General features: G+C 45.2%; 34 protein-coding genes and 4 tRNA genes. 11 read left to right on the top strand and 27 right to left on the bottom strand.

Annotated features, from left to right (window positions below; translation table 11 throughout):
- Window positions 1-301: 301 nt before the first annotated feature.
- Genes hemC through hemY form a run of 4 tightly spaced genes read left to right on the top strand, consistent with a single transcriptional unit; the run spans window position 302 to window position 4423 of the window.
- Window positions 302-1243, top strand: coding sequence for a hydroxymethylbilane synthase (hemC, locus tag AB204_RS07995; protein WP_047962857.1), 942 nt, complete (start codon window positions 302-304; stop codon window positions 1241-1243).
- Window positions 1240-1980, top strand: a complete 741-nt coding sequence (gene hemD / locus AB204_RS07990; protein WP_047962856.1) for a uroporphyrinogen-III synthase — start codon at window positions 1240-1242, stop codon at window positions 1978-1980. Before hemC ends, hemD begins: the two co-directional genes overlap by 4 nt.
- A 20-nt stretch (window positions 1981-2000) precedes the next feature.
- Entirely contained in the window at window positions 2001-3215 is a 1215-nt protein-coding gene (gene hemX, locus AB204_RS07985) for a uroporphyrinogen-III C-methyltransferase (RefSeq protein WP_047962855.1), read from the top strand.
- 2 nt (window positions 3216-3217) lie between these two features.
- Complete coding sequence (gene hemY / locus AB204_RS07980; RefSeq protein ID WP_047962854.1) at window positions 3218-4423, top strand: protoheme IX biogenesis protein HemY; 1206 nt, start codon at window positions 3218-3220, stop codon at window positions 4421-4423.
- Between the two features lie 757 nt (window positions 4424-5180).
- On the opposite strand, the gene AB204_RS07975 is transcribed toward hemY, so the two are convergent.
- From AB204_RS07975 to trxA, 19 genes are all read right to left on the bottom strand, one after another.
- Window positions 5181-5257 (bottom strand) — tRNA-Pro (locus tag AB204_RS07975).
- Between the two features lie 23 nt (window positions 5258-5280).
- Window positions 5281-5367 (bottom strand) — tRNA-Leu (locus AB204_RS07970).
- A 15-nt stretch (window positions 5368-5382) separates the two neighbouring features.
- Window positions 5383-5458: transfer RNA gene (locus AB204_RS07965), tRNA-His, on the bottom strand.
- Window positions 5459-5566: 108 nt separating this feature from the next.
- A tRNA-Arg gene (locus tag AB204_RS07960) sits at window positions 5567-5643 on the bottom strand.
- A 161-nt stretch (window positions 5644-5804) separates the two neighbouring features.
- Window positions 5805-7181: a bifunctional threonine/serine APC transporter ThrP gene (thrP, locus tag AB204_RS07955; protein ID WP_047962853.1), complete on the bottom strand. Its 1377-nt coding sequence runs from the start codon at window positions 7179-7181 to the stop codon at window positions 5805-5807.
- A gap of 329 nt (window positions 7182-7510) precedes the next feature.
- Window positions 7511-8248 (bottom strand): lipopolysaccharide N-acetylmannosaminouronosyltransferase, encoded by a 738-nt coding sequence (gene wecG, locus AB204_RS07950; protein WP_047962852.1) that lies wholly within the window; start codon window positions 8246-8248, stop codon window positions 7511-7513.
- Window positions 8235-9659, bottom strand: coding sequence for an ECA oligosaccharide polymerase (gene wzyE, locus AB204_RS07945; protein WP_047962851.1), 1425 nt, complete (start codon window positions 9657-9659; stop codon window positions 8235-8237). Before wzyE ends, wecG begins: the two co-directional genes overlap by 14 nt.
- Entirely contained in the window at window positions 9656-10756 is a 1101-nt protein-coding gene (locus tag AB204_RS07940) for a TDP-N-acetylfucosamine:lipid II N-acetylfucosaminyltransferase (RefSeq protein WP_047962850.1), read from the bottom strand. The genes wzyE and AB204_RS07940 overlap by 4 nt, the downstream gene beginning before the upstream one ends.
- Entirely contained in the window at window positions 10753-12003 is a 1251-nt protein-coding gene (wzxE, locus tag AB204_RS07935; RefSeq protein WP_047962849.1) for a lipid III flippase WzxE, read from the bottom strand. Before wzxE ends, AB204_RS07940 begins: the two co-directional genes overlap by 4 nt.
- A 1-nt stretch (window position 12004) precedes the next feature.
- The gene (rffA, locus tag AB204_RS07930) at window positions 12005-13135 is read right to left on the bottom strand and encodes a dTDP-4-amino-4,6-dideoxygalactose transaminase (RefSeq protein ID WP_047962848.1); all 1131 of its coding nucleotides are present in this window, start codon (window positions 13133-13135) and stop codon (window positions 12005-12007) included.
- A 1-nt stretch (window position 13136) separates the two neighbouring features.
- Entirely contained in the window at window positions 13137-13850 is a 714-nt protein-coding gene (gene rffC / locus AB204_RS07925) for a dTDP-4-amino-4,6-dideoxy-D-galactose acyltransferase (RefSeq protein ID WP_047962847.1), read from the bottom strand.
- Window positions 13828-14709: a glucose-1-phosphate thymidylyltransferase RfbA gene (rfbA, locus tag AB204_RS07920; protein WP_047962846.1), complete on the bottom strand. Its 882-nt coding sequence runs from the start codon at window positions 14707-14709 to the stop codon at window positions 13828-13830. The genes rffC and rfbA overlap by 23 nt, the downstream gene beginning before the upstream one ends.
- 18 nt (window positions 14710-14727) lie before the next feature.
- A complete protein-coding gene (gene rffG, locus AB204_RS07915) occupies window positions 14728-15813 on the bottom strand; it encodes a dTDP-glucose 4,6-dehydratase (RefSeq protein ID WP_047962845.1) in 1086 nt (361 codons plus the stop codon).
- Window positions 15810-17072 carry a UDP-N-acetyl-D-mannosamine dehydrogenase gene (gene wecC, locus AB204_RS07910; RefSeq protein ID WP_047962844.1) on the bottom strand — a complete coding sequence of 421 codons (1263 nt, stop codon included), beginning with the start codon at window positions 17070-17072 and terminating at the stop codon, window positions 15810-15812. Before wecC ends, rffG begins: the two co-directional genes overlap by 4 nt.
- Window positions 17069-18199, bottom strand: a complete 1131-nt coding sequence (gene wecB / locus AB204_RS07905) for a non-hydrolyzing UDP-N-acetylglucosamine 2-epimerase (RefSeq protein ID WP_047962843.1) — start codon at window positions 18197-18199, stop codon at window positions 17069-17071. Before wecB ends, wecC begins: the two co-directional genes overlap by 4 nt.
- 142 nt (window positions 18200-18341) lie before the next feature.
- Window positions 18342-19424: an ECA polysaccharide chain length modulation protein gene (gene wzzE, locus AB204_RS07900; protein ID WP_047962842.1), complete on the bottom strand. Its 1083-nt coding sequence runs from the start codon at window positions 19422-19424 to the stop codon at window positions 18342-18344.
- Window positions 19425-19454: 30 nt separating this feature from the next.
- Complete coding sequence (gene wecA, locus AB204_RS07895; RefSeq protein WP_047962841.1) at window positions 19455-20543, bottom strand: UDP-N-acetylglucosamine--undecaprenyl-phosphate N-acetylglucosaminephosphotransferase; 1089 nt, start codon at window positions 20541-20543, stop codon at window positions 19455-19457.
- A gap of 356 nt (window positions 20544-20899) precedes the next feature.
- Window positions 20900-22159: a transcription termination factor Rho gene (gene rho, locus AB204_RS07890; protein ID WP_045968130.1), complete on the bottom strand. Its 1260-nt coding sequence runs from the start codon at window positions 22157-22159 to the stop codon at window positions 20900-20902.
- A gap of 673 nt (window positions 22160-22832) precedes the next feature.
- Entirely contained in the window at window positions 22833-23159 is a 327-nt protein-coding gene (gene trxA, locus AB204_RS07885) for a thioredoxin TrxA (RefSeq protein WP_047962840.1), read from the bottom strand.
- Between the two features lie 120 nt (window positions 23160-23279).
- On the opposite strand from trxA, the gene rhlB reads away from it, so the two are divergent.
- Both rhlB and gppA read left to right on the top strand, forming a co-directional pair.
- A complete protein-coding gene (rhlB, locus tag AB204_RS07880) occupies window positions 23280-24563 on the top strand; it encodes an ATP-dependent RNA helicase RhlB (protein WP_047962839.1) in 1284 nt (427 codons plus the stop codon).
- A 58-nt stretch (window positions 24564-24621) separates the two neighbouring features.
- Window positions 24622-26130, top strand: coding sequence for a guanosine-5'-triphosphate,3'-diphosphate diphosphatase (gene gppA, locus AB204_RS07875; RefSeq protein WP_047962838.1), 1509 nt, complete (start codon window positions 24622-24624; stop codon window positions 26128-26130).
- 55 nt (window positions 26131-26185) lie between these two features.
- Here gppA and rep read toward each other — a convergent pair whose 3' ends face one another.
- Window positions 26186-28216, bottom strand: a complete 2031-nt coding sequence (gene rep / locus AB204_RS07870) for a DNA helicase Rep (protein ID WP_047962837.1) — start codon at window positions 28214-28216, stop codon at window positions 26186-26188.
- Window positions 28217-28902: 686 nt separating this feature from the next.
- Here rep and AB204_RS07860 point away from each other — a divergent pair.
- A complete protein-coding gene (locus AB204_RS07860) occupies window positions 28903-30018 on the top strand; it encodes a class II histone deacetylase (RefSeq protein WP_047962858.1) in 1116 nt (371 codons plus the stop codon).
- A 111-nt stretch (window positions 30019-30129) separates the two neighbouring features.
- On the opposite strand, the gene ilvC is transcribed toward AB204_RS07860, so the two are convergent.
- Window positions 30130-31608, bottom strand: a complete 1479-nt coding sequence (gene ilvC, locus AB204_RS07855) for a ketol-acid reductoisomerase (protein WP_047962835.1) — start codon at window positions 31606-31608, stop codon at window positions 30130-30132.
- 156 nt (window positions 31609-31764) lie between these two features.
- Between ilvC and ilvY the strand changes: the two genes are divergently transcribed.
- The 4 genes from ilvY to AB204_RS07835 all read left to right on the top strand — a co-directional run bounded on the left by ilvY (window position 31765) and on the right by AB204_RS07835 (window position 36364).
- Window positions 31765-32646: an HTH-type transcriptional activator IlvY gene (gene ilvY / locus AB204_RS07850; protein ID WP_047962834.1), complete on the top strand. Its 882-nt coding sequence runs from the start codon at window positions 31765-31767 to the stop codon at window positions 32644-32646.
- 38 nt (window positions 32647-32684) lie between these two features.
- Window positions 32685-33518: a helix-turn-helix domain-containing protein gene (locus AB204_RS07845; RefSeq protein ID WP_047962833.1), complete on the top strand. Its 834-nt coding sequence runs from the start codon at window positions 32685-32687 to the stop codon at window positions 33516-33518.
- A 139-nt stretch (window positions 33519-33657) separates the two neighbouring features.
- Window positions 33658-34818 (top strand): multidrug efflux MFS transporter periplasmic adaptor subunit EmrA, encoded by a 1161-nt coding sequence (gene emrA / locus AB204_RS07840; RefSeq protein ID WP_411354710.1) that lies wholly within the window; start codon window positions 33658-33660, stop codon window positions 34816-34818.
- A gap of 7 nt (window positions 34819-34825) precedes the next feature.
- Window positions 34826-36364 carry a DHA2 family efflux MFS transporter permease subunit gene (locus AB204_RS07835; RefSeq protein ID WP_047962831.1) on the top strand — a complete coding sequence of 513 codons (1539 nt, stop codon included), beginning with the start codon at window positions 34826-34828 and terminating at the stop codon, window positions 36362-36364.
- Between the two features lie 55 nt (window positions 36365-36419).
- Here the strand turns inward: AB204_RS07835 and ilvA are convergent, their stop codons facing one another.
- From ilvA to ilvL, 6 genes are all read right to left on the bottom strand, one after another.
- Window positions 36420-37970 (bottom strand): threonine ammonia-lyase, biosynthetic, encoded by a 1551-nt coding sequence (ilvA, locus tag AB204_RS07830; protein WP_047962830.1) that lies wholly within the window; start codon window positions 37968-37970, stop codon window positions 36420-36422.
- A complete protein-coding gene (gene ilvD, locus AB204_RS07825) occupies window positions 37970-39820 on the bottom strand; it encodes a dihydroxy-acid dehydratase (RefSeq protein ID WP_047962829.1) in 1851 nt (616 codons plus the stop codon). Before ilvD ends, ilvA begins: the two co-directional genes overlap by 1 nt.
- 90 nt (window positions 39821-39910) lie before the next feature.
- The gene (locus tag AB204_RS07820) at window positions 39911-40837 is read right to left on the bottom strand and encodes a branched-chain amino acid transaminase (RefSeq protein ID WP_047962828.1); all 927 of its coding nucleotides are present in this window, start codon (window positions 40835-40837) and stop codon (window positions 39911-39913) included.
- Window positions 40838-40861: 24 nt separating this feature from the next.
- A complete protein-coding gene (ilvM, locus tag AB204_RS07815) occupies window positions 40862-41119 on the bottom strand; it encodes an acetolactate synthase 2 small subunit (RefSeq protein ID WP_047962827.1) in 258 nt (85 codons plus the stop codon).
- A complete protein-coding gene (ilvG, locus tag AB204_RS07810) occupies window positions 41116-42771 on the bottom strand; it encodes an acetolactate synthase 2 catalytic subunit (RefSeq protein ID WP_047962826.1) in 1656 nt (551 codons plus the stop codon). The genes ilvM and ilvG overlap by 4 nt, the downstream gene beginning before the upstream one ends.
- A gap of 145 nt (window positions 42772-42916) precedes the next feature.
- Window positions 42917-43012: an ilv operon leader peptide gene (ilvL, locus tag AB204_RS22345; protein ID WP_099112761.1), complete on the bottom strand. Its 96-nt coding sequence runs from the start codon at window positions 43010-43012 to the stop codon at window positions 42917-42919.
- Window positions 43013-43321: the final 309 nt, after the last annotated feature.

Below are 43321 nucleotides of genomic sequence, written 5' to 3'. Positions count from 1 at the left end.
CTTATAATATTTTTTAATTTTTTATTATCTTGTTGTGGTTTTTTACTAACCAACTCAGCTTAAAATGTTAATTCGCTTTTAAATCAAACTGTTTGTTTATTTTCTCCATTTAAATAAAACATTATTTTAATATTTAAAATTATTTTTATCTTATAAGCTGTATATCCATATACTATTTTACTTTTTCTTGTATTTTCGTAACTGGAAAAAAAATCATTGAAATGTTAAAACTGGCACTATTTTCTCACTAATTGGTGGCTAATTAGTGGCTCACAAGCCGCCATACCTAATATATTTACCCATGACAATGAAAATCATTCGCATCGCTACCCGCCAAAGCCCATTAGCTATGTGGCAAGCGCAATATGTTCAAAAACAACTGGAACACTTTCATCCAGAATTGAAAGTAGAGCTGGTTCCAATGGTCACGCGTGGCGATATTATCCTCGATACACCATTAGCAAAGGTGGGAGGCAAGGGCCTGTTCGTGAAAGAATTAGAACTGGCATTGCTTGAAAAACGCGCTGATATTGCTGTCCATTCCATGAAAGATGTCCCTGTCGAATTTCCCGACGGTTTGGGGTTGGTCACAATCTGCGAACGGGATGATCCACGGGATGCTTTTGTTTCAGTAAAATACGCCTCGCTTGATGATTTGCCAGCAGGCAGTATTGTTGGGACATCCAGCTTACGTCGTCAGTGCCAAATCCGCCAGATACGCCCTGATCTTGTCGTCCGTGATTTGCGTGGTAATGTCGGCACTCGCCTGAGCAAACTTGATAATGGTGATTATGATGCCATTATCCTTGCAACCGCCGGGCTAAAAAGGCTGGGGCTCGAAGAACGCATTCGCATGCCATTGGCACCAGAGTTAGTGCTGCCAGCCGTCGGTCAAGGTGCAGTAGGAATTGAGTGTCGGCTCGATGATCAGCAAACCCGTGACCTGCTGGCTCCCTTGAACCACGCCAGAACAGAAACTTGCGTTCTGGCTGAGCGAGCCATGAATACCCGCCTTGAAGGGGGTTGTCAGGTACCGATTGGCAGTTATGCCATCTGGCAAGAAGGCAATATCTGGCTACGTGCTCTGGTTGGCGCGCCGGATGGCAAAGTTATCGTACGCGGCGAAAGAAGGGTATCACCAGAAGAGGCCCGTCAGGCTGGAGTGGCATTGGCGGAGGAGTTATTGGAAAAAGGCGCCCGCCAAATTTTGGCAAGCGTATACCAGGGGAATCCACCTGAATGAGCATTTTGATCACCCGCCCTGCTCCCGCAGGAGAGGAATTGGTCAGGCGATTGCGGGCTATCGGAAAAACAGCCTTCAGCGCACCTCTCATCGAAATTTATCCGGGGGCAGATTTGCCATTGCTGTCACAAAAACTGCAATGGTTATCCGCGGGGGATCTGGTTTTCCTGTTATCAAAAAACGCCGTTCATTATGCCAATCAGCAGCTTATTCAAGAGGGCCTGTCATGGCCTAATAAGCTCTCTTACTATGGCATCGGTAAATCAACTTCCCTGATGTTTCACCAACAGACTGGGTTAGAAATCGTCTGGCCCGGACAAGGTGAAACCAGTGAAGATCTACTGAAACTCCCCGCTCTACAGAAGATGAGTCATAAAAAGATTTTATTGCTCCGAGGCAATGGCGGTCGTGAAGTCATTGCTTCCACGTTAAGAATGCGGGGAGGGATAGTGGATTACTGTGAATGTTATTCACGACAGCCAGTTAAATATCATGCAGCCGATTTCAGTTATCACTGGCAGCAATATGGTATAAAAACCATCGTTGTTACAAGTGGCGAAATGCTGCAACTGTTATATAACTTAGTAACTGATAGCGATGGAAAAGTGTGGTTATTGAGTTGCTGTCTGGTTGTAGTCAGCGAACGCCTTGCTAATATTGCCCAAGCATTGGGCTGGCAAACAATAAAAGTAGCCAAGAGTGCAGATAATGACGCCTTAATCCAGGCGCTGGAATAAACCAATATGGGATGTCCATTATGACGGAACAAAAGCAGTCCACCGATGCGGTTGAGACAAAACGCCCTCAGCAGCCTGAAACGGCTCCCCATAAACCCAAACGTTATGGATGGGTAGGCAATACACTCTCAATTGCCATTTCGCTGGCAATCGGTGTTGGTGGCCTTTACATTTATTATCATGGTAAACAGCAGAATGCGGCATTAAGCGCCGAAAATTTCGCTCTTCAGCAAGAAATCGCCTCTCTGACACAACAGCACTCTGCCGATAAGCAAAATGTTAATGCCAAACTCCAAGAATTTGATTCTTCCTTACAAGAATTCAAATCACGAAACCAGCAACTGGATGACCGTCTGGCTGAGCTTCAAACCCGTATTTCGGCATTTTCAAATACTGACATCGAGAACTGGCGACTGGCACAAGCAAGTTCCTTCGTTAAAATGGCCGGGCGCAAAATATGGAGTGAACAAGATGTCACAACGGCTATCGCATTGTTGAAAGATGCCGACCAGAACCTTGCTGAAATGGATGATCCGAGCCTGATCTATGCCCGCAAAGCTATCATGGCAGATATCGATTCACTGACTAAAATCAAACAGCTTGATTTAGATGGTATTATCCTGACGCTGAATCAGCTATCAAACCAAGTCAATAACTTGCCCCTGTTTGACAAAGTAGAACAAGCCGCGCCGATGGAAACTAACAATGATGAAATCACGGCCTCACTTTCCGACTGGCGTAAAAACCTGAGCAGTAGTTGGCACAGCTTTATGGATAACTTCATTACTATTACTCCTCGTGATAGCAACAAAGAACCACTATTGGCACCTAATCAGGATATTTACCTACGCGAAAACATCCGTTCCAAGCTACTGATCGCTGCACAAGCGGTTCCCCGCCATCAGAGTGAAATTTACAAGAAAGCGTTGAGTTCCGTTGGAGAATGGGTAAGAAGTTATTTTGATACCTCGGCTCCAGATACAGAAAATTTTTTACATAACGTCGATTCACTGCAAGAACGTCCTCTTTCTATTGATGTTCCTGAACAACTGAGCAGCCAACCAATCCTGGCAGAACTTGTGCGTAAGCGGATCTACAATCTACCGCATTCCGTATCCCCTGAACCAGAAACGAAATCAGGAACCAAGCCTGAAACTCAATCAGAAACGCAATCACAGCCGGCTCCAGCAGCAGAAGCATCCGGTCAGGCAGATACATCTGTTGAGGAGAGTTGAGTATGCTGAAGATATTATTGCTGTTCATTATTCTTATTGTGGGCATCATACTTGGCCCCTTGATGTCCGGGCATCAAGGGTACGTTTTGATCCAAACAGACAGTAAGAATATCACCACCAGCATCACTGCTATGGTGATTATGTTTCTCTTGTTACAATTCCTGCTGATTTTCATCGGTTGGTGTTATCGTCGGTTAAAGCGTACCAGCACATTCACCCATAGCTGGATCTTTGGTGGCTATAAGCGCAGTCGGGCACGTTCACAAACCAAACAGGCACTGCTCAAACTGGCCGAAGGGGATTTCAAGCAGGTTGAGCGTCTAATGACCCGCAATGTTGATCATGCAGAGCATCCTGTCGTGAACTATTTGTTGGCGGCAGAAGCTGCTCAACAGCGCGGTGATTATTTCCGTACCAACCAGTATATTGAGCGTGCCGCAGAAGTTGCAGATAAGGATCAACTCCCTGTCGATATTACCCGTGTACGTATCCAACTGGCACAAGGCGAAATTCATGCTGCACGCAATGGTGTGGATAAGCTGCTGAACTATGCCCCTCGCCACCCTGAAGTATTGCGGCTGGCTGAACAGGCTTATTCTCTTTCAGGTGCTTATCAATCATTAGTTGATATCTTGCCTTCAATCATGAAAATTGATCTGCATAGTGAGGAAGAAATCCTTAAACTGCGTCAGCAAGCCTATGTCGGGTTAATGAATCAAATTATGGCAGAAAAAGGCAGTTCTGGTCTGAAAGTATGGTGGAAAGAGCAAAGCCGCAGGATTCGCAATGATATCGTGCTACAAGTCGCTATGTCCGAACATTTGATTGAGTGCAATGATCACGATACAGCCCAGCAAATCATTCTGAATGGATTAAAACAGCAATATGACGAACGTCTCCTGCTCTTGATTCCGCATCTTAAAACCAGCGATCCCGAAGCCATACAAAAAACGCTCACCCAACAATTAAAGCAACATGGTGCGACACCGCTGCTCAACAGCACCATAGGGCAGGTTGCTTTGCGCAATGGTGAATGGGCTAATGCTGAAACAGCCTTTAAGGCAGCGCTTGCACAGCGACCGGATGCCCATGATTACGCATGGCTTGCCGATGCACTCGACAGATTGCAAAAACGCGAAGAAGCCGCCCAAACCCGTAGCAAAGGCTTTATGTTGACTTTAAAACGCAATGACGACCTTGAAAAATAACGAAGCATAAACTTGGTTATTTCACACCTCAGTTAACGATGATATGGATACCATTGAGGCGTTAACTGAGATGCGCCGTATTTCTACAGGCAAAAAAAAACACCTATCAAAAAGACAGGTGTATAAATACAATCAGGTCTACAGACGGATAGTGCCTCACTCAACGTTGTGTCCGGTTTGTGATGAAAAGACAGTGTTGCTTACTCATCTATAACGTGGACCATAGGCACTGACAATCAGCTCTACATCATCCCGGAGTTTATGAAGTCATATGCTGTCATAAGGAGTGGGATGAGTATCTACAATTTATTAAATGCATTTTACATGCCAACTTTTTCAATCAGGATAAACTTTCCTTACCTACGTTTTGACTGACTTTCCATAATAGACATCCTGATTTTCACTAAAAACAAGCAAAAATACCGTCTCCCATTTGAGACGCGCTTCAAGGTGTTTGCATTTAGGCAATAAAAATCATGGCGTTAAACGTCGTCATTTGGAGACACTTGATGGTATGGTTTGTCGTTGAAATACAACATCAATCTAAAAATAACCTTTTAAACAACCAGTTGAGGCATTAATAAAAACCATGATATTCAATGCCACACCAAGGGAATCAAAAAAGAAATTAAAAAGAAATAAAAGGGAAAAATAAGTGTTTTTTATCCGCAAGGGAGTTTTTTATTGGTAGGAAAGCTTTTGATTGGCCGAACAATACAAAGAAAAATCCCCGCAGTTGCGGGGATTTTTCAGAATCTGGTCGGCGAGAGAGGATTCGAACCTCCGACCCACTGGTCCCAAACCAGTTGCGCTACCAAGCTGCGCTACTCGCCGAAATATATCTTTTCTCTTTTTTATGGTGCGAAGGGGGGGACTTGAACCCCCACGTCCGTAAGGACACTAACACCTGAAGCTAGCGCGTCTACCAATTCCGCCACCCTCGCGTGTCATAAAAAAGATGGGGTGGCTAACGAGACTCGAACTCGCGACGACTGGAATCACAATCCAGGGCTCTACCAACTGAGCTATAGCCACCATAACAGCTATCTTTTATATACTGTTTACTACTTACTACTTACTACTGCTACAACCGCGCGCTATCGACCACGATAACTCATTGTCACTGCTCTTGCACGCTTAAAATGGCGCGCCCGACAGGATTCGAACCTGAGACCTCTGCCTCCGGAGGGCAGCGCTCTATCCAGCTGAGCTACGGGCGCTTAACGCCGTTGCGGTGGAGGATAGTACGGACTTAATGTCGTACTGTCCAGTGCTTTTTTTAAAGAAACGATTCGTTTGCTTACGCTTTGCTCATTTAGTTGATAAAGACAACACATTTCCACCGCAATCGACCTTATTGCATAAGAATCAATCAGTCAAATTAGTGTGATTTTTTCTGCGAAGAAATAATCTTAACCAAGAAATAAATGCATGACACAATCAGCAAAAATGCCCCACCTACCATCAGTGAGAAACGCGTATCCGGGTTAACGGCCATGCCGACTAATACACAACTCAGGAAAATCAAGGTCAGGTAATTGACATAAGGGAACAGGATCGATTTAAACCGATGCTGTTTCAGGGCTTCCTCATGATGTTTGCGGAAACGCAGCTGACTCACCAGAATCACAAACCACGGCACCATACCGGGTAATACGCTGGCGCTATAAACGTAAACAAATACCGACTGAGGATCTGGAATCAGATAATTCAGGCTGGAACCGGCAACCAAACAGCCAATGGTGATGGCTATACATTTCACCGGCACACCGTTTTTCGACAGTTTTAGCAGTGAAGCTGGCAATTGACGGTTTTGAGCCAGGGCATACAACATCCGTCCGCCGCTATACATTCCGCTGTTACATCCAGAAAGTGCCGCGGTCAGTACGACAAAGTTAATCACTGCGGCCGCAGAAGCAATACCCACTTTAGAAAAGGTCATCACGAATGGGCTGCCATGCGTGCCAACTTCAGTCCACGGGAACAGCGTCACAACAATAAAAATGGCACCAACATAGAAGATCAGGATACGCCACAGGATCTTGTTGATCGCTTTCTTAAGTGTAACCTGTGGATTTTTCGCTTCACCCGCAGTGATACCAACCAGTTCAACTCCCTGATAGGACGCAACAACAATACACAGGGCAAATAAAAACCCTTTCCAGCCACCGGAGAAAAAACCATCATGTGAGGTTAGGTTACCTAATCCAATAGGTTGCCAGTCATTACCTAAACCAAAAAAAATCAAACCAATGCCAATCAAAATCATCACAATAATCGTTGTGACTTTGATCATGGCAAACCAGAACTCCAATTCACCATACAGGCGTACCGCCGCCAGATTCGCCAGAGCCACTAACCCGACCGCTACCAGCGCAGAAACCCACTGCGGCAATTCTGGAAACCAGAATTCGGCATATACGCCGATGGCAGTGATTTCTGAAATTCCCACAGAAACCCACATGAACCAATAGCCCCATGCCGTCAGACAGCCCCAATAAGGACTAAGGTACTTATGCCCAAAAGACGCGAATGAGCCGGTGACAGGTTCAAGGAATAACATTTCTCCCATTGAACGCATGATGAAAAAGACAAAAAGTCCAGCAATAATGTAAGCCAGCAAAACGGAAGGGCCAGCCCATTTCAAAGTACTGGCCGATCCCATGAACAACCCTACGCCGATTGTGCCACCTAGCGCAATCAGTTCAATATGACGTGCCTCAAGTCCCCTTTGCAGGCTCTGTTTTGAATCACTCATAAAACTCCCTATCCACTTTTATGATGTCTATATTTGCAAACAGAAAAAATACAGGAATTGATAATCAATCGTTGTAAAAAAGGCTGGGATCAAAACACGTTTTGCCAATCAGTGAAATAAAAAATTATAAAATTACACCAATACCAATCTTGTTTGGCATCGCGGTTGGGGAGAACAGCATCAATAATGGTTATTATCTAACCACACAACAAGGTGGCTATTTCACGTTTTTGCTAAGTGCGAAGGGATGATGAGAGACAAAGCGCAAACCTGCCACAGATGAACAACACACTTTCCATGTGGCAGGCTTAAAACAAAGAATTGCCGGGCTAGAGCTTGCCCCCGTAATAATAGCCGAGGAATCTCAATAGCTTGAATTGCCTACGGATGCGACTTGGCTGAGATAACAGGCGGTAAAGCCACTCCAGACCTAAATTCTGCCAAATTTTAGGGGCACGTTTAACATGCCCTGTAAAAACATCATAAGTTCCGCCAATTCCCATATATAGCGCATCTGGATGTATTTTTCGGCAATCACGCATAAAGATCTCCTGTTTCGGCGATCCCATTGCTACAGTAATAATCGCTGCACCGCTGGCATGAATCCGCTCAAACACCGCATCACGCATTTCTGGTGTAAAATAACCATCTTGGCTGCCCACGATATTGACGTTCCACTGGGTACGCAGTTTATTTTCTGTCTGTGCCAGAACGTCAGGCTGCCCACCGACCAGAAAGACGGGTGTTCCTTCACTACCAGCCCGTTCCATCAAAGCTTCCCACAAATCGGCTCCCGCAATCCGGGATACATCTGCATCCGGGTATTTACGACGAATGGCCCGCACAATGCTAATGCCATCGGCATATAAATATTCAGCCTCATTCAGCAACATGTTCAGTGCATTATCTTTTTCCGCAGTGAGGACTTTTTCTGCATTAATCGCAACCAGCGTCCCTGTTTTTACCTGTCCATCTTGGAAAAGATGATCAAGAAAATGCGACATACCACGAAACCCCCAGATATTGAGGCCACGAATGCGGTATTTGGGAACGTTATTCAACGCCATTTTTCTTCCTTACATCCAAAATCACAGATGTTTTTCGCGAGGTAGCCAAGTTACTGACTACAAACTTTCTAACCAGCCCTGCACTTTCAAACAACCAGTACAGTAATTTCGCCGCGATCAGGCATAGGCCAAAAACAATGCAGAAGAACACAACCCGGGAAACAAAAGAATCTACACCTTCACGGGCAAGTACAATCATATTAAAAATGGCACCAAAACAGAAAGCTTGCAAAATCGCTGCCTTATAGCGATTAGTTTCCTGCTTCCCTGCTTCATAGATCCAATCAAACCATTTGATAAGCAAACCGACAGCAATCGCGCCCAGAGGGATAAAAAACACACCGCCCATTACCACGAGAGAACCAATCAGCGTTGGTGAAATAGCAAGGCCAGAGTGATTATTCAGCACATCCCATGTAAAGTAATTGGCTGTATTCCAGACCAGATTAGGTCTGTCTGGCCACAGCCAACTGGGAATAAAGACATAAAAATCACGGATGATCGGAGCCAGACCCTGAAAATCTATTTTGCTGTAGTTATCCAGCAACAGGGCCAGATTTTCCCACGGTGAGAAGGTATCCCGCGTGAGATACAGGAAAGTATAAAAGGCTTCTGCACCACTTACATCCAGGCCATAGCGCTTTAACGCCAGCCAAAACATGCCGATAATTCCCAATATGCCCGCGGCAAATAGCATCCACAACGTGATCCAACCACGGACAATTCCAATAAACAGGAACAGTGCAAACGCGATAATAATATTAGCCCGCGTTCCACCAACAATCACATAAGTCAGAATGCCAAATCCGACAGTTCCTACCAAAAAACACACCCAACGAATTTTGGTCGGATTCAGAAAAAACACCACCAACATGGCAGGAATGAAGAAATAGAAGAAGCGCTTGAGTGCGACACCGGAAACCTGGCTGGAAAATATCTGGCTATAGGACTGTAACTTAAATAATAAGAAACCGTTCTGCATAAAGAACGATCCCACCGTAACGACAGCAATGCCAGCAAGCAACAGCCATGTGAGATTAGTTTCCACCCGATTCATATTGAATAAGGACTTTCGCACAGAAACAACCAATGGTGTTTCAGGCTCCATGTTATTTTTGCGTGTTCTATAGCTAAGGCGCGTTTTATACGCTACATAGTAAATAGCGTAAAAACAGCCTGACGCCAACATTGCATGCAGCAACGAATCTACCGGAACAACCTGTACATCAAACTGAAACACTAACATACTGGTCAACGGGAAGCCAAAATAGAACGTCAACAGATACAGTAATGAGAAAAAAACATTAAAATTAAAGCGGACACGCCGAAATTCTTGATACGTCAAGGTCAGGATAAAGGCCAATGAACTCACGTAAACGACAAACAGCCCACCGAATTGTGCCAAGGTCATTGATATTCTCCAGATGCCGCCAATAGGGCGCTTTTCCACCCATCAATAAAATTGGGGTCAAAAAAGGCAATCGCCTTTTTATCAAGGGACAGCATCTGACGCTGTGCTTCCTGCACCCAGTGTTTATTCAATTCATCACCATCGAACAGAACAGGCACCTGCTGCTCCGTCAAATCATGCCAGAATGGATTCTGGCGGCTCAAAACAAACGGAATACCAAATTGAATCAGCAAACAGAGTGTTCCAATACCCTGTTGGCGATTGAAAATGAAATAGCCCAAATCGCATTGACGCAGCAGCGATAAATATTCGTCAAACGCCATTTTATCCTGCAAGATACGAACGTTTTGCGCTGGAAACAGCGACAGTGCGGTTTGTTTTACGCTCTGGATATAGGGCTGGTTATTATCGGGGTAACCCATCGGAATAATCACCCGCGCCTCATCCCCAAACTGATGGTGGATCTTATGCAATGCTTCTATATGGCGGTTGGATTGATCTCCTGAATTCCCCAGCAGAATAGTGATCCCTTCCGGCGAAAATGTTTTTTCCGTTACCGTAAGAGTAGGGTCCATCCGGGTTGGGAAATAGAGCAATGAGGATGGCACTCGCATTTTGGATTGGCCTGTGTGCCGGAGAAAATACTGGAGATCACCGCGCGTGGCAAAAATATGCCCTACTCGCTTCTGTGCCAAGCGACGAAGCAGATAGAACAAACGAAATTTCAGTTGCTGGGATTCTTCATATAAATCAGCTCCCCACGCATGCCACCAAAATTGATATCGTTTAATTTTGCCCACTAATAAAGCCAACCACAAAGCAGCGTTAAACTGCCCGTGAAAGAAAAAACGGGTTGCTCTATCTGCCCTTGCTTTTTCAATCACTGCCTGTGAAAGAGCGGCTTTATTCTCATAAACAGAGATAGTCAAACCAGAATAATTAGAATTAGTTAGCCATGTGTGGTCTTTGGACACCACCATAAAACACGGTTTGGCCGAAAAAGGTATTTCCTGAGCCAAGACGTCATTAAAGAAACGCAGCAACGTTTGATTGTGATGTGGGATATCCGATCCCAAAACGTGGATTAGGGTTGTCATGCTCGCCTGCGATAAATGATAAATACGCTACAACAAAGAATGAAATAAACAATGTAAGTTGCCATATATGACTGAGCCGCACCCAATGCCCCATTTTTCGGTATTAGCCAATGGGAGAAACCACTCAGCAAGAGGAACTGACTGACCTCAGCCAGAACATAAAAACGCAGTGCAGCTTTTGCTATCACCAGATAACCAAAAACATAAGCGCCAACTTTCAACACATCACCCACTAACTGCCATGCGAATAACTCCCGCATCGCGGTGAATTTGTCTGAAAACAGCAACCAAATAACAAAATCACGCAACAACCAGACTGAAAAACTGGCAGCAGCTACAGCAGGTAAGACAAATTTCAGTGCTTTTACTATTTCACTGGTAATATCCTGCTTACTCTCTAAGCGAGAAAGAGTCGGCAGCAGATAGACCGTGAAGGAAGCCGTAATAAATTGTAAATAGGCATCAGAAATGCTACTCACGCCCTGCCAAATTCCAACTTCTTCCCAGCTATAACGTGCCGCCATTAAATTTCGCATCATGACATAAGCAACGGGTAACGTTATGGAGGTCAGTAATGCCATAAGGGTAAATTTACCCAAATGACTGGCAATCGCCCGATCCCACATGGGTTTCAGGGCGGAAAATGCAATGGCTTTGCGACGCAAGATCATCAACCCTGCGGGCAAAACCACCAATGCAGGAACTAAAGCCAAGCCAGCCAACGCACCTTCATAGCCTCCCAACCAATAACAGAGGCCATAGGCAATCACCCCCGTCAGGCTGCCCAGAATAATTGCCAGCGCGTTTCCCTGAGCATCCCTGAAACCTTTCAAGATAGCCAGAAAATAGTTGGCGTAAGCGATGCCCATTTGAATAAATGCGAGCGCCTGCACAACAGATTTGTAATGATTGTGACCAAATAAACCGATACTGATGACATCACTGAACAAGAGGAAAATCACCGCCAGCAGGGTCGAAAAACCGAGAATAATCGAGGATGAGGTTCCCAACACGGCCCTGAGTTTTTCCGGTTGCTGATGATGATCCGCCACGTATTTAGTGACGCCATTAAAAATCCCCGCACCAGACAACACGCCTAATACGGTGATGAGTTGGCGAAAGTTACCGGCCAGCCCCACACCTGTTGGGCCAAAAGAAACCGCCAGCAATTTAATGATCAGCAGCCCCGCACCTATTTTGATCAGTGTGGAGCCAGCCGTCCAAACAGAAGCTTTAGCAAGTGACATATCAGGCGAAAAACTCCTTGATACGGTTGATGACAACTTGCTGTTCTTCGTCAGTGATATTGTAGAACATCGGCAAACGCACTAAACGGTCACTTTCACGGGTCGTAAAACGATCTTCTCCGTGGAAACGGCCACATTTTTCACCCGCTGGACTGGTGTGCAATGCCACGTAGTGAAATACGCTCAGAATACCGTTCTCTTTCATGTAACGGTTAAATGCTCCACGTTCTCCCACATCTTTCAGTTTGATATAGAACATATGGGCGTTGTGTTCTATGCCTTCCGGGACGATTGGCAAGGTCAAGTGCCCCGCATCGGCCAATGGCTTCAGGGCCTGATAATAGTTGTCCCACAAGGCCAGGCGACGCTGGTTAATTTCTTCAGCAAGCTCTAATTGCCCCCACAGATAAGCGGCTTGCAGGTCAGATAACAGATAACTGGAACCGATATCACGCCAGGTATATTTATCTACTTGCCCACGGAAAAATTGGCTACGGTTAGTACCTTTCTCACGAATGATTTCGGCACGGGCGATCATGGATTTATCATTGATTAATGTCGCCCCCCCTTCACCACCCGCCGAATAATTTTTGGTTTCATGAAAGCTGTAACAACCAATGTGCCCAATCGTACCCAGTGCACGGCCTTTATATGTGGACATGACACCCTGTGCCGCATCTTCCACCACATGCAGGTTATATTTTTCTGCCAGTGCCATGATGGTATCCATTTCACAAGCAACACCCGCATAATGCACTGGCACGATGGCGCGGGTTTTCTCTGTAATGGCCGCTTCAATCTGGGTTTCATCAATGTTCATCGTATCAGGGTGAATATCTACGAACACGATGGTTGCTCCACGCAGAACAAAAGCATTGGAGGTAGAAACAAAGGTATAACTCGGCATGATGACTTCGTCACCCGGCTGAATATCCAGCAAAATAGCCGCCATTTCCAGTGAAGCCGTACAAGATGGTGTCAACAACACCTTTGGGCAACCAAAGCGCTGCTCCATCCAGGCTTCACAACGTTTGGTGAACTCGCCATCGCCGCATAATTTACCACTGGCCATTGCTTGTTTCATGTATTCCAATTCAGTGCCGACTATCGGTGGTTTGTTAAATGGAATCATTTCATCCTCTGTATAACCAATATGCAGTGCTCTCAATAATGGCACCGCGACGTGTATAAAGACGCAAGGCAGTGATGTTACTGATTTGTGTTGCCACTCTCAGCCGTTGTATCTGGTGGTTCTGGCACCATTGCTGCGCCGCCGACATTAATTTTTTTCCAATTCCCTGATGATAATTCCCCGGTACAGCAGCCAATAAGCCAATGCGCGCTTCATGGCTTCCAATATCTCTCAGGGTGACAAATCCCATCATTTTACCGTGTTCATCATTGATAAGCAGACATTCGTGGTCGAACGTACCCAAAACGGCTTTTTCGACCCAAGTCGCATAAAATCGGCCACTGTCATCCGGCTGATACCACGGCTTACGGAAACGGCTGTCCGTAAACACATGAGACGCTACTGATTTTAATTCGGGTATATTTTGTCGTTTTGCAGAAATGAGTTCTTGCCCCGTATGAATATCAGCATTATCCCCGGCATCAATCGATAACAGTAAATCCACCTCGCCTTCCACCAAAGCAAATCCCAAAGCGGACAACCCATCAATAATGGATGTTTGCTGTGCAGGAACTTTTGCCTGTACCAATGCGTACTCATCCAACTGAGCAGTCGTTAGTGCTGCGGCTTCCGGTGAAAAATTCAGACGCGCAGTGGATACCCCAAAGAATTGGCTATCCCAAATCAAAGGTTCAAGGTTGGCGTGAATAAACATTGAGCAAATCCATCAGATATTTGCCGTAACCCGTTTTAGCCAGCTCCGCAGCAGCCTCTTTCAATTGCTCAGCGCCCAGCCAACCATTACGCCATGCTATCTCTTCCAGACAGGCAATCTTGAAGCCCTGCCGTTTTTCAACGGTCTGAACAAAGGTGCTCGCTTCAATTAAGCTGTCATGGGTGCCCGTATCCAGCCAGGCAAAGCCACGCCCGAGTAATTCAACATTCAATTCGCCACATTCCAGATACATTTGGTTGATGCTGGTGATCTCTAATTCACCACGGGCGGAAGGCTTCACTTGTTTAGCAAAATCGACCACTTTGTGGTCGTAAAAATAGAGCCCTGTCACCGCCCAGTTGGATTTAGGCTGTACGGGTTTTTCTTCAATGGAAAGTACCCGATATTGCTCATCAAATTCCACGACGCCAAATCTATCAGGGTCCATCACTTGATAACCAAATACGGTAGCGCCTGTTTCACGCGCCACCACATTTTGCAGTTTCGGGCTAAAGGCCTGACCAAAAAAGATATTATCGCCAAGTACCAGACAACAAGTATCATTGCCAATAAACTCTTCGCCAATCAAAAACGCTTGAGCCAATCCATCGGGAGAGGGCTGTTCAGCATAGCTCAGACGAATGCCAAATTGCTCACCATTACCCAATAGTCGCCTAAAAGCGGGTAAGTCATCGGGTGTAGAAATAAGCAGGATATCGCGTATTCCCGCCAGCATTAAAACTGACAGCGGATAATAAATCATCGGCTTGTCATAAATAGGCAATAATTGTTTTGATACGCCACGTGTTATTGGATACAAACGGGTGCCAGATCCCCCCGCCAGTATAATTCCTTTCATGCTATCCCCCAGACGGGCTTATTCATTTCCCAGCCCAAGACGTTCCCCTGCATAAGAGCCATCCTGAACCCTACGCCACCAATTCTCATTCTCCAAGTACCATTGCACAGTCTTGCGGATGCCAGACTCAAAGGTTTCTTGTGGCGTCCACCCCAGCTCGCGTTCAATTTTCGCTGCATCAATTGCGTAACGCATATCATGCCCCGGGCGATCCGTCACATAAGTAATCAGATCACGATAATACTCTACCCCCGCAGGTTTTTCGGGGCACATTTTTTCAAGACAAAATTCTTCCAGCAATTCACAAATCGTTTCCACTACATCGATATTTCTGCGCTCATTATGTCCACCGATGTTATAGGTTTCACCGGGTTGTGCCTTGGACACCACCAAATGCAATGCGCGTGCGTGATCTTCCACATACAGCCAGTCACGGATTTGCTCTCCTTTGCCATAAACCGGCAGTGGCTTACCCGCCAACGCGTTCAGGATAATCAATGGGATTAGTTTTTCAGGGAAGTGATAAGGGCCATAGTTATTGGAACAATTGGTGATCACCGTCGGTAAACCATAAGTACGACGCCACGCCCTGACCAGATGGTCGCTGGAAGCTTTAGATGCAGAGTATGGGCTGCTCGGTGCGTAAGGCGTCGTCTCAGTAAAGAAGCCGTCTTCACCGTGCAGGTCACCATAAACCTCATCTGTTGAGATATGGTGGAAACGGAATTTGGCCTGTTTTTCCTGATCCAATTGCTGCCAAAACGCCCGCGCCGCTTCCAATAAAGTATAAGTACCAATGATGTTGGTTTCGATAAAGGCGGCTGGCCCATCAATGGAACGGTCAACATGACTTTCTGCCGCCAGATGCATAACCGCATCCGGCTGGTATTGCAGGAATACACGATCCAAGGCATCACGCTGACAGATATCCACCTGTTCAAACGCATAGCGAGGATGATTAGCCACCGGAGCCAATGATTCAAGGTTACCGGCATAAGTCAGGTTATCGACGATGACTACGCTGTCTTCTGTCTGACTGATAATGTGACGAACAACCGCAGAGCCGATGAAGCCTGCACCACCTGTAATAAGAATACGTTTCAACGCCAAACTCCTTTTGTATCAACAACCCATTTTTGTTTGATTTCATCGCCATGAATGGCTTTAAACTGACGGTGATCCACCAGCATCAATACAACGTCTGCCTCTTCCAATGCCTGGTTCACATCCATCAATTCAACCAGACCTGTCAATGATTTTGGCAGTTCATGTACATTGGGCTCAACAGCCACGGTTTTCCCTGCATGCCACTGTGCAACCATTTCAGTGATGTGAACCGCCGGGCTTTCGCGCAAATCATCAATGTTCGGTTTGAAAGCCAGCCCAAAACAAGCAATTTTAACCTCACTCGCCCGTTTGCCGCTTTCTGCCAGACAATCCGCCACTGCCGATTTCACTTGATCAACCACCCAAAGCGGTTTTCCATCATTGACTAAACGCGCGGTATGAATCAGACGAGATTGTTCAGGATTCTGGGATACGATAAACCACGGATCGACCGCGATACAGTGCCCACCAACACCCGGTCCGGGCTGCAAGATATTTACGCGAGGATGACGATTTGCCAGACTAATCAGTTCCCAGACATTAATGCCCTGTTCAGCACAGATCAAAGAAAGCTCATTGGCAAACGCGATATTGACATCACGGAAACTGTTTTCAGTCAGTTTGCACATTTCTGCCGTTTTGGCATTAGTGATAACACATTCGCCTTCAAGGAAAGTTTTGTACAGTTCGCTTGCTCTGGAGGATGATTTGGCTGTCATACCGCCCACCACGCGATCGTTTTTGATCAATTCCACCATGACCTGGCCCGGCAATACGCGTTCAGGACAATAAGCGATATCAATGTCCGAATCTTCGCCCGATTGTTGGGGAAATGAAAGATCAGGGCGTGCCGCAGCCAACCACTCTGCCATCTGTTCTGTCGCACCAACCGGCGAAGTAGATTCCAGAATGATTAAGTCACCTTTCTTCAAGACTGGCGCTATTGATTCCGCAGCAGAGTGCACATAAGCCATGTCCGGTTCGTGATCGCCTTTGAAAGGCGTAGGCACGGCAATCAAGAAAGCGTCCGCAGTTTGTGGAACTGTTACGGCTTTCAAATAACCGCCTTCAACGGCAACTTGCACCACTTTCTCTAAATCAGGTTCAACGATATGAATTGCGCCACGGTTGATCGTCTCTACCGCATGTTGATTGACATCCACACCAATGACGGTTTTTTTGCGGGAGGCAAATGCTGCTGCGGTGGGTAAGCCAATATAACCAAGCCCGATCACAGAAATTGTTTCAAAACTCATAATGTCACCTGATTTTTCTTTAATGCTTCAAGAATTCGCTGGCAAGCCTTACCATCACCGTAAGGATTATGGGCATGGCTCATCTGTTGGTAAGCGATGTCATCCGTCAATAAGCGCGTCACTTCTGCAACAATAGTTTGTGTTTCTGTCCCCACCAATCGCACCGTCCCCGCATCAATCGCTTCAGGTCGTTCGGTGGTGCTGCGCATAACCAGAACAGGTTTTCCCAAAGAAGGGGCTTCTTCCTGAATGCCGCCTGAGTCGGTCAAAATCATGTAGGCATGATTCATCAAATAGACGAATGGCAGGTAATCCTGAGGTTTGATAAGGATAACGTTATCAATGTCATGCAAAATACGCTTAACGGGTTCACTGACATTTGGGTTCAAATGAACCGGATAAACCACCTGAACTTCAGGATGCGCTCTGGCAATCTGGGCCAACGCTTCACATATGCGCTCAAACCCTTCACCAAAGCTCTCACGACGATGGCCTGTCACCAGAATCATTTTTTTATTCGGATCAATGAAGGAATAAAGTTCAGCAAGCTGGCCATATATGGCTTCGTCATTCATGATGCGGTCACGTACCGACAGCAGAGCATCAATAACCGTATTACCTGTAACAAAAATACGATTTTCTGCAATAGACTCTTTTAAGAGATTATTTCTGGAGTTTTCCGTTGGCGCAAAGTGGTACATCGCCAAGTGTCCGGCAATTTTACGGTTGGCTTCTTCCGGCCAGGGAGAATAAAGGTCTCCGGTCCTCAGCCCTGCTTCGACATGGCCCACAGGAATATGCTGATAGAATGCGGCCAGACTGGTTGCCATAGTCGTAGTCGTATCGCCATGCACCAACACCACATCCGGTTTAAATTCTTCCAATACAGGCTTTATACCTTGCAGGATCCGGCAGGTAATATCCGTGAGATCCTGCCCTTTTTGCATGATGTTGAGATCAAAATCTGGCGTTATTCCGAACAAATGCAACACCTGATCCAACATCTCTCTATGCTGGGCAGTGACACACACTTTTGCGTCAAAGGCAGTATCCCTAGCCAATGCGTGTACCAACGGTGCCATTTTGATGGCTTCCGGTCGAGTACCAAACACAGTCAACACTTTCACAGTGGCTCTCTTATTTTGTCAATCATTGCAAATGCTTCCACAAAAGCGGAGGGTTAATTACCATTTCCATTCCTACTTCCGAGCAAGATGCACACAGATACAGGTTACCGAGAACAGTCATTAACCCTGAAAAACTGATGAGTTATTTACATGAAGTATTATATGGACTGACGGAGCGTGAGCGCTTTACCAAAGCAACTCCAGCACCAACCAACATGCCAATGGCACCCCACATAATCATCATGAAAGCACGGCGAGGGCTGTCCCGATTGACAGGTTCCTCGGGTGTTCTGAGATAACGGTAAGTCTGGAAAGTACCCTGTAAAGTCGGGCCGACATTCAATGTAGCCAGCATCGCCATGTTTTGATCATAATCGATGCTGTAATTCGGGCCCGTAGCTTCCAACGTTTCAATCTGGGCTTGCAACAATGGCATACCCAACATAAACATTTTAGATTCAGGCAATTCTTCGATAGGAATGTTTGTTTGATTACGGTGAATACCTTGTTTCTCAGCCACTTTCAATGACTGCTGCAAGACATTCAATTCACGATTGTACATTGCCTTGGCTACCATCTCCTGACGTTTAACCAATGCTTTCATTGATTGGGTTCGTGTCGCCCATGCACCTTTAATTTCGTTGTTCAGATGGGTACTTGCCCGTTGATTGGCAAAAGCAATATATCTGCGCAGCAGTTGGTTCGCATCAACTGCTGTTTCTGCTGTCAACTTGATATTGTCATTGGGGACTTTTCGGTCATCACTCCGCGTGATTTGAATATTGTTGATCAACTCATCCAGCAACACGGCATCCGCTTTGGTCGTCCCTTTCCTGCGCTGTTTGTAATAATCAGAATCAAGCCAGAATTCACGACGGGTATCATACGCCGCAACCTGTATCATGAATTCTTTGTATGCGCCATCGGGAATAGTCGGCAATTGTGCTTCTGGTGAGGCATTGATATGGGTATCCAAATTACGCAAGAATTGTTGTTGCGAGTAATAGCTACCCAGATTATTGGTCGTCGGTAAATCCACAACAGCGGTTGCGCTCCACTTTTGCTGCATCAGAGAAGATGCACTCAGAGCGACGGCAGCGAAAATGATTGCCAGTGCGATAATCCATATCTTTCCACGCCACAGAGCATAACACAGCGCACGAATATCCAGCTCATGCTCTATAGCCTGTTGATCCTGTTTAGGTTGCGTTTCTGAGTTTATCACTGCACAAAACCTCTTTGATAAGTCAATGTATTAATGATGACTTGCTGCCCGGTGCATACGACGTTTACACCGTTTGATAAAACGGGCTACACGCCATGCTCGTTTGATGCAATAGCCATATAGCACAAAAGCAAGCAAAAATAATGCCAACATCACCCATTCAGGAACAAAGCTTAACCGTTCTCCAATAATTCCAACCGATGCCAACAAAACGGCTGCTAAAGTAATCAAGATGAATGCCTGGCGAGAAGTAAATCCGGCACGCATGATCAAATGGTGGATATGTTGGCGATCCGGAGAAAACGGGCTCATTCCCTTACGCAATCGACGATACATAATGGCAACCATGTCCATTAATGGGATCGCGATTATCCACAGTGCTGTCACAGGTCTGATAGAAGGGCTTTCCCCTTGAGTCGTTGTAGTCAGTAACCAAATAATAGTAAAACCAATGAGGGTACTCCCTGCATCCCCCATGAATACTTTGAAACGTTTTCCGACTAAACCTAGATTGAGAAATATATAAGGCAAGATCCCTGCAATAAACGTAAAACACCAAAATGCCAGTGCTGTATTGCCATTTTCATACAGCATAATCCCCAATGCGCCGAACGAGACACAAGAGAGTCCGCCCAACAAACCATCGATACCATCCACCATATTGAAAGCGTTGATGGCAGCCCAAACAGCAAATAAAGTCACAACGTAGCTGAATGGACCCAGTGTCATTTCCCATGGTCCGAAGGTATTACCCAAGCTTTCAAGCTTAAGGCCGGCAAAATGCATCATGCCGATACCAACGAGCGCTTGGATGGTTGCCCGAATCTTCACGCTGATATCAAAACGGTCATCTAATGCACCAATAAAAACTAATACTCCTGCACAAGCCAAGTATAGCCACTTATGAGGAATGAACTCTTTCGTGATAACGAATGCAAAACAAACACTAAAAAAAACAGATATTCCACCAACCAAAGGAATTAAGCCATGGTGGCGTTTACGGTAATTTGGTTTATCAACCAACCCAATTTTTTTTGCTACTTTGCGAGCCACAAACAAAAATGCGAATGAGAATATAAATACGCAAAAAATTTCGACACTCATGCTAGGAATATTCACAATAACAACTCTCTGTAAAAATAATGATGGGGCATCTATTATTCGTTCACTTATGGATGTCCCATTCAACCCCAAACCCGTAAATTCCCTGTTAACAAAACAAGGCGTCCTGATTTATAAAAATTATCAAATGGATCATGCAAATGGTAAAACGTGACTGATAATCATCTACTGAGCAACTATCTATAAGGCACTATAAAGTGTCTGTTCAGAAAATACTCATTTAATCATTCGAAAAACATGCAAAAAATGTACCATTTCAGGCCAATAGAGTAAGTCACTGATAAAAAAAACGCCACAGGAACGTGGCGCTTTGGTGTAATAGCTGCTTTTCTTTATTCAAAACTATTTCAGAACTATGAACGTTTCATAAAGTCGAAGAACTCTTCGTTTGTTTTTGTCATAGCCAGTTTGTTGATAAGGAATTCCATTGCATCGGTTTCACCCATCGGGTGAATGATCTTACGTAGAATCCACATCTTCTGTAGCTCATCCTGAGTAGTGAGCAACTCTTCTTTACGTGTTCCAGAACGGTTGTAATCAATGGCAGGGAAAACACGTTTTTCAGCAATCTTACGGGACAGGTGCAGCTCCATGTTACCTGTACCTTTAAATTCTTCGTAAATGACCTCATCCATCTTAGAACCGGTATCAACCAGCGCCGTTGCGATAATGGTCAGGCTACCGCCTTCTTCAACATTACGTGCTGCACCAAAGAAACGTTTTGGACGATGCAGCGCATTCGCATCCACACCACCGGTCAATACCTTACCGGAAGCAGGAACCACGGTGTTATATGCACGGGCCAGACGAGTAATGGAGTCCAGCAGAATAATAACGTCTTTTTTGTGCTCAACCAGACGTTTTGCTTTTTCGATGACCATTTCAGCCACTTGCACGTGGCGGGAAGCGGGTTCATCAAAGGTTGAAGCAATCACTTCGCCTTTTACCAGACGCTGCATTTCGGTCACTTCTTCTGGACGTTCATCAATCAGAAGAACCATCAGAACACAGTCTGGGTAGTTGTGGGCGATGTTAGCTGCAATATTTTGCAGCAGCATGGTTTTACCTGCTTTTGGCGGAGCAACAATCAGGCCACGCTGACCACGGCCAATCGGCGCTGCCAAATCCAGAACTCGGGCAGTCAAATCCTCAGTAGAACCATTACCGCGTTCCATGCGCAAACGGTTGTTGGCATGAAGTGGTGTCAGGTTTTCAAACAAGATTTTACTGCGGGCGTTTTCAGGCTTGTCAAAGTTAACTTCATTAACTTTCAGCAAGGCAAAATAACGTTCACCTTCTTTTGGCGGGCGGATTTTCCCTGAAATGGTGTCACCGGTACGGAGGTTAAAGCGGCGGATTTGACTAGGAGAAACGTAGATATCATCAGGACCTGCAAGGTAAGAACTGTCTGCGGAGCGGAGGAAACCAAATCCATCCTGTAATATCTCCAGCACACCATCTCCGAAAATATCCTCTCCGCTTTTCGCATGCTGTTTGAGAATAGAGAAAATGATGTCTTGCTTACGCATACGAGCCAGATTTTCCAGCCCCATATTTTCGCCGAGAGTAATCAACTCAGATACCGGCGTATTCTTTAATTCGGTAAGATTCATAATGGTGGGTTCTTTAACTCGGGGTATATCTCGAACTATGAACGTGAATGGTATGGCAGCGTTATCGGTGCCTGTTTATTTGTACCAGAAACGAATAAATCCTTCTAACATATTAAATTATATTACAAGGCAATAGTTTGAAGTACTCTGATTGATTTCAAAATAAGGCTGACAAACTGTCAAAACACGACTGAGATAATAACAAAACGTGGTTAACTTCAATATCGGAACTATCTCAGCGTAAGCATTATCTCGGTGTGAGCACTGTTTATAACTATAAAACATCCTGTTATAACTATAAAAACACCCTGCTTAAAGATGTTCAGCATCAGGACGCTATCAGCGTACCAAGCTATATACCGAATGCTCCGTATATAGGCTCAGAAACTTTACTAAATGCGATATGCTATCAGATACTTCAGGTGATCCAGAAATAACAGATTTATCAGACACTACAGATTGTTTAGTATGCAACAGGCTTAATGTCAACTCTTTGCATCAATAACCCTTTATATCGAATAAAGAATTCACTCATGCAAGGTTTCATACAAGTAATGTTTCATACAAGCACGTGGTCGCTAACTTACCACGCTTCGTAGCGGACGTCTAGCGGTCAATAGGATAAATCACTCTATACGCTAAACGCCCGTAATTACTGTGACCAGACTCTAAATTAGAGGTACTGCTCCAAAAACTCTTTCAACTGAGTTTTTGACAAAGCTCCCACTTTTGTCGCTGCCACTTCACCATTCTTAAACAAAATCAGTGTAGGAATACCGCGAATACCGTATTTTGGTGCTGTATTTGGGTTATCATCAACGTTTAACTTGGCGATAGTCAGTTTGCCTGCGTATTCTTCAGAAATTTCATCCAGAATAGGGGCAATCATTTTGCAAGGACCACACCACTCAGCCCAAAAATCAACGAGGATCAGACCTTCTGCTTTCAGTACATCGTTTTCAAAACCAGCATCGGTCAGATGGGTAATATTCGCACTCATTTTTTTACTCCAAAAATAAAATCTTTTACAGTATCACTGTACATTAACCAACATACGGGTGTCTTTATTTCAGCGGATACACTTTCTTAAAGCAATAGTTAACTGATATTCTACCACGCTATGAGCAAAACACATTTGACAGAAAAGAAGTTTTCCGACTTCGCATTGCACCCAAAAATCTTAGAAGCTCTTGATAAAAAAGGGTTTTCAAACTGCACGCCGATACAGGCGCTAACATTGCCTTTTACTGTCGAAGGCCGAGATGTTGCGGGGCAAGCACAAACCGGAACAGGCAAGACGCTGGCATTTCTGACGTCTACTTTCAACTATTTACTGGCTAATCCTGCTGCTAAGGAGCGTAAAATCAATCAGCCAAGGGCGCTGATTATGGCTCCTACCCGCGAACTGGCTGTCCAGATTTATTCTGATGCAGAAGAACTGGCAGAAGTCACCGGATTGAAAATGGGTCTTGCTTATGGTGGCGATGGCTATGATAAGCAACTTAAGGTGTTAGAATCTGGCGTCGATATCGTCATTGGTACAACCGGTCGCCTGATCGATTACACAAAACAGGGGCATATCCAGCTTGGTGCCATTCAAGTTGTCGTACTTGATGAAGCCGATCGCATGTATGACCTGGGCTTTATCAAAGACATCCGTTGGTTGTTCCGCCGGATCCCAGCAGCGACTGAAAGAATGAACTTGCTGTTTTCTGCAACGCTGTCTTACCGGGTGCGTGAACTGGCCTTCGAACAAATGAATAATCCTGAATATGTGGAAGTAGAACCCTTGCAGAAAACAGGGCATCGCATTCAGGAAGAGCTGTTTTATCCTTCCAATGAAGAAAAAATGCGTCTGCTACAGACTTTGCTGGAAGAAGAGTGGCCTGATCGCTGCATCATTTTTGCCAACACCAAACATCGTTGTGAAGACGTCTGGGCTCATTTGGCTGCTGATGGTCACCGCGTCGGTTTGCTGACGGGTGATGTTGCACAGAAAAAGCGCCTGCGGATCCTCGAAGAATTCAGTCAGGGCAATCTGGATATTCTGGTCGCCACCGATGTTGCCGCTCGTGGGTTGCATATCCCCTTAGTGACACATGTCTTTAACTATGACCTGCCGGATGACTGTGAAGATTATGTCCATCGAATTGGCCGGACTGGTCGTGCCGGAGAAAGTGGTCATTCCATCAGCCTGGCATGTGAAGAGTACGCGCTGAACTTACCTGCTATTGAAGAGTATATTCAGCACCAGATACCTGTCAGCAAATACAACAGCGATGCATTGCTGAAAGATTTACCCGTACCCAAGCGCCGTAACCGCGCCCGTTCAGGGGGACACCCACGGCGCACCAATATGCCGCGCCGTGGCAACCCGACGCGCAGTCGCAATCGCCCAAGCTAAAATGACGCAATGATGAAATAATACGATGCTGAAATAACACATGCCGGAATAAAATACTATGCTGAGTTCTTCTTCGCTCTATGCCGCTATCGATTTAGGCTCAAACAGTTTCCACATGCTGGTGGTCCGTGAAATATCCGGTAGTATTCAAGTGGTCACCCGCATCAAACGCAAAGTCAGGCTGGCCGCCGGATTGGATAAAAATAACCATTTATCGCAGCAGGCAATGGAACGGGGATGGCAGTGCCTCCGCCTTTTTTCCGAATACTTGCAGGATATTCCTGCCACGCAGATCCGCGTTGTTGCTACAGCAACCTTGCGTCTTGCAGCAAATTCGGATGAGTTTGTGAGAAAAGCTTCAGCAATATTAAGTAGTCCTGTCAATGTCATCAGTGGTGAAGAAGAGGCTTGCCTGATTTACCAAGGTGTTGCCCACACCACAGGTGGGCCTGAACAACGGCTTGTCGTGGATATTGGAGGTGCCAGTACAGAACTCGTAACAGGCATCGGGGCTAAGGCCAGTCAGCTATGCAGTCTTGAAATGGGCTGCGTCACTTGGCTGGAACGTTATTTCAATGATCGCAGCCTGACAGAAGAAAATTTCGCCAAGGCGGAATCTGCTGCCCATGTCATTCTAAGTTCCGTCGCCACAACTCTGCTTGAGCAGGGGTGGCACATTTGCGTGGGCGCTTCCGGTACAGTACAGGCTTTGCAGGAAATCATGATTGCTCAGGGCATGGATGAGTTGATCACCCTGCCTAAGCTTCAGCAACTCAAACAGCAGGCAATTGAGTGCGGCAAGCTGGAAGAACTGGAAATTGATGGGCTGACACTAGAACGGGCATTGGTTTTTCCCAGTGGTTTGGCAATCTTAATTGCTATTTTTCAGGCATTGAAAATCGAGAGCATGACACTGGCAGGTGGCGCATTACGTGAAGGTTTGGTTTACGGGATGCTGGATTTGCCAATTGAGCAAGATATTCGCGAAAAAACCCTGCGTAATATGCAGCATCGCTTTCAACTGGATACTGAACAAGCACAACGTGTCAGACAGTTGGCCGAACACTTTTGCCAGCAAATCGCCAAACCCTGGGAGTTGAATGAACGCTGCCACGAATTATTAAGCAGTGCATGTTTACTCCATGAAATCGGTCTGTTCATTGATTTTCGTCAGGGAGCAGCGCATTCTGCTTATCTGGTTAGCCATTTAGATCTGCCCGGTTATACACTTGCGCAAAAACGCCTGTTGGCCGCCCTGTTGAAAAATCAAAGTGGTCCTGTGGACTTAGCATCACTCAGCCAGCAGAATGCTCTACCACCATTGCAGGCACAACGGTTATGTCGTTTATTGCGCCTCGCAATTATTTTCGCCAGCCGTCGGCGAGATGACTCTTTGCCTGCTTTGCGGTTACGGGTAGAAAATGAAACTCTCATGATCACCCTCCCCTACCAATGGCAGATGAAACACCCACTCAGGGCTGAAGCATTGCAGCAGGAAATGAAATGGCAAAGTTATGTCCAATGGCCGCTGTTTCTTGAAGAACAGAATAACTCCCGCCTAGGCTAATCCTGTATTTCCATACCCTGTATTCATACCGGATACAGGGTTTTCATCAAGTGGCTTACCTGCCAACATTTTTTTGCCCAAGCCCCAAACGCGATTTAATATCCGCAAGGCGTGATTGCCCCTGTTTCATTCGCTCTTCCGCACTTATCACCCTTTTCCCCTTCGGCCAATGCAAGTCATCTTGCGGCAATTCCAGCAAGAATCGGCTTGGTTCAGGACGAATGAGTTCACCATACTGGCGACGCTCTTTGCTCAATGTGAAAAAAAGCTCTCTCTGCGCACGGGTAATGCCGACATAAGCCAGACGGCGCTCTTCCTCTATATTGTTTTCATCAATGCTGCTTTGGTGCGGCAACAGACCTTCTTCCATCCCCACCAGAAATACATAAGGAAATTCTAATCCCTTAGAAGCATGTAACGTCATTAGCTGAACCTGATCCAGCTCTTCATCTTCCTCTCCCCGCTCCAGCATATCTCGCAATGTAAAACGGGCTACTACTTGAGAAAGCGTCATTGGATCATTCAAATCATCGCCTTCAAGCATTTCGCTCATCCAGGTGAAGAGTTGGTTGACGTTCTTCATTCTCATTTCAGCCGCTTTTGGGCTGGGCGAAGTCTCATATAGCCAGCTTTCGTAATCCATACCACGCAGTAAGTCTCTCACTGCCAGCAGTGGCTCACGCTCCGCCTGACGGGATATTTCATCCATCCAATGAGTGAAACGCTGTAATGCAGCCAAGCCACGCCCGGTCAGATGTTGTTCCAAACCAAGGCCAAAACTGGCCTGATACAGGCTCTTGTTACGTTGATTTGCCCACTCGCCCAATTTCTGGATCGTTACCGCACCGATTTCTCGCCGTGGTGTATTAACGATGCGCAGAAACGCACTATCATCTTCAGGATTGGTTAGAACACGCAGGTAAGAGAGCAAGTCCTTGATTTCTGGTCGGGAAAAGAACGACGTTCCACCTGAAATGCGATAAGGAATGCGGTTTTGCATCAACATTTTTTCGAAGATCCGGGACTGATGATTGCCTCGATAAAGGATCGCGTAATCTTTATATTCCGTTTTATTGATAAAGTGATGAGCGATCAATTCACCTACCACACGCTCAGCTTCATGATCTTCATTATTCGCTTCTATCACCCTGAGCGGGTCGCCATAATGTAACTCTGAAAAGAGTTTTTTCTCAAATACATGGGGGTTGTTGGCAATCAGAATGTTCGCCGCTTTCAATATTCGTCCCGATGAACGGTAATTTTGTTCCAGCTTAATGACATTCAACTGCGGAAAGTCCTCTTTCAGCAGGATCAAATTTTGTGGGCGAGCGCCACGCCATGAATAAATGGATTGATCATCATCACCAACTACCGTAAAACGTGCGCGATTCCCAACCAATAGCTTCACCAATTGATACTGGCTCGTATTGGTATCTTGGTATTCATCCACCAGCAGATAGCGAATTTTATTCTGCCAGCGTTCTCTGACTTCTTCATCACGCATTAACAGCAGTGTCGGTTTGGTGATCAGGTCATCAAAATCAAGCACGTTACAACTGTTCAGATGCAAATCATAGCGGCGATAACACTCTGCAAATTGATGTTCTTGTGCCGAACGAGCTGTCCTGATTACCTGCTCTGGCGGCATTAAGTCATTCTTCCAGTTGGAGATGCAGGAAATAAGTTTTTTTAACAGATCCTTATCTTCTTCCAGTAGATCCGCGGTAAGATCTTTCAGCAATGCCATCTGATCTTGATCATCAAACAGTGAAAAATTACTTTTCATGCCCAGCGCTTTGTATTCGCGCTTGACGATCTCCAAGCCCAAAGTGTGAAAAGTTGAGATCGTCAGCCCTTTCGTTTCCTTGCGGCCTAAAGTCTGCGCTACACGCTCTTTCATCTCACGTGCCGCCTTATTGGTGAAAGTCACCGCAGCAATCTGACGAGCTTGATAACCACAGGTGCGGATCAGATGGGCTATTTTATTGGTGATCACGCGGGTTTTACCGGAACCTGCACCGGCCAGAACCAGACAAGGCCCTGTGACAAATTCAACCGCTTGTTGTTGGCTTGGATTTAATCGCATACTGTTTCAAGATGATATCTGGATGAAAGATCAGAAAGCAGAATTGTAGCAGAAAGCAAGATTCAGAGGCGGTTTTCTTTACATGAGTGAATTATTACAAGATAAAAGAGTAAAAAGTGCCGATATATTCTATTTTTGAATTTTATTTTTTAATGGATTAATAAAAAGTAGAAAAATGGACTTATTACAAATACTCTTAACCCATAAATATTTAGCTATCTCTTCTGCCATATTTGATGTCATTGTTGGGATCTCATTGTACAAGGAAAAAACGCCGCTTTATGGTGTTCTATCGACATGCATTCTCTTTGTTACGCTTCATAGGAATAAACACCAGCCCATAGCCACAGCCACAATCACAATCACACTCATCTTTCTGTTATTTATTACTTTTTTACTTACCCCCAAGCGTAACAGGGAGACAGATAACCAAGTCATCTATTATTCATTACCTTGCTGGATAGCCGTCACCAATATCGTCATCGGCCTTTTTATATGATTATCTATTAATATTTAGTAACGTAGAAAATTAACTTGATTATTTTTTACTGAGGATTGCCATGAATTTATTTAAATTAAATGATGACTGTCTATTAATTGAAATAAGTAACGTTTGTTTAACCTCATTAGTGCTATAACAATCACTACGCTTATTGACATGAAATCAATAAAAGGGAGGTAATATGGTGTTACGTAAGACAGGCTTTTTCTTTGACGAATACTGTTTCTGGCATAATTCCGGGTTACAACATGTCGTCGTACTTCCCGTTGGTGGATGGGTACAACCCCCCAGTAGTGCGGGACATGCTGAATCACCAGAAACCAAACGCAGAATGAAAAGCTTAATGGATGTTTCGGGTTTAAGTCGCTCACTGCAACTACGGAGCGCTGAGCCTCTTGATGATGCAACGTTAAGGCTAGTTCACACTGAAGATTATTTACAACGTTTTAAATCCGTAAGTGATAATGGCGGAGGAATGTTAGGATCTGAAGCCACGATGGGACAAGGTAGCTATGAAATCGCCAAATTGTCCGCCGGACTCACCTATGCGGCGGTAGAAGCCGTGTTACAAGGCGAATTAGATAATGCCTACAGCCTTTCCCGTCCTCCCGGACACCACTGCCTGCCGGATAAAGCGATGGGCTTTTGTTTCCTTGCCAATATCGCCCTCGCCATTGAGTACGCCAAAGAGCAACTTGGTGTAGGCCGGGTTGCTGTTATTGACTGGGATGTTCACCACGGCAATGGCACACAGCATATATTCTGGGAGCGTGATGACGTTTTGACTATTTCACTGCATCAGGACGGTTGTTACCCTGAAGGTTATAGTGGCGAAGAAGATATCGGTGCAGGCAAGGGAGAAGGTTTCAATATCAATATCCCATTGATGGCCGGTGCTGGGCATAATAGTTATCTCTATGCCATGGATCAAATTGTGCTTCCTGCATTGCGACGTTACCAACCAGAGCTGATTATTGTTGCCTGTGGCTATGACGCCAATGCCTTCGATCCTCTCGCACAGATGCAACTGCACAGTAACAGTTTCCGTGAAATGACCCGCAAGGTACAACAGGCAGCGGATGAATTGTGTCATGGAAAATTAGTTATGGTTCACGAAGGTGGTTATGCCGAAGCCTATGTCCCTTTCTGTGGATTGGCTGTTATGGAGGAATTAAGTGGCATTCGTACCGATGTCATTGATCCTTTACTAAACAATATTCAATTGCAGCAACCTAAAGAGCGATTTGAAGCATTTCAGCGTCAAGCTATTGATGAGCTGAAACGGCAATTCGAGCTGTAAGAATTACCTATAGCCAGTAGATTTCAAATGATTGCCTGAAGATGGAAGGAACAACCTGCCCGATGAAACAACTTCGGGCAGGGAATATATTACTTTCTTCGCCGGCTGATATTATCCGCCAACCGCAATGCGTTTCATATCAGTCATATAACCACGCAGGGTACGACCGATAGTTTCAATCGGATGGTTACGGATCGCTTCATTCACATCACGCAGTTGGGCATTGTCGATACCACGATCTGCGACTGCTTTACCTAAATCTCCTGCTTGCAGAGTCGCCATGAATTTCTCTTTCAGCAGCGGAACCGCAACGTAAGAGAACAGGTAGTTACCATATTCTGCCGTATCGGAAATGACTACGTTCATTTCATACAGGCGCTTACGGGCAATGGTGTTCGCAATTAACGGCAGCTCATGCAGAGATTCGTAATAAGCTGATTCTGCAATAATGCCGGAATCAACCATCGTTTCAAATGCCAGCTCTACTCCAGCCTTGACCATCGCGATCATCAACACACCATGATCAAAGTATTCCTGCTCACTGATGTTGCCATGGTAATCAGGGTAATTTTCGAATGGTGTCCCGCCAGTTTCTTCACGCCAAGTCAGCAGGTTTTTATCGTCATTCGCCCAGTCTGCCATCATTGTGGAAGAGAATTCACCAGAAATGATGTCATCCATATGTTTTTGGAACAACGGAGCCAGAATAGTTTTCAGCTGCTCAGAAAGGGCATAGGCACGCAGTTTCGCCGGATTGGAAAGGCGATCCATCATCAGTGTAATACCCCCCTGTTTCAGGGCTTCGGTAATGGTTTCCCAGCCAAACTGAATTAATTTACCTGCATAACCTGGTTCGGCACCATCAGCAATCAGTTGGTCATAACACAGCAGAGAACCTGCCTGTAACATGCCACACAAAATGGTTTGTTCACCCATCAAATCAGATTTAACTTCTGCTACGAAAGAAGATTCCAGAACACCTGCGCGATGCCCACCCGTTGCGGCTGCCCACGCTTTCGCAATCGCCATCCCCTCGCCTTTTGCATCATTTTCTGGATGCACGGCAATCAGGGTAGGAACACCAAATCCACGCTTATATTCTTCGCGAACTTCCGTTCCCGGGCACTTAGGAGCAACCATTACAACAGTGATATCCTTGCGTACCTGCTCACCCACTTCAACGATATTAAAACCGTGGGAATAGCCCAGTGCCGCACCTTCTTTCATCAAGGGCTGAACAGCCTGAACCACCGCTGAGTGTTGTTTGTCTGGTGTCAGGTTGATAACCAAATCGGCTTGTGGAATTAATTCTTCATAAGTGCCAACCTTGAAGCCATTTTCGGTTGCTTTACGCCATGATGCACGTTTTTCATCAATTGCTTCTTTACGCAAGGCATAAGAGATATCCAAACCCGAATCACGCATGTTAAGACCTTGGTTTAGCCCTTGTGCACCACAGCCGACAATCACCACTTTCTTGTCTTTTAAATACCCTGTCTCGTCAGCAAATTCTTCCCGCGCCATAAAACGACATTTGCCTAACTGTGCCAATTGCTGGCGCAAGTTCAACGTATCAAAATAATTAGCCATGGTGACTCCGTTATAATTAGGTGTGATGTTGTTTGCATAGTGCCAATATATGACATGCAAGCCATTGCTTAAATTGATATATTAACAAGACTATATTGCAATTTATGCAATAGTGATTTCTACACCAAAAAGTCTTTAAGCAAAGGGCGCGAAACAATGGATCTACGTGATTTAAAACTGTTTTTACACCTTGCAGAAAGTTGTCACTTTGGACGCACTGCCAAGGCTATGCACGTCAGCCCATCCACACTTTCACGCCAGATCCAGCGCCTTGAAGAATTATTGGGGCATCCACTTTTTCTACGCGATAACCGAACGGTAAAACTGACCACAGCCGGTGAACAGTTAAGGCAATTTGCTCAACAAACACTCCTGCAATATAAACAACTACAGCACTCGTTAAACCATCAAAGTCCATCACTAACAGGGGAGTTACGTCTGTTTTGTTCAGTGACTGCGGCATATAGCCATTTGCCACAAGTATTAGATAAATTCCGGGCTGAACATCCTTTGGTGGAAATAAAACTGACAACAGGGGATGCGGCTGATGCCGTGGATAGAGTCCAATCTGATGCTGCTGATTTGGGTATTGCGGGCAAGCCTGAGAAACTGCCTGATAATGTTAGTTTTACTAAAATAGGTGAAATACCGCTGGTGCTGATTGCGCCTTCCCTTCCTTGTGCTGTGAGAACCTTGGCGACACAGGCTCCTCCCGATTGGAATAACATTCCTTTTATCCTGCCTGAGCATGGACCTTCCCGTAAGCGCATTGAGCTTTGGTTCCGGCGGCACAAGATCCTGCATCCCGTCATTTACGCAACGGTTTCCGGCCATGAAGCCATTGTCTCCATGGTAGCATTAGGTTGTGGGATCGCATTAATACCTGCGGTTGTCGTCGAAAATAGTTCTGAAACGGTACGTAACCGCATCTCTCTGCTGGAAAATATTTCTCTGGTTGAACCATTTGAATTGGGTGTTTGTGCGCTGAGTAAGCGTTTAAACGACCCTTTAGTTAAGGCGTTTTGGAAGCTATTGTAACCTGAGAACGACTGTAATCTGGAAATAGGTCACTCGATATGAGACGCAAAATAGATAGGCATCTTGAAGCCGTCAGGTTATATGAATATCACAAACAATACCTAGTGCTTTCTCATAATATGAAAACAGAGTGGCATCGCCATCCTTGTATCCAATTGAGTGTTTCATACGATTATTCACAAATGAAAATTGATACTGAACACGGATCACAGCAAGTCTATGGCTTTATTATCGCCAGCAATATTAAACATAAATTACATTCTGAAAATAAATCCTGTTTCAATTTCCTGATAGACCCCGCTCATCCCTTATATCATTTGCTGTTACATCAAATTAAAAATGCCGACATTATCTATCTCAAACCAGACTCCGCTCGTTTAATCGCAGATTATTTCATCCATTGCTTACAATCAGACGTACCACCAGACATTCTTGTCCTAAGCAATTGTTTGAATGACATAGGGTTGAATGACATAGGGTTGAATGACATAGATGACTGCCATTGTTCTCAGGATACACGAATTATAAAAGCGACGACGCTTATTACTGAATTACCCGTTAAAAGCATCTCTTCCAGTAAAATATCAGGTCATCTCTTTCTTTCAGAAAGCCGATTTTTGCATTTATTCCGACAGGAAATGGGAACAAATTTCCGTGGTTATTTATTGTGGAAACGCTTCCATCACGCACTTGAAAAAATAAACTCACCAGATTCATTGACGCTATTAGCTTCCCATAGCGGATTTTCTGATAGTGCGCATTTTAGCCGAACAGGAGTGATGTTATATGGATTCAGCCCTTCTGAATTGAAAAACGCCAGCATTGCTTTTTCTGATATTTGCCTCAGAAAGGTTTCTTCGAAAAAACGATAAGATAGCCAGTTTATTCAATTAAAAAATTTCCCCCACCACTAATCTACCTCTCCATTAAGCTCATTTTGAAAACCAACACCAGGTAAACATAAATAACGCTATTTTCGAGTTGTGATGATAAAAAATGGTGGAAAAAATAATGCCGAAATCGTCAGTAATTACAGATAAAAAATCAAAACGTAAACTGGCTCTGCTTCTTGCAACCCTGTTATTTGCCTCTGCGGGCTTAGGTTATCTCACCTATTGGTTTACTGTGCTGCGCCATTATCAAATAACCGAAGATGCTTATGTTGTTGGCAACCAAGTACAGGTAATGGCACAGATTTCAGGTAGCGTAACAAGTATTCATGCTGACAATACTGATTTTGTCCGTCAGGGCGATATTTTGGTGAGCTTGAATGCCATTGATGCTGAGCACGCTTTGGAGCGGGCAAAAAATGTACTTGCCAATAGTGTCCGGCAAACTCATCAGGTCATGATTGATAATGAGAAATTGCGAGCCAATATCGACCTGAAACAGACTAAGTTGCAGCAGGCAATAGATGATCTAAAACGACGTGAACATTTAGGAGTAACGGGTGCCATCGCTAAAGAAAGCCTGATCCATGCCCGTAATAATGTCCAGATGGCAAAGTCTGAACTGCGTTTTGCGCAGCAACAATATCATGCCAACAAGGCAATGGTTATCAACACACCACTGAAACATCAACCCCCTATTAAACTGGCGGCAACCCAGCTCCGGGATGCTTGGTTAACCTTACAGCGCACCCGAATTGTCGCCCCCGTCACAGGTTATGTGTCTCGTCGCAATGTACAAGTAGGATCACAAATTAAAAATGGCACTCCTCTCATGGTTATCGTTCCTGCTGACCAGCTTTGGGTGGAAGCAAACTTCAAAGAAGTCCAGCTTACTCATGTTCGCATCGGTCAACCTGTAACATTAACCAGCGATTTTTACGGTAGTGACATTTCTTATACAGGTAAGGTTGTCGGTTTGGATATGGGGACGGGCAGTGCCTTTTCTTTATTACCGGCTCAAAATGCCACTGGAAACTGGATAAAAGTCGTCCAACGACTGCCTGTCCGAATTACTCTGGAATCACAACAACTCATTGATTACCCATTGCGCATCGGATTATCTATGCACGCCTCCATTGATACCAGAAATCAAGACGGCATAGTCCTCGCCAAAGTACCTCGCCAAGGGATCGTGTATAAAACCGATGTTTTGTCTTACGACACAGGAGAAGTTGAGTCGTTGATTAGTGACATTATTTCGATGAATACCAGCAAAGGATGAGGACAATATGTCACATGAACCATTATCGGGAGTCAAACTGGGCTGGTTGACACTGGCTCTGGCACTGGCTGCTTTTTTGCAAATACTGGATCTGACAATTGCTAACGTTGCAATATCGACCATTGCCGGTGATCTGGGTTCTTCCACTTCTCAAGGGACTTGGGTAATTACTTCGTTTGCCGTTGCCAATGCGATTTCCATTCCATTAACCGGTTGGCTGGCAAAACGGTTCGGTGAGGTTCGTGTCTTTTTAGCATCAACGATTTTATTTATTATCGCATCCTGGTTATGCGGCATATCCAATAGTCTGGAAATGCTGATTTTATCACGCGTTGTACAAGGCGTTGCCGCAGGCCCAATTATGCCTCTTTCACAAAGTTTATTACTGAATAACTATCCCCAGCCAAAACGCAATATGGCATTGGCGATGTGGTCGATGACTATCGTGGTTGCTCCTGTCTGTGGCCCTATTCTCGGCGGTTGGCTCAGTGATAGTTATCATTGGGGTTGGATATTTTTGATTAATATTCCATTCGGTTTGGCGGTTGTTGCTATCGCCTGGATGTTACTCAAGGATCGGGAAACGAAAACAGAAACGAGCCCGATTAACGCGGTAGGGTTGATTTTATTGATTGCGGGTGTTGGTTGCTTTCAGTTGTTGCTTGACCGCGGGAAAGAGCTTGATTGGTTTAGCTCATCAGAAATTATTACATTGGCCGTCATCGCCGTAGTTTGCCTCACTTTTCTGATTATCTGGGAGCTAACTGATAACTCCCCCATCATTGATTTATCGTTATTTAAATCCCGTAATTTTACGATTGGGACAGTGTGTATCAGTCTGGCGTTTTTGCTTCACATCGGGACGCTTGTTCTGCAACCTCAGCTATTACAGATGGTATTTGGCTACACCGCAACTTGGGCAGGATTAGTTCTGGCACCTTTGGGTATCATGCCAATCATTCTTGCACCACTTATTGGTCGTCTTGGTTCAAAAATCGATATGCGCTATTTGGTGATGTTCAGCTTTATTGTTTTTACTTTGTGCTTCTTCTGGCGGGCTTATACTTTCGAACGCTCTATGGATTTTGCCGCCGCAGCCTGGCCTCAATTTATGCAAGGATTCGCCATCGCCTGCCTGATTATGCCGCTTAACGCCATCATCCTATCCGATATTAAACCTGATAAAATTGCCTCTGCGGTGAGCTTATTCAACTTCCTGCGCACTCTGGCAACATCGGTGGGAACCTCTATCACAACAACTATTTGGTCGAACCGTGAGTCAGTTCACCATGTCCAACTTACACAAGCAGTAAGCCCCTATAATCCCATTGCAACCCAAGCCTATGAAAATATGCAGCAATTTGGCCTGTCACATGCTCAGATCAGTAGTAAATTGGCACACGAAATCACTAATCAGGGGCTGATTATTGCTGCCAATGAAATTTATTGGTTATTCGCCTTTCTTTTCCTGATCATGCTCTTGCTAATTTGGCTGGCCCACCCAACCACCACAGATAAAAAGCATAGAAATAAAAATAAGGAGTAAAAATAAAGAGTAAAATCAGCAAATAACCCCCAAAAGGGGGCTATCTTGTAATTGCTTAAGTCAAAAATAATTTAAATGAGGAATTTTCTGTTTCATCATGATATTCATAGCCCAATTCATCTAAATGGCGATCAAAGCATAACTCCGAGCCTGAAAGCTCAAAAGCAGCCAGTACACGTCCATAGTCTGTGCCGTGGCTACGATAATGGAACAGGGTGATATTCCAGTGAGTACCCAATGTTTGCAAAAATTTCAGCAACGCCCCCGGAGATTCAGGAAAAGCAAAACTAAATAATCGCTCCTGCAATGGCTTGGATGGCCTGCCGCCTATCATGTAGCGGACGTGCAGTTTCGCCATTTCATCATCGGTAAAATCAGCTACCTGATATTCCGATGCTTTTAGTTCTTCAATGATTTCACGACGTTCAGCACTTCCACGACTTAATCTGATACCGACAAAAATACAGGCTTTGCTTGGATCGGTAGAGTCCGAGTAACGATAGCTGAATTCTGTCACAACACGGGGTCCCAATATTTGGCAAAAATTCAGGAAACTGCCCTTTTGTTCAGGAATAGTGACCGCCAGCAAAGCTTCACGTTGTTCTCCCAGCTCACAGCGCTCTGAAACATAACGCAGACCATGAAAATTCACGTTGGCACCAGAAAGAATATGCGCTAACCGCTCTCCTTGAATCTGATGTTGCTGAACATATTTCTTCAATCCCGCCAATGCCAGCGCCCCAGAAGGCTCGGCAATCGCCCTGACATCTTCGAAAATATCTTTCATGGCGGCGCAAATGGCATCACTGTCTACCGTAATGACATCGTCAACATATTGCTGGCATAAACGGAATGTTTCATCGCCAATACGTTTAACTGCTACACCTTCCGCAAATAATCCAACCCTTGGTAAATCAACCGGATGCCCAGCTTCCAGCGCGGCTTTCAGACAAGCAGAGTCTTCAGCTTCCACGCCTATAACTTTCATTTCAGGTACAAGTTGTTTGATAAGAACTGCGACCCCCGCAATTAACCCCCCTCCACCAACAGGAACAAAGATGCGGTCAAGGTAAACATCCTGCTGCAACAATTCCATCGCCAAAGTTGCCTGACCCGCGATCACTGTAGGATGGTCAAACGGGGGAACAAAGGTGTAGCCATGCTCTTTTGCCATTTCGATCGCTTTTGCTTTCGCTTCATCGAAATTTGCACCGTATAACAGCACTTCCCCACCAAAACCGCGTACTGCATCAACTTTAATATCCGCTGTAGCTATTGGCATCACGATAATAGATTTTACACCAACCTTACTGGCCGATAACGCAACGCCCTGCGCATGGTTTCCCGCCGATGCCGTAATTACGCCTTTGGTTTTTTGCTCTTCCTTCAAACCGGCAATCATCGCGTATGCACCACGCAATTTGAAACTGTGCACTGACTGGCGATCTTCCCGTTTAATCAAAATGGTATTATTTAAACGAGCAGAGATTTTTTTCATTTCCTGTAACGGGGTAACTTGTGCGACATCATAAACTGGTGAACTCAGTGCGGCTTTGAGATATTCCGCTCCTTTGGGTTCAGAATTAAGAGAATAAACTGCCACCATTAACCCCCCAGCTTAGCCTTATCGCGCACAGCCCCTTTGTCAGCACTGGTCGCCAACGAAGCATAAGCCCGCAATGCAAAAGAAACCTGACGTTCTCTGGATTTAGGTGTCCACGCCTCATCACCGCGGGATAATTCAACCTGTGTGCGTTCAGCAAGTTCTTTTTCGCTAACATCTAACTGGATTTTACGGTTTGGAATATCAATATTGATGATATCGCCATCATAAATTAGCCCTATCAAACCGCCACTTGCCGCTTCTGGGGAGATATGACCAATGGATAACCCCGATGTACCTCCCGAAAAACGGCCATCAGTGATCAACGCGCAGCTTTTGCCTAACCCCATCGATTTCAAGTAGGTCGTGGGATAGAGCATCTCTTGCATACCGGGGCCACCTTTCGGGCCTTCATAGCGAATGACAACCACATCGCCTGCCACAATTTTTCCACCCAGAATTGCGTCTACCGCATCTTCCTGACTCTCATAAACTTTGGCAGGGCCACGGAAAATCAAGCTGCCTTCATCCACCCCCGCCGTTTTCACGATGCAACCGTCCACAGCAACATTACCAAACAGAACAGCTAAACCACCATCTTGACTGTAAGCATGTGCACGCTCACGAATACAACCTTTCTCACGGTCATTATCCAACGATGGCCAACGACAATCCTGCGAGAAAGCTTGGGTAGTACGAATTCCGGCCGGCCCTGCCGCATACATGCTCTTAACACCTTCATCTTCTGTCAGCATGATGTCGTACTGAGCCAATGTTTGTGGCAAGTCCAAACCCAAGACGTTTTTTACATTCCGATGCAGCAGCCCTGTACGATCCAGTTCACCAAGAATACCAATCACTCCGCCAGCACGGTGTACATCTTCCATATGGTACTTCTGGGTACTTGGAGCAACCTTACATAAATGAGGAACCTGACGAGACAGGCGATCAATATCCGCCATCGTGAAATCAACTTCACCTTCTTGCGCCGCTGCCAATAAATGCAGAACAGTGTTCGTCGAACCGCCCATCGCAATATCCAGTGTCATGGCATTTTCAAATGCGGCTTTAGTTGCAATATTGCGTGGTAAGGCGCTGTCATCATTTTCTTCGTAGTAACGTTTGGTCAATTCAACAATGCGCTTACCCGCGTTGATGAATAGATTTTTGCGATCTGCATGCGTGGCGAGCAGTGAACCATTCCCCGGTTGCGAAAGCCCCAATGCTTCAGTCAAACAGTTCATTGAGTTCGCAGTGAACATGCCAGAGCAAGAACCGCATGTCGGACAAGCCGAACGTTCGATTTGGTCACTTTGTTCATCACTGACGTTTGGATTGGCCCCCTGAATCATGGCGTCAACCAGATCCAACTTGATAATCTGATCAGATAAGCGTGTTTTACCCGCTTCCATTGGACCACCGGAAACAAAAATAACCGGAATGTTCAGGCGCAGGGAGGCCATAAGCATCCCCGGTGTAATTTTGTCACAGTTAGAAATACATACCATGGCATCAGCACAGTGGGCATTGACCATGTATTCCACCGAGTCTGCGATCAATTCACGCGAAGGCAGTGAATAGAGCATGCCGCCATGCCCCATCGCAATACCATCATCAACCGCGATGGTATTGAATTCTTTCGCCACTCCCCCTGATGCTTCAATCTGTTCTGCCACCAGCTTGCCGAGATCACGCAGATGAACATGGCCCGGCACGAATTGTGTGAATGAGTTAACAACGGCAATGATGGGTTTCCCAAAATCGGCGTCTGTCATACCTGTCGCCCGCCATAAAGCACGGGCTCCCGCCATATTGCGGCCATGTGTTGTTGTAGCAGAACGATATTTCGGCATTGTCTTTACTCCCAAATCTGTCTTATCTAATTAACTTCAACAATTAAAACAGGCGGGGAACGACCGCCTGTTGGGGGTTATATTTTTTTATTAAGGATTAACCGGGTCCAGCCAGCCCCATTTATCTTCTGTCGTACCATCAAATAGGCCAAAAAACGCATTTTGGATTTTTTTGGTGATAGGGCCACACTTGCCAATACCAACCTGAATGTCATCTACACTACGAACTGGCGTGATTTCTGCCGCAGTTCCGGTCATGAATACTTCATCCGCCAAATAGAGTGATTCACGAGACAATGTCTGTTCGCGGACTTCTAAGCCAAGATCCTGCGCCAACTTGATAATCGCATCACGAGTGATCCCCGGCAGGGCTGCGGAAGTAAATGGCGGTGTAAACAGAATTCCATCTTTTACTTCAAACAGGTTTTCACCCGCCCCTTCTGAAATATAACCATTAACATCCAGAGCAATGCCTTCCTGATAACCATGACGTCTTGCTTCACTTCCCACCAGCAGAGAAGAGAGATAATTACCCCCTGCTTTCGCTGCCGTCGGGATAGTATTTGCTGCTACGCGATTCCATGACGAAACCATCGCATCAATGCCTTGCTCCAACGCTTCTTCTCCGAGATAAGCGCCCCAAGGAAAAGCCGCAATAATGACATCTGTTTTATAGCCAGCGGGAGGATTCACCCCCATTCCAACATCACCAACAAATACCAATGGACGAATGTAAGCACTGACCAATTTATTTTTGCGAAGTGTTTCGCGGCAAGCTTCCATTAACTCATCAACACTCTGACTCACTGGAAAACGGTAAATTTTGGCTGAGTCACGTAAGCGTTGCATATGTTCACGATGGCGAAATACAACAGGCCCCTTGTGAGAATCATAACAACGGATACCTTCAAATATTGAAGTGCCATAATGCAGGGCATGAGACATAACGTGAACTTTAGCATCAGCCCAAGGCACCATTTCACCATTGAACCAAATATAATCAGCTTGCTTTGTCATTCTAAATCTTCCTTCGATTGCGCACTATGCGCTTATTAATTGTGATTTTTTATGTTGGATCTCGATACCAGCAACATCCACTAATTTCATCAATTGAGAAAAAAGTAAATTAACGGGACGCTGACTGGTCACTGTGAGTTCAATGCTTACATTATCACTATCTGTTGTGTGATCCATATTCAATGCGCGTACCTGAAATCCTCGATGACGGGTAACTCTCAGAATTCGTTCCAAAATTTCAGGACAAAACTTTGCCTGAATAGCAAGTTGATGCTGCATCATAATGACTTCTCCAACATGGTGGCGTTGCTTGCGCCTGGTGGAACCAATGGCCAGACATTCTCTAGTTCATCAATAGATACGTGTAATAAATAAGCGCCATCACTGTTGAACAAAGCATCCAAAGCTTCACTTACTTGCGCTTTATCGGTGATTTTTCGCCCTGGAATATCAAAGGCTTGTGCCAACGTAAGAAAATCCGGGTTATCAGTTAAGATCGTTTCGCTGTAACGTTTTTCAAAAAACAGTTCTTGCCACTGGCGAACCATTCCTAATCGCTGGTTATCCAATAAGATCATTTTGACCGGTAATTGCTTGCGTTTGATTGTTCCCAACTCCTGAACATTCATCATGAAAGAACCATCACCAGATATACAGATAACCGTATCTTCAGGACGTGCCATCTGAGCACCAATTGCCGCTGGAATGCCAAACCCCATCGTGCCCAAACCACTTGATGTGATGAAATTCTCTGGCTGGCTAAATGTCATGTGCTGGGCAGTCCACATTTGATGTTGTCCAACATCGGTTGTAACCACGGTATTAGGCGATGCACGATCCGAAATCTGTTTCAACAACAGCGGGGCATAAATGCTTTCCCCCTGATAGTCATAACGCCATGCATGATCATTTTTTAATTGCTTGATTTCTTGCTGCCAGTCCTGAATTGAGACAGATTGCTGTAACTGAGGTAACAATATTTTTAAATCACCCAATAATGAAACATGGGTTTGACGTAATTTATTGAACTCAGCAGGATCAATATCTAAGTGGATCACTTTGGCATGAGGAGCAAAGGTATTCAGCTTTCCTGTTACGCGATCATCGAAACGAGCACCAACGGCAATTAATAAATCACAGGATTGAACAGCAAAATTGGCCGCTTTGGTTCCGTGCATCCCTAACATGCCCAAGTAGCACTCATGTTCAGGATCCGCAGCACCTAAGCCTTTCAAGGTGGAAACGACAGGTATTCCTGTTTCTGCAACAAAACTGCGTAATTCAGGAACGGCACCAGACATTCCAACCCCTCCGCCTACGTACAAGACAGGTTTGCTCGATAACGCCAACAGTTGACGAGCCTGATCCAGCTCTTGCTCGGGGAATGGAAATGTTGGCGAGTCTGATAAGTCTGACACCAGATACGGAGCAAAATCACCCTGAGCCAGCTGGATATCTTTCGGTAAATCAACTAAAACAGGGCCGGGACGTCCACTCATGGCAATCGTAAAAGCATCAGCCATTATTTGGGGTAATTTTTCCAGTGAATCCACAAGAAAACTGTGTTTTGTGCAGGACAGGGACATTCCCAACATATCGATTTCCTGAAAGGCATCCGTCCCTATAAATTCAGAACTCACCTGACCGGTAATCGCCACAACAGGAACAGAATCCAGCAATGCGTCAGCTAACCCCGTGATTAAATTTGTTGCACCCGGCCCTGATGTCGCGATGCAGACTCCTGGCTTACCACTTGCTCTGGCATAGCCGATTGCTGCCATGACAGCACCTTGTTCATGACGGCATAACACGTGCTCAATTCCACCGTCATACAGCGCATCATAAACCGGCATAATAGCCCCGCCGGGATAACCAAAAACTTTTTCAATTCCCTGCGTTCGTAATGCTTCTATAACCGATTGTGCCCCGTTCATTGCCATCTCCCCTGTTATGTTTACCTTGCAATTGGCTGTTGTGATGTTGTGTTATGTCGTTGTCAGGTGCCAAAAATCGTGCCAAAAAAAAGGCCCCCGCGCCTTTCGGTGCGGGGGCCTTTTTTGAATCCGGCTATTTTTCTGTCTAAGCCTTCATTCGTCCAAGTGCAGCCCCGCACGGTGGAATAATCACCACCACGCTCACAATAATTAGGCTAATCACTAGGACAAATGTGTTCATAATTTTGTTCGTTTTAACTCGTATGCTTGACGTATATTTAAGAGTTACCACTTTCTGTGATCATTGACAACGATTATTTTTATTTTTTCATAACAAAATTATTTTATTTATATTTTTCATTCAGATAGATCTATAAACAGATAAATTCACTGAAATTTATTACTTTTTCGCTCTAAAAGAATCACTATCTGTTTGTTTTGTAAAATATTTAATAAACCAAATAATAAAAAACAAGTTAATCATCTAGCTAAAAATAACACGACATAAAAACACATCCAAAATTAGTATTATTGGCTAATAGTTATTACC

The sequence above is a fragment of the Xenorhabdus khoisanae genome (genome assembly GCF_001037465.1).
GTDB classification, from domain to species: domain Bacteria; phylum Pseudomonadota; class Gammaproteobacteria; order Enterobacterales; family Enterobacteriaceae; genus Xenorhabdus; species Xenorhabdus khoisanae.
This window is presented reverse-complemented; position numbering and strand designations above follow the sequence as displayed.

Excerpts from the sequence above, each read along its gene's own strand:
- hemD (WP_047962856.1), top strand. The coding sequence starts at position 1,240 with ATGAGCATTTTGATCACCCGCCCTGCTCCCGCAGGAGAGGAATTGGTC.
- ilvL (WP_099112761.1), bottom strand. The coding sequence starts at position 43,012 with ATGAACACATTTGTCCTAGTGATTAGCCTAATTATTGTGAGCGTGGTG.
- gppA (WP_047962838.1), top strand. The coding sequence starts at position 24,622 with ATGCTGAGTTCTTCTTCGCTCTATGCCGCTATCGATTTAGGCTCAAAC.
- wecC (WP_047962844.1), bottom strand. The coding sequence starts at position 17,072 with ATGAGTTTTGAAACAATTTCTGTGATCGGGCTTGGTTATATTGGCTTA.
- ilvD (WP_047962829.1), bottom strand. The coding sequence starts at position 39,820 with ATGCCGAAATATCGTTCTGCTACAACAACACATGGCCGCAATATGGCG.
- ilvC (WP_047962835.1), bottom strand. The coding sequence starts at position 31,608 with ATGGCTAATTATTTTGATACGTTGAACTTGCGCCAGCAATTGGCACAG.
- rep (WP_047962837.1), bottom strand. The coding sequence starts at position 28,216 with ATGCGATTAAATCCAAGCCAACAACAAGCGGTTGAATTTGTCACAGGG.
- AB204_RS07845 (WP_047962833.1), top strand. The coding sequence starts at position 32,685 with ATGAGACGCAAAATAGATAGGCATCTTGAAGCCGTCAGGTTATATGAA.
- ilvA (WP_047962830.1), bottom strand. The coding sequence starts at position 37,970 with ATGGTGGCAGTTTATTCTCTTAATTCTGAACCCAAAGGAGCGGAATAT.
- rfbA (WP_047962846.1), bottom strand. The coding sequence starts at position 14,709 with ATGAAAGGAATTATACTGGCGGGGGGATCTGGCACCCGTTTGTATCCA.
- emrA (WP_411354710.1), top strand. The coding sequence starts at position 33,658 with ATGCCGAAATCGTCAGTAATTACAGATAAAAAATCAAAACGTAAACTG.
- AB204_RS07820 (WP_047962828.1), bottom strand. The coding sequence starts at position 40,837 with ATGACAAAGCAAGCTGATTATATTTGGTTCAATGGTGAAATGGTGCCT.
- wecG (WP_047962852.1), bottom strand. The coding sequence starts at position 8,248 with ATGGCGTTGAATAACGTTCCCAAATACCGCATTCGTGGCCTCAATATC.
- rffC (WP_047962847.1), bottom strand. The coding sequence starts at position 13,850 with ATGTTTATTCACGCCAACCTTGAACCTTTGATTTGGGATAGCCAATTC.
- hemC (WP_047962857.1), top strand. The coding sequence starts at position 302 with ATGACAATGAAAATCATTCGCATCGCTACCCGCCAAAGCCCATTAGCT.
- rhlB (WP_047962839.1), top strand. The coding sequence starts at position 23,280 with ATGAGCAAAACACATTTGACAGAAAAGAAGTTTTCCGACTTCGCATTG.
- ilvG (WP_047962826.1), bottom strand. The coding sequence starts at position 42,771 with ATGAACGGGGCACAATCGGTTATAGAAGCATTACGAACGCAGGGAATT.
- hemY (WP_047962854.1), top strand. The coding sequence starts at position 3,218 with ATGCTGAAGATATTATTGCTGTTCATTATTCTTATTGTGGGCATCATA.
- rho (WP_045968130.1), bottom strand. The coding sequence starts at position 22,159 with ATGAATCTTACCGAATTAAAGAATACGCCGGTATCTGAGTTGATTACT.
- trxA (WP_047962840.1), bottom strand. The coding sequence starts at position 23,159 with ATGAGTGCGAATATTACCCATCTGACCGATGCTGGTTTTGAAAACGAT.
- AB204_RS07835 (WP_047962831.1), top strand. The coding sequence starts at position 34,826 with ATGTCACATGAACCATTATCGGGAGTCAAACTGGGCTGGTTGACACTG.
- thrP (WP_047962853.1), bottom strand. The coding sequence starts at position 7,181 with ATGAGTGATTCAAAACAGAGCCTGCAAAGGGGACTTGAGGCACGTCAT.
- wzxE (WP_047962849.1), bottom strand. The coding sequence starts at position 12,003 with ATGTCACTTGCTAAAGCTTCTGTTTGGACGGCTGGCTCCACACTGATC.
- wzyE (WP_047962851.1), bottom strand. The coding sequence starts at position 9,659 with ATGACCTTGGCACAATTCGGTGGGCTGTTTGTCGTTTACGTGAGTTCA.
- ilvM (WP_047962827.1), bottom strand. The coding sequence starts at position 41,119 with ATGATGCAGCATCAACTTGCTATTCAGGCAAAGTTTTGTCCTGAAATT.
- hemX (WP_047962855.1), top strand. The coding sequence starts at position 2,001 with ATGACGGAACAAAAGCAGTCCACCGATGCGGTTGAGACAAAACGCCCT.
- rffA (WP_047962848.1), bottom strand. The coding sequence starts at position 13,135 with ATGATTCCATTTAACAAACCACCGATAGTCGGCACTGAATTGGAATAC.
- AB204_RS07940 (WP_047962850.1), bottom strand. The coding sequence starts at position 10,756 with ATGACAACCCTAATCCACGTTTTGGGATCGGATATCCCACATCACAAT.
- ilvY (WP_047962834.1), top strand. The coding sequence starts at position 31,765 with ATGGATCTACGTGATTTAAAACTGTTTTTACACCTTGCAGAAAGTTGT.